Origin of the sequence: Nocardioides bigeumensis, assembly GCF_039531755.1 — a bacterium.
GTDB lineage: Bacteria > Actinomycetota > Actinomycetes > Propionibacteriales > Nocardioidaceae > Nocardioides > Nocardioides bigeumensis.
Genome location: NZ_BAAAQQ010000007.1, coordinates 171,565 through 226,468, shown reverse-complemented (window position 1 = coordinate 226,468; position 54,904 = coordinate 171,565). Strand labels below are relative to the sequence as shown.

56 protein-coding genes and 1 pseudogene (2 of these 57 running past the window's edge) are annotated in these 54,904 nt (G+C 71.4%); 38 read left to right on the top strand and 19 right to left on the bottom strand.

Annotated elements, in window-relative coordinates; genetic code table 11:
- From ABD295_RS08095 to ABD295_RS08075, 5 genes are all read left to right on the top strand, one after another.
- Positions 1-279 carry the 3' portion of a response regulator gene (locus ABD295_RS08095; RefSeq protein WP_344303174.1) on the top strand. Its footprint begins 387 nt before the window's first position, so the window shows 279 of its 666 coding nt (coding positions 388-666); its start codon lies off the left edge, out of view; it ends in the stop codon at positions 277-279.
- The gene (locus ABD295_RS08090) at positions 276-2,027 is read left to right on the top strand and encodes a sensor histidine kinase (protein WP_344303173.1); all 1,752 of its coding nucleotides are present in this window, start codon (positions 276-278) and stop codon (positions 2,025-2,027) included. Before ABD295_RS08095 ends, ABD295_RS08090 begins: the two co-directional genes overlap by 4 nt.
- Before the next feature lie 215 nt (positions 2,028-2,242).
- Positions 2,243-4,669: a phosphoketolase family protein gene (locus tag ABD295_RS08085; RefSeq protein WP_344303172.1), complete on the top strand. Its 2,427-nt coding sequence runs from the start codon at positions 2,243-2,245 to the stop codon at positions 4,667-4,669.
- Positions 4,670-4,768: 99 nt separating this feature from the next.
- Positions 4,769-5,173 carry a pyridoxamine 5'-phosphate oxidase family protein gene (locus ABD295_RS08080; protein WP_344303171.1) on the top strand — a complete coding sequence of 135 codons (405 nt, stop codon included), beginning with the start codon at positions 4,769-4,771 and terminating at the stop codon, positions 5,171-5,173.
- A gap of 944 nt (positions 5,174-6,117) precedes the next feature.
- Positions 6,118-6,774, top strand: coding sequence for a LuxR C-terminal-related transcriptional regulator (locus tag ABD295_RS08075; RefSeq protein WP_344303170.1), 657 nt, complete (start codon positions 6,118-6,120; stop codon positions 6,772-6,774).
- A gap of 38 nt (positions 6,775-6,812) precedes the next feature.
- Here ABD295_RS08075 and ABD295_RS08070 read toward each other — a convergent pair whose 3' ends face one another.
- Complete coding sequence (locus ABD295_RS08070; protein WP_344303169.1) at positions 6,813-7,055, bottom strand: hypothetical protein; 243 nt, start codon at positions 7,053-7,055, stop codon at positions 6,813-6,815.
- Between the two features lie 92 nt (positions 7,056-7,147).
- Here ABD295_RS08070 and ABD295_RS08065 point away from each other — a divergent pair, with 92 nt between their 5' ends.
- Positions 7,148-7,435: a 2TM domain-containing protein gene (locus tag ABD295_RS08065; protein WP_344303168.1), complete on the top strand. Its 288-nt coding sequence runs from the start codon at positions 7,148-7,150 to the stop codon at positions 7,433-7,435.
- 143 nt (positions 7,436-7,578) lie between these two features.
- Positions 7,579-8,517 (top strand): universal stress protein, encoded by a 939-nt coding sequence (locus ABD295_RS08060; RefSeq protein WP_344303167.1) that lies wholly within the window; start codon positions 7,579-7,581, stop codon positions 8,515-8,517.
- A 26-nt stretch (positions 8,518-8,543) separates the two neighbouring features.
- Here ABD295_RS08060 and ABD295_RS08055 read toward each other — a convergent pair whose 3' ends face one another.
- From ABD295_RS08055 to ABD295_RS08035, 5 genes are all read right to left on the bottom strand, one after another.
- The gene (locus ABD295_RS08055; protein WP_344303166.1) at positions 8,544-9,164 is read right to left on the bottom strand and encodes a hypothetical protein; all 621 of its coding nucleotides are present in this window, start codon (positions 9,162-9,164) and stop codon (positions 8,544-8,546) included.
- Positions 9,165-9,236: 72 nt separating this feature from the next.
- Positions 9,237-10,232: a carbamate kinase gene (locus ABD295_RS08050; RefSeq protein ID WP_344303165.1), complete on the bottom strand. Its 996-nt coding sequence runs from the start codon at positions 10,230-10,232 to the stop codon at positions 9,237-9,239.
- Between the two features lie 4 nt (positions 10,233-10,236).
- Positions 10,237-11,241, bottom strand: a complete 1,005-nt coding sequence (gene argF / locus ABD295_RS08045; protein WP_344303164.1) for an ornithine carbamoyltransferase — start codon at positions 11,239-11,241, stop codon at positions 10,237-10,239.
- Between the two features lie 4 nt (positions 11,242-11,245).
- On the bottom strand, positions 11,246-12,469 hold the full coding sequence (locus ABD295_RS08040; protein WP_344303163.1) for an arginine deiminase: 1,224 nt from the start codon (positions 12,467-12,469) through the stop codon (positions 11,246-11,248).
- Positions 12,466-13,050 carry a CBS domain-containing protein gene (locus tag ABD295_RS08035; RefSeq protein WP_344303162.1) on the bottom strand — a complete coding sequence of 195 codons (585 nt, stop codon included), beginning with the start codon at positions 13,048-13,050 and terminating at the stop codon, positions 12,466-12,468. The genes ABD295_RS08040 and ABD295_RS08035 overlap by 4 nt, the downstream gene beginning before the upstream one ends.
- Before the next feature lie 258 nt (positions 13,051-13,308).
- On the opposite strand from ABD295_RS08035, the gene ABD295_RS08030 reads away from it, so the two are divergent.
- Complete coding sequence (locus ABD295_RS08030; RefSeq protein WP_344303161.1) at positions 13,309-15,897, top strand: cation-translocating P-type ATPase; 2,589 nt, start codon at positions 13,309-13,311, stop codon at positions 15,895-15,897.
- A gap of 597 nt (positions 15,898-16,494) precedes the next feature.
- Here ABD295_RS08030 and ABD295_RS08025 read toward each other — a convergent pair.
- Entirely contained in the window at positions 16,495-17,148 is a 654-nt protein-coding gene (locus tag ABD295_RS08025) for a response regulator (protein ID WP_344303159.1), read from the bottom strand.
- A gap of 449 nt (positions 17,149-17,597) precedes the next feature.
- Between ABD295_RS08025 and ABD295_RS08020 the strand changes: the two genes are divergently transcribed.
- From ABD295_RS08020 to ABD295_RS07995, 6 genes and pseudogenes are all read left to right on the top strand, one after another.
- Entirely contained in the window at positions 17,598-18,524 is a 927-nt protein-coding gene (locus ABD295_RS08020; protein ID WP_344303158.1) for a universal stress protein, read from the top strand.
- Positions 18,525-18,644: 120 nt separating this feature from the next.
- The gene (locus ABD295_RS08015) at positions 18,645-20,189 is read left to right on the top strand and encodes a YfcC family protein (protein WP_344303157.1); all 1,545 of its coding nucleotides are present in this window, start codon (positions 18,645-18,647) and stop codon (positions 20,187-20,189) included.
- A pseudogene (locus ABD295_RS08010) lies at positions 20,189-21,373 on the top strand (GNAT family N-acetyltransferase); the annotation flags it as partial. The gene ABD295_RS08015 and the pseudogene ABD295_RS08010, both read left to right, overlap by 1 nt.
- Complete coding sequence (locus ABD295_RS08005) at positions 21,319-22,068, top strand: acetate--CoA ligase family protein (RefSeq protein WP_344303220.1); 750 nt, start codon at positions 21,319-21,321, stop codon at positions 22,066-22,068. The pseudogene ABD295_RS08010 and the gene ABD295_RS08005, both read left to right, overlap by 55 nt.
- Positions 22,065-23,117, top strand: a complete 1,053-nt coding sequence (locus ABD295_RS08000) for a zinc-dependent alcohol dehydrogenase family protein (RefSeq protein WP_344303156.1) — start codon at positions 22,065-22,067, stop codon at positions 23,115-23,117. Before ABD295_RS08005 ends, ABD295_RS08000 begins: the two co-directional genes overlap by 4 nt.
- A complete protein-coding gene (locus tag ABD295_RS07995) occupies positions 23,114-24,511 on the top strand; it encodes an MBL fold metallo-hydrolase RNA specificity domain-containing protein (protein ID WP_344303155.1) in 1,398 nt (465 codons plus the stop codon). The genes ABD295_RS08000 and ABD295_RS07995 overlap by 4 nt, the downstream gene beginning before the upstream one ends.
- Positions 24,512-24,515: 4 nt before the next feature.
- On the opposite strand, the gene ABD295_RS07990 is transcribed toward ABD295_RS07995, so the two are convergent.
- Complete coding sequence (locus tag ABD295_RS07990) at positions 24,516-24,803, bottom strand: DUF1876 domain-containing protein (RefSeq protein ID WP_344303154.1); 288 nt, start codon at positions 24,801-24,803, stop codon at positions 24,516-24,518.
- Positions 24,800-25,222 (bottom strand): Hsp20/alpha crystallin family protein, encoded by a 423-nt coding sequence (locus ABD295_RS07985; protein WP_344303153.1) that lies wholly within the window; start codon positions 25,220-25,222, stop codon positions 24,800-24,802. The genes ABD295_RS07990 and ABD295_RS07985 overlap by 4 nt, the downstream gene beginning before the upstream one ends.
- Positions 25,223-25,432: 210 nt before the next feature.
- Between ABD295_RS07985 and ABD295_RS07980 the strand changes: the two genes are divergently transcribed.
- The 7 genes from ABD295_RS07980 (at position 25,433) to ABD295_RS07950 (ending at position 32,515) form a co-directional block, all read left to right on the top strand.
- A complete protein-coding gene (locus ABD295_RS07980) occupies positions 25,433-25,918 on the top strand; it encodes a hypothetical protein (protein ID WP_344303152.1) in 486 nt (161 codons plus the stop codon).
- Complete coding sequence (locus tag ABD295_RS07975) at positions 25,915-27,594, top strand: DUF5671 domain-containing protein (protein WP_344303151.1); 1,680 nt, start codon at positions 25,915-25,917, stop codon at positions 27,592-27,594. The genes ABD295_RS07980 and ABD295_RS07975 overlap by 4 nt, the downstream gene beginning before the upstream one ends.
- Positions 27,595-27,698: 104 nt before the next feature.
- Positions 27,699-28,301 (top strand): 2-oxoacid:acceptor oxidoreductase family protein, encoded by a 603-nt coding sequence (locus ABD295_RS07970; RefSeq protein WP_344303150.1) that lies wholly within the window; start codon positions 27,699-27,701, stop codon positions 28,299-28,301.
- Positions 28,294-29,559 carry a transketolase C-terminal domain-containing protein gene (locus ABD295_RS07965; RefSeq protein WP_344303149.1) on the top strand — a complete coding sequence of 422 codons (1,266 nt, stop codon included), beginning with the start codon at positions 28,294-28,296 and terminating at the stop codon, positions 29,557-29,559. The genes ABD295_RS07970 and ABD295_RS07965 overlap by 8 nt, the downstream gene beginning before the upstream one ends.
- A complete protein-coding gene (locus ABD295_RS07960) occupies positions 29,556-30,557 on the top strand; it encodes a thiamine pyrophosphate-dependent enzyme (RefSeq protein WP_344303148.1) in 1,002 nt (333 codons plus the stop codon). Before ABD295_RS07965 ends, ABD295_RS07960 begins: the two co-directional genes overlap by 4 nt.
- Positions 30,554-32,194, top strand: coding sequence for an NAD(P)-binding protein (locus ABD295_RS07955; RefSeq protein ID WP_344303146.1), 1,641 nt, complete (start codon positions 30,554-30,556; stop codon positions 32,192-32,194). The genes ABD295_RS07960 and ABD295_RS07955 overlap by 4 nt, the downstream gene beginning before the upstream one ends.
- 111 nt (positions 32,195-32,305) lie before the next feature.
- Entirely contained in the window at positions 32,306-32,515 is a 210-nt protein-coding gene (locus ABD295_RS07950; RefSeq protein WP_344303145.1) for a DUF1918 domain-containing protein, read from the top strand.
- Between the two features lies 1 nt (position 32,516).
- On the opposite strand, the gene ABD295_RS07945 is transcribed toward ABD295_RS07950, so the two are convergent.
- Both ABD295_RS07945 and ABD295_RS07940 read right to left on the bottom strand, forming a co-directional pair.
- Complete coding sequence (locus tag ABD295_RS07945; protein WP_344303144.1) at positions 32,517-32,903, bottom strand: hypothetical protein; 387 nt, start codon at positions 32,901-32,903, stop codon at positions 32,517-32,519.
- A complete protein-coding gene (locus tag ABD295_RS07940) occupies positions 32,900-33,784 on the bottom strand; it encodes a hypothetical protein (protein ID WP_344303143.1) in 885 nt (294 codons plus the stop codon). Before ABD295_RS07940 ends, ABD295_RS07945 begins: the two co-directional genes overlap by 4 nt.
- 205 nt (positions 33,785-33,989) lie before the next feature.
- On the opposite strand from ABD295_RS07940, the gene ABD295_RS07935 reads away from it, so the two are divergent.
- Entirely contained in the window at positions 33,990-35,480 is a 1,491-nt protein-coding gene (locus tag ABD295_RS07935; RefSeq protein ID WP_344303142.1) for a DUF4389 domain-containing protein, read from the top strand.
- Complete coding sequence (locus ABD295_RS07930; protein WP_344303141.1) at positions 35,477-35,854, top strand: hypothetical protein; 378 nt, start codon at positions 35,477-35,479, stop codon at positions 35,852-35,854. Before ABD295_RS07935 ends, ABD295_RS07930 begins: the two co-directional genes overlap by 4 nt.
- 17 nt (positions 35,855-35,871) lie before the next feature.
- Here the strand turns inward: ABD295_RS07930 and ABD295_RS07925 are convergent, their stop codons facing one another.
- Positions 35,872-36,321: a CBS domain-containing protein gene (locus ABD295_RS07925; RefSeq protein WP_344303140.1), complete on the bottom strand. Its 450-nt coding sequence runs from the start codon at positions 36,319-36,321 to the stop codon at positions 35,872-35,874.
- Between the two features lie 154 nt (positions 36,322-36,475).
- Between ABD295_RS07925 and ABD295_RS07920 the strand changes: the two genes are divergently transcribed.
- The 12 genes from ABD295_RS07920 (at position 36,476) to ABD295_RS07865 (ending at position 48,382) form a co-directional block, all read left to right on the top strand.
- Positions 36,476-37,195: a CPBP family intramembrane glutamic endopeptidase gene (locus tag ABD295_RS07920; protein ID WP_344303139.1), complete on the top strand. Its 720-nt coding sequence runs from the start codon at positions 36,476-36,478 to the stop codon at positions 37,193-37,195.
- A gap of 150 nt (positions 37,196-37,345) precedes the next feature.
- The gene (locus ABD295_RS07915; protein ID WP_344303138.1) at positions 37,346-38,077 is read left to right on the top strand and encodes an ABC transporter ATP-binding protein; all 732 of its coding nucleotides are present in this window, start codon (positions 37,346-37,348) and stop codon (positions 38,075-38,077) included.
- Positions 38,078-38,079: 2 nt separating this feature from the next.
- Positions 38,080-40,614: an ABC transporter permease gene (locus ABD295_RS07910; protein ID WP_344303137.1), complete on the top strand. Its 2,535-nt coding sequence runs from the start codon at positions 38,080-38,082 to the stop codon at positions 40,612-40,614.
- Between the two features lie 290 nt (positions 40,615-40,904).
- Positions 40,905-41,360, top strand: a complete 456-nt coding sequence (locus ABD295_RS07905) for a DUF302 domain-containing protein (protein ID WP_344303136.1) — start codon at positions 40,905-40,907, stop codon at positions 41,358-41,360.
- The gene (locus tag ABD295_RS07900; protein WP_344303135.1) at positions 41,360-41,623 is read left to right on the top strand and encodes a metal-sensitive transcriptional regulator; all 264 of its coding nucleotides are present in this window, start codon (positions 41,360-41,362) and stop codon (positions 41,621-41,623) included. The genes ABD295_RS07905 and ABD295_RS07900 overlap by 1 nt, the downstream gene beginning before the upstream one ends.
- Before the next feature lie 41 nt (positions 41,624-41,664).
- Positions 41,665-42,039 (top strand): carboxymuconolactone decarboxylase family protein, encoded by a 375-nt coding sequence (locus ABD295_RS07895; RefSeq protein ID WP_344303134.1) that lies wholly within the window; start codon positions 41,665-41,667, stop codon positions 42,037-42,039.
- 217 nt (positions 42,040-42,256) lie between these two features.
- Complete coding sequence (gene mgtA, locus ABD295_RS07890; protein ID WP_344303133.1) at positions 42,257-44,884, top strand: magnesium-translocating P-type ATPase; 2,628 nt, start codon at positions 42,257-42,259, stop codon at positions 44,882-44,884.
- 45 nt (positions 44,885-44,929) lie between these two features.
- On the top strand, positions 44,930-45,811 hold the full coding sequence (locus tag ABD295_RS07885) for a lysylphosphatidylglycerol synthase domain-containing protein (RefSeq protein ID WP_344303132.1): 882 nt from the start codon (positions 44,930-44,932) through the stop codon (positions 45,809-45,811).
- 103 nt (positions 45,812-45,914) lie between these two features.
- Entirely contained in the window at positions 45,915-46,682 is a 768-nt protein-coding gene (locus tag ABD295_RS07880) for a phosphatase PAP2 family protein (protein WP_344303131.1), read from the top strand.
- Complete coding sequence (locus ABD295_RS07875; RefSeq protein WP_344303130.1) at positions 46,670-47,323, top strand: glycerophosphodiester phosphodiesterase; 654 nt, start codon at positions 46,670-46,672, stop codon at positions 47,321-47,323. Before ABD295_RS07880 ends, ABD295_RS07875 begins: the two co-directional genes overlap by 13 nt.
- A 140-nt stretch (positions 47,324-47,463) precedes the next feature.
- Positions 47,464-48,030 (top strand): hypothetical protein, encoded by a 567-nt coding sequence (locus tag ABD295_RS07870; protein ID WP_344303129.1) that lies wholly within the window; start codon positions 47,464-47,466, stop codon positions 48,028-48,030.
- A 148-nt stretch (positions 48,031-48,178) separates the two neighbouring features.
- A complete protein-coding gene (locus tag ABD295_RS07865) occupies positions 48,179-48,382 on the top strand; it encodes a cold-shock protein (protein WP_344303128.1) in 204 nt (67 codons plus the stop codon).
- 61 nt (positions 48,383-48,443) lie between these two features.
- Here ABD295_RS07865 and ABD295_RS07860 read toward each other — a convergent pair whose 3' ends face one another.
- The 3 genes from ABD295_RS07860 to ABD295_RS07850 all read right to left on the bottom strand — a co-directional run bounded on the left by ABD295_RS07860 (position 48,444) and on the right by ABD295_RS07850 (position 50,245).
- The gene (locus ABD295_RS07860) at positions 48,444-48,644 is read right to left on the bottom strand and encodes a hypothetical protein (protein ID WP_344303127.1); all 201 of its coding nucleotides are present in this window, start codon (positions 48,642-48,644) and stop codon (positions 48,444-48,446) included.
- A complete protein-coding gene (locus tag ABD295_RS07855; protein WP_344303126.1) occupies positions 48,641-48,961 on the bottom strand; it encodes a lipopolysaccharide assembly protein LapA domain-containing protein in 321 nt (106 codons plus the stop codon). Before ABD295_RS07855 ends, ABD295_RS07860 begins: the two co-directional genes overlap by 4 nt.
- Before the next feature lie 102 nt (positions 48,962-49,063).
- Positions 49,064-50,245, bottom strand: coding sequence for a fatty acid desaturase family protein (locus tag ABD295_RS07850; RefSeq protein WP_344303125.1), 1,182 nt, complete (start codon positions 50,243-50,245; stop codon positions 49,064-49,066).
- Positions 50,246-50,369: 124 nt separating this feature from the next.
- On the opposite strand from ABD295_RS07850, the gene ABD295_RS07845 reads away from it, so the two are divergent.
- On the top strand, positions 50,370-50,561 hold the full coding sequence (locus tag ABD295_RS07845) for a sigma-70 family RNA polymerase sigma factor (RefSeq protein ID WP_344303124.1): 192 nt from the start codon (positions 50,370-50,372) through the stop codon (positions 50,559-50,561).
- Here ABD295_RS07845 and ABD295_RS07840 read toward each other — a convergent pair.
- Complete coding sequence (locus ABD295_RS07840) at positions 50,539-51,243, bottom strand: GAF domain-containing protein (protein WP_344303123.1); 705 nt, start codon at positions 51,241-51,243, stop codon at positions 50,539-50,541. The two genes, ABD295_RS07845 and ABD295_RS07840, sit on opposite strands and share 23 nt — an antisense overlap.
- A 44-nt stretch (positions 51,244-51,287) precedes the next feature.
- Positions 51,288-52,028: a GAF and ANTAR domain-containing protein gene (locus tag ABD295_RS07835; RefSeq protein ID WP_344303122.1), complete on the bottom strand. Its 741-nt coding sequence runs from the start codon at positions 52,026-52,028 to the stop codon at positions 51,288-51,290.
- A gap of 215 nt (positions 52,029-52,243) precedes the next feature.
- On the opposite strand from ABD295_RS07835, the gene ABD295_RS07830 reads away from it, so the two are divergent.
- A complete protein-coding gene (locus ABD295_RS07830; RefSeq protein WP_344303121.1) occupies positions 52,244-53,071 on the top strand; it encodes a sigma-70 family RNA polymerase sigma factor in 828 nt (275 codons plus the stop codon).
- A 409-nt stretch (positions 53,072-53,480) separates the two neighbouring features.
- A complete protein-coding gene (locus tag ABD295_RS07825; protein WP_344303120.1) occupies positions 53,481-54,005 on the top strand; it encodes a hypothetical protein in 525 nt (174 codons plus the stop codon).
- Between the two features lie 68 nt (positions 54,006-54,073).
- On the opposite strand, the gene ABD295_RS07820 is transcribed toward ABD295_RS07825, so the two are convergent.
- Complete coding sequence (locus ABD295_RS07820) at positions 54,074-54,655, bottom strand: DUF3618 domain-containing protein (RefSeq protein ID WP_344303119.1); 582 nt, start codon at positions 54,653-54,655, stop codon at positions 54,074-54,076.
- On the bottom strand, positions 54,631-54,904 hold the 3' portion of the coding sequence (locus ABD295_RS07815; RefSeq protein WP_344303118.1) for a phage holin family protein. It continues 167 nt past the right edge of the window; only the last 274 of its 441 coding nucleotides appear in the window; its start codon lies off the right edge, out of view — the gene reads right to left on this strand; it ends in the stop codon at positions 54,631-54,633. The genes ABD295_RS07820 and ABD295_RS07815 overlap by 25 nt, the downstream gene beginning before the upstream one ends.

Sequence of the window (54,904 nt, the reverse complement as noted above, 5' to 3'; positions counted from 1 at the left end):
GCCGCTGGTCAGTCCATGCTCGACCCCTCCGTGACGGCGCAGGTGCTCGAGCGCATCCGCAACGGCCCACCGGAGGACAAGCTGCGCGCCACGCTCACCGAGCAGGAGCACAAGATCCTCGAGCTCATCGGCGAGGGGCTCACCAACCGGCAGATCGCCGAACGGATGTACCTCGCCGAGAAGACCGTGAAGAACTACGTGTCCGCACTACTGGCCAAGCTCGGCCTGTCGAGCCGCACGCAAGCGGCGATCTACGCCACCAAGCACAACCCCTCGTGACCAGTCCCGGTCCAGGGGAGAATGCCGCTCCCGCGCGCCCCGGAGCGCACGCGGCGAACGGCGAGCCACTCGCCTCCGCTGAGTTCGACCAGCTGCTGCGCGAGGTGCTGCGCCGCGTCGACAGGGCCCTGGACGAGCAGGAGCGCCTCCAGCTCCTCCTCGACGCCGTCGTCGCCATGGCTGCCGACCTCTCGCTGGACGGGGTCCTGTCCCGCATCGTCACCATCGCCGGCACCCTGGTCGACGCGAGGTATGCGGCGCTCGGCGTGCTCAGCAGCGGCGACGCGCGCCGACTCCGGACGTTCGTGCACCACGGCATGCCCGACGAGGTCGTGGTGAAGATCGGCGACCTTCCCGAGGGTCACGGCTTGCTCGGTCTCATCATCGACCGGCCCGAGCCGCTGCGCCTGCATGAGATCGCGGCGCACCCGGCGTCGTACGGCTTCCCGCCGAACCATCCGCCGATGAGCTCGTTCCTGGGTGTGCCCGTGCGCATCCGGGACCAGGTCTTCGGCAACCTCTACCTGACCGAGAAGGAGGGCGGAGGCGACTTCACCGAGGCCGACGAGGCGATCGTGGTCGCCCTGGCGGCCGCGGCGGGTGTGGCGATCGAGAACGCGCGGCTCTACGAGGAGTCCGAGCGCCGTCAGCGCTGGCTCGTCGCGACGGCCGAGATCACCGCCGAACTGCTAGATCCCGGTGAGGAGGAGGACGCTCTGCAGCTCATCGCCGACCGCGCGCGCGAGGTCGCGGGGGCCGACGTGGCCTGGATCGTCGCGGGACCGAGCGTGGACGACCTGGTACTGCGGGTGGTCTCGGGAGCAGAGGTGCACATCGAGCAGCTGAGGGAGCTGCCGATCGCGGGGTCGCTGTCGCGCTGGGTCTCCGAGGAGGCAAGGGCGACCGTCGTCCCCGACCTCGTCGCGGACGACCGGGCGCTCAAACCCGACGCGCCGACCGGTTGGCCGCGGCTCGGGCCGGGCATCCTGGTGCCGCTGACGGGTGACACCCGCGGGGTCCTCGGACTGGGGTGGGTCCCGGCCAATGCCGAGTCCGTCCACGACGTGGTGCTCGAGCTGCCCTCCGCGTTCGCGGAGCAGGTCGGACTGGCCCTCCAGCTCGCGCGGGCTCGGAGGGGCCAGCAGCGCCTGGCCGTCTTCGAGGACCGCGACCGGATCGGCCGGGACCTCCACGACCTCGTGATCCAGCGCCTGTTCGCGACGGGCCTGCAGCTGCAGGGCCTGGCCAGGCTCGTGGAGCAGCCCCAGGTGGCCGAACGCCTGGAGCAGGCGGTCGACGACCTCGACGACACCATCAAGGACATCCGCCGCACCATCTTCTCCCTCGGGGCGCTGGAGACCTCCGACGACGTGCAGTCGGAGGTGAGCCGGATCGTCGACCGCTCCGGAACGGCGATGAAGCTGCGGCCGAGCCTGCGGTTCGAAGGGCCGGTGCGCAGCCTGACCCACACCGACGTCACCGCAGACCTGCTGGCGGTCCTGAGCGAGGCCCTGACCAACGCCAACCGGCACTCCCAGGCGACTGCCGTCGACGTGGTGGTGTCCGTCGACGACGACGTGGTGCTGATCGTCACCGACGACGGCGTCGGCATGCAGCCCGGTGCCACCGAGAGCGGTGTGGCCAACATGCGACAGCGGGCTCGTCGGCACGGCGGCGACCTGGTCGTGCGGTCGGTCCCGGGGGAGGGCACGTCCGTCGAGTGGCGCGTGCCCCGGCACTCCCGCTGAGCCAGGTCATCTCCGCGAGGGGGCAAGTCCGCAGGGAGCCGGCGGACCATGGTCCGAGACTGACGAAGGTGCATGCTGGGGGACGAGGACCGAAGGTCCCGTGTGAGCGGGACCCCGGACCCTGAGGAGCCGACCAAGCGGCGCGCCACGGTTGCCTGGTGCCACCACGAGCCGATGCCGCTGCCCTGCCCACGACCGTTGTCCCTGGAGGACCGATGACCTCGACGATCGAACCGCCCGACCCGGAGGACGGCCGGCTCCGCCTTCTCGATGCATGGTGGCGCGCCGCCAACTACCTGAGCGTCGGCCAGATCTACCTGCTCGACGACCCGCTGCTGCGACGCCCCCTGGAGGCGGCGGACATCAAACCCCGCCTGCTCGGCCACTGGGGCACCACGCCAGGGCTCAACCTGCTGTGGGCGCACCTCAACCGGCTGATCACCGAACGAGACGTGGACGCGATCTTCCTCGCCGGGCCCGGCCACGGAGGCCCGGCGGCGGTGGCGAACGCGTGGCTCGAGGGCACCTACTCCGAGGTCTACCCGGCCGTCGGTGACGACGAGGAGGGGATGCAGCGGCTGTTCCGGCAGTTCTCGTTCCCCGGCGGGATCCCCAGCCACGTGGCGCCCGAGACACCGGGATCGATCCACGAGGGCGGCGAGCTCGGCTACGTGCTCTCCCACGCGTACGGCGCCGCCATGGACAACCCCGACCTGCTGGTCGCGGCGGTGGTCGGAGACGGCGAGTTCGAGACCGGACCGTTGGCGGCGTCCTGGCACGCCAACAAGTTCGTGGACCCTGTCCACGACGGTGCCGTCCTGCCGATCCTCCACTTGAACGGCTACAAGATCGCCAACCCGACGGTCCCGGCGAGGATCGAGCGGGACGAGCTCGAGAGCCTGCTGCGCGGCTACGGCCACGAGGTGCTCACGGTCGAGGGCGACGACCCGATGACGGTGCACGCCCAGCTGCTCGCGGCCCTGGACACCGCGCACGACCGCATCACCGCGATCCAGACGGCGGCCCGCCAGGACGGCGACACGGCCCGGCGCCCGTGGCCCATGATCCTGCTGGTCACGCCGAAGGGCTGGACGGGTCCGCACGAGGTGGACGGCGTCCTTGTCGAAGGCACCTGGCGTGCCCACCAGGTTCCCCTCGCGGGCACCCGCGAGAACCCCGAGCACAGGGCCCAGCTGGAGAGCTGGTTGCGGTCCTACCGCCCTGAGGAGCTCTTCGACGCCGAGGGCCGCCTCGTCCCCGAGCTGAAGGACCTGGCGCCGCGCGGGAAGCGACGGATGAGCGCCAACCCGCACGCCAACGGCGGCCTGCTCCGCCGGCCGCTCGACCTGCCCGACTTCAGAGCCGCAGCGGTCGAGGTACCGACCCCGGGTGGTTCCGTGCACGAGGCAACCCGGGTGCTCGGCCAGTGGCTGGTCGACGTCGTGCGCCGCAACCCCGAGACGTTCCGTCTCTTCGGCCCTGACGAAACCGCGTCCAACCGGCTGGACGCGGTGTACGAGGTCACGGACAAGGTCTTCGCCGGCACCATCCTCGACTCCGACGAGCACCTCGCGAGCAGCGGACGGGTGCTGGAGATCCTCTCCGAGCACACCTGCCAGGGCTGGCTCGAGGGCTACCTGCTGACCGGCCGGCACGGCCTGTTCAGCTGCTACGAGGCGTTCATCCACCTCGTCGACTCGATGCTCAACCAGCACGCGAAGTGGCTCAAGACGACGCGCGAGCTCGAGTGGCGCCCTCCGATCGCCTCGCTGAACTACCTCCTGACCTCGCACGTGTGGCGTCAGGACCACAACGGCTTCTCCCACCAGGACCCCGGCTTCATCGACCACGTCGTCAACAAGAAGGCCGAGGTCGTGCGGGTCTACCTCCCGCCCGACACGAACACGCTGCTGTCGACCATGCGCCACTGCCTGGCGAGCGTCCACTACGTGAACGTCGTCGTCGCCGGCAAGCAGCCGTCGTACGACTGGCTCACCGCCGACGAAGCAGACCTGCACTGCGCCCGTGGACTGGGCATCTGGGACTGGGCGTCCTCCGGTGGGGACGAGCCGGACGTCGTGCTCGCGTGCGCCGGTGACGTGCCGACGTTGGAGACCCTGGCCGCGGTGTCGCTGCTCCGGACGCACCTGCCCGAGCTGAAGGTCCGCGTGGTCAACGTCGTGGACCTGATGCGGCTCCAGGACGACCAGGAGCACCCGCACGGCCTGCCGCACCGGGAGTTCGACACGATCTTCACCTCCGACAAGCCCGTCGTCTTCGCCTACCACGGCTACCCCTGGCTCATCCACCGGCTGACCTATCGGCGCACCAACCACTCGAACATCCACGTGCGCGGCTACAAGGAGGAAGGGACGACCACCACGCCGTTCGACATGGTGATGATGAACGACCTCGACCGCTATCACCTGGTGATGGACGTCATCGACCAGGTGCCGAGCCTGGGGTCGCGGGCGGCCCGGGTCCGCCAGCTCATGGTCGACACCCGCCGCCGCGCGCGTGCGTGGACCCGCGAGCACGGCGACGACATCCCGGAGGTGCGCGACTGGTCGTGGCTCGACAGCGTCGAGCCGGACTCTCAGGCGTCGCCGTCCTCGACCGCGGCCCTCGACGACCAGCCCTGAGGGGTCTGCGGGTCCGCGGTCCTGCCCACCCGGGACGTTCGCCCCTGATCCTCGCCCGGCGAGCGCTGTGATGCTCGCCGTGACGGAAGGATCGGTGACATGGACACCTGGCAGAGCGGGCGGCTGGTCGAGCTGGACGAGGACGAGTGCTGGGAGCTCCTCGCCAGCAGGGTCGTGGGACGCGTCGCCTACGACGACGGCAGCGGCCCCGTGGTCCTGCCACTCAACTACCAAGCCGTCGACGGGCGCATCCGGGTGCGCACCGCACCCCACTCCGTCTTGGGGCTGCGGGTGCGCGACCGCCGGGTCGCCTTCGAGGTCGACGACGTCGACGAGTTCCGTTCATCCGGCTGGAGCGTGCTCGTCCGCGGTCGCGCGAGCATCGTGGACGTCGACCTGCACGGTCGCGCGGAGGGGCCGCGGACCTGGGTGTCCGGCAACCGTTCCCTCGTGCTCGAGATCGATGCGGACGAGGTCACCGGGCGACGCCTGATGGGGTCTTGATCACCTCACGCCGTCCGTGATCACCGGGCGTCCTCGAGAGGTGGCAGTGCGCGCCGGGTCGCCGGTGCACCCCGTCGTCGAGCCAACGGCCGCATCCCGGGACGCCCGAGCGCTCCCGCGTGTGCACGACCGCGACAGCGGCGGCGGCCACGACGGCGCCCAGCCAGCCCAGGGCGAGGTCGCCCAGGGTGTCGGCGTACGCGGTGGTCCGTTCGGGCGACCGGGTGACGAACGCGACGAACTCGTAGAGCTCCCAGGTGAGCGCGGCGCTGGTCCCGAACGCGATGCTGCGCTCGAGGAGGCAGATCGTGCTCGTCTGGTCGTCGGTCGTCAGCAGCAGCGAGCGCCGCGCTGAGCAGCGCGACGTTCACGAGGTGCACCCCGTCGTCGAACCACAGCCGGCGGTCGTAGAGGTCCAAGCGGTTGCCGAGGACGTCGGTGAAGCACGTGATCGTGACGAAGGTGTCGGGTATCCACGGACAGGCGTGACGTTGCCCCCCGGTGAGGAACCACACGACGGGGACGGTGAGCGACCAGAGGGGGTAGGTGACGGCCCTCGCCACGGGTGCCTTGCCGGCCATGTTGCCCCAGTCGGGGTCCAGCACGGCCAGCACGAGGGAGACCGCGAGCCCCGACTTCGCCGCCAGGTCGGCGGCCGCCCACCAGCGCACGGTTTGCGTCCGGTGACCGGCTTGGACGAGCGCCGCGCCTCCGGGCTCGCAGGGCCGACCGACGACGTCGCCATGACACCACCCTCCTGCCGACCCGGACCGGGCGCCCGGGCCACACGGCCCCGAAGCCGGTGACCAAGGCCCCGCACCGAGGTGCGCGCACCTGGGACGGACCGTCGCCACCGTAGGGCCGCGTTGGACCGGGACCTTCGGCTCCCCGCATCGGGACCTCGTGATCAGGGCAAGGGCGTCGAGGGTTGGCAGCCTGGGTGCATGGGCGACGCGAGCACACGGACGGTGGCCGTCTACCTCGTCGACGCGCACGACCTGGTGCGGGAGGGGACGCGCGCGATCCTGGAGAGGGAGCCCGACATCAAGGTGGCCGGCGAGCAGCGCGACGCCGCGGAAGTCGTTCGCCTGGTTGCTGCCTGTCACCCCGACGTGGTCGTCGTCGGCGTGGGCGACGAGGCGGACGTCGGGCTGGAGGTGTGCCAGGCCCTGTCGACCGCGTTGCCCCGCATCCCGTGCCTCGTCGTCGGCCACCACCGGCCGTCGAAGCTCGTGGTCGCCGCGATCCAGGCCGGCGCGAAAGGCTACGTGCTCGACGAGAGTCGCTCCGGTGACGTGGTCGCCGCCGTCCGCAGGCTGGCCCAGGGGTTGTCGTCGCTCGACCCTGTCATCACCTCCCGGGTCCTGACCCACCTGCGCGGGGGTTCGGAGGCCCGGCCCGCGACGAGTGTCCTCTCGGCCACCGAGCGAAAGGTGCTCGAGCTGATCGGCCTCGGTCTCACCAACCGTGAGATCGCCGTCCGCGTCCAGCTGCCGCCGGCAGCGGTCAAGAAGCACGTGGCCAGCATCTTCACGAAGCTGGACGTGCGTCGTCGTACCCAGGCCGCCGTGGTGGCGGCGCGCGAGCTCGGAGCGGGCTGAGTGCGTCCCGGTCTTCGGATGGAGGATGCTCGAGAGGGTTACGCGGTGCGCTGCAGCGCCTGCTCGACAGCGATCGCGGCGACTCGCTCGGACAGCACCCTGCGGGCGATGCCCTCACACGCTGGCACGCGCCTCTCGGGCACCACCGAGCGACCGAGGATCCGGTTGGCGTCCTGCACCGCGACCATCACCTGGCCAGGGGGGAGCGCACCGCGGTACTCCAGGATGAGGCGACGAGTCAGGTCGCGCAGCTCGACGTGGATCCGCGAGTGGAAAGGCATCGAGGCGGGTGCCATCGGCCCGCCGTGACGTGGCGTTCGACCCTGGCCCGGGACATCGCGGCGGTCCTAGCGTGAAGGCGAAGGAGGTCGACATGGACACCATCACCAGCACGGACACCGAGACCCTGCGGGAGGCAGCACTCCGCTCCCTGAAGAAGCGGCGCGACTTCCGCACGCACCTGATGACCTACGTCCTCGTCAACGCCGCCCTCGTGGCGGTGTGGGCGATCACGATGCCCGGAGGGTTCTTCTGGCCGGTCTTCCCACTGGTCTTCTGGGGCATAGGGGTCGCGCTCAACGCCTGGGACGCGTACGTCGCCGGCGACATCACCGAGGAGCAGATCGAGCGCGAGGTCCAGCGTCTCCAGCACCGCCGCTGAGACCACGCAGACACCACGTCGAGCCCGGGCTGAGCCGGGGACGGTGTCGGGCCCAAAGGCCCGCCCGCACCGGGCCGCCGGGCCCTGGCGGGTGCCTGGGTGCGCCGGAACGCTGAGAGGAACCCACGAGAGAGGCGCATGCCATGAGCACAGGCAGGGACCCCGTCCTGGTGGCCGTAGACGGCACCTGGGGGAGCACAGGAGCGATCTCCTTCGCAGCCGACGAGGCGCACCGAAGGGGGGTCGCGCTCGTCGTTGCGCACGTCGCGCCAGCGGTCGTGCCGTTCCTGCCTGTGCTGCCGATGTCGGAGGACGAGGTCGCGTCAGTCGGCCAGCAGACGCTCGACGACGCGGCCTCCGCGGTGCGCGAGCGGCGCCCCGAGCTGGACGTGAGCACCTTGCTCCGCATCGGCTCGCGTGTGCGTCACCTGGTCGAGCTCGCCGAGACGAGCTCTCTTGTCGTCCTCGGCCGCGACCTGTCCGTGCCGCTCGAGCGCGTCCTCACGGGCTCGGTCAGCACCCGCGTGACCGCTCGCGCCGCACGGCCGTGCGTCGTCGTGCCCGCCGCCTGGAAGGCGCTCGGACCTGACGAGCCCCGGCAGGTCGTCGCCGGGCTGGGATCGGTCCACGGCGCCGACGCCGTCCTCTCGGAGGCGTTCTCCGTGGCGGAGTCGACGGGGGCGGCACTTCGCGTGATGCACACCTGGCACGTGCCAGACGCGTACGGCGAGCTCATCCTCGCCAGCCGTGACGGTGACGCCCTGCTGGCCACGGTCCGAGAGCGCTTCGACGCCCTGCTCGCGCCCTGGCGGTCGCGGCACCCGCAGGTGGACGTCGCCCTGGACGTGGAGCCGGGACGCCCGGTCCACGTGCTGATGGCGGCCTCACGCGGAGCCGAGCGCCTGGTCATCGGCCGGACGACGCCCGGTTCCAGGTCGAGAGGGCTGGGCTCGCTCGGGCTCGGCTCGACGGCCCACGCGCTGATCCTGTCGGCGCCGTCCCCCGTCGTCGTGGTGCCGCACGACGAGGTCGCGCACGACGACGAGCTGGTGCTCGAGGAGCGGGGGCACCTGGTCCGCTGACCGCAGAACCGTCTCCGCGACGCCTCTCAGAAGTTCGATCGCGTCCGGTCGGCGGCGTGGCGCCCCGCGATCACCCGGGTCAGCCGGCTCAGACCGGCGAGCCGCTTTCCCCAGGCGAAGGCCCGCTCGGCCTCGCCACCGAGCAGCGGCCCGTGCACCCCGGCCACCAAGAACGTCATCGGCCGCGTGGAGACACGCAGGCCACGCTGCTCCACGAGCGTGCGGCACGTGCGGGCCGCAGCGAAGGGCAGCAGCCTGGTCGAGGTCACGCGCGTGTCGAAGACGGCTACGTCCGGCGGCGGCGCGTCCCACGTCAGGTCGTTGACCCACTCACGCATGCCGATCTCGACACGACCTACCGGGGCGCCTTGCTGGCCGGCCGCCTGGCGGCTGCCGGGCGTGCTCAGGGTGAACGCGTGGGTCGGGGCTCCCAGCACCAGCAGGTCCACCTCTCCGGTCAGGTGCTGGGGGGCGGCCGACACGTCACTGACACGCACCGTCATGCCCTCGTGGTGCAGGCCCCGGGCGACTGCGCGGGCGGCCGCGCGAGTGCTTCCGAACATCGACTCGAAGACGACGAGGGCTGATCCGGCAGGCACGGCCTGGACCGACCGCCGGTGGCGGGGATGGACAACGGGGGTGATCATCGGGACTCCTCAGGTTCCGAAGGATGTGCGTCGAGCCTCTCTCGCCCCGCCTCGGTCCCCTAGGGCCGCCGGTCACCGCCCCAGCGGACGTTGTTCCCCTCGCGTGAGGCGCAATGGATCATCGGCCGGGACTGCTGGCCGGAGGCTGCCTTCGTAGCGGCCGTTCGGGGTCACGACGGTGCCGGCGGCCCCGTCGAGGATCCGCTCGGCGTCGGCCAACGCGCCTATTCCCGCCACGCCTCCGGTCAGCTCGACGAACCGGCTGACCGCCTCCACCTTCGGGCCCATGGACCCGGCCGGCGCTCCCAGGGCGCGCAGCGCGGCCGGCGTCGAGACGCGAACGGGTTCGGCGTCTGGCGTGCCGAACCCCCGGACGACGTGGGGGACGTCGGTCAGCACGAGAAGGGCGTCGGCATCCAGTGCCTCGGCCAGCACGGCGCTGGTGAGGTCCTTGTCGACGACGGCCTCCACCCCGTGGAGCAGGCCGTCGGCGCCACGGACGACGGGCACTCCACCACCGCCGGCGCAGATGACCACGGCCCCCGTCTCGAGGAGGCTGCGGATCAGGCGTGTCTCGACGACGCGCTGGGGTCGCGGGGATCCGACGACGCGCCGCCAGCCGGCCCCGTCCTGCTTGACCGTCCAGCCTCGCTGTGACGCGAGCTCGCGGGCTGTCTCCTCGTCGTAGGACTGGCCGACGAACTTCGACGGATCGTCGAACGCTGGGTCGTCGGCCTCGACCAGGGTCTGGTTGATGATCGCCGCGACCTGGCGTCCTGGCAGGGCGTTCTGCATCGCCTGGAGCAGCCAGTAGCCGATCATGCCCTGCGTCTGCGCACCGAGGACGTCGAAGGGGTACGGCGTGCTCAGCTCGGGATCGGACGCACTCTGCAGGGCCAGGACACCCACTTGCGGGCCGTTGCCGTGCGTGAGCACCAGCTCGTGCCGGTGCGCCAGGGGTGCCAGCGCGGCGACGGCGCGACGCACGTTGCCCTCCTGCACCTCGGCGTCAGGCCGCTGCCCCCGCTCGAGGAGGGCGTTGCCACCGAGTGCGACCACCAGTCGCACGGGCTCACCCGCCCAAGGTGGCGACGAGCACAGCCTTGATGGTGTGCATGCGGTTCTCCGCCTGGTCGAAGACGATCGAGTGCGGCGACTCGAAGACCTCGTCGGTGACCTCGAGCGCCTCCAGGCCGCTCAGCTGGTACACCCGCTCGCCGACGGTGGTGCGACGGTCGTGGAAGGCCGGCAGGCAGTGCATGAACTTCACGTCCGGGTTGCCGGTCGCCTTCAGCATCGTCAGATCGACCTGGTAGTCGACCAGGAGGTCGATCCTCTGTTGCCAGGTGTCGGCCGGCTCGCCCATGGAGACCCAGACGTCCGTGTAGACGAAGTCGGCACCCGACACGCCCGTCTCGACGTCCTCGGTCTGGAGCAGCCGGGCACCGGTCGCCGCCGCGATCCCGGCCGCGGTGGCGAGAACGGGCGGAGGGTTGCGAAGGGAGGAGGGCGAGACCATCCGCACGTCCATGCCGGCCAGGGCAGCGGCGACGAGCAGGGAGCTCGCGACGTTGTTGCGCGCGTCGCCGACGTACGCCAGCACGATCTCGGCCGCAGGCTTGGCGCTGTGCTCACGCATGGTCAGGATGTCGCACAGGCTCTGAGTGGGGTGCCATTCGTCGGTGAGCCCGTTCCAGACCGGCACGCCGGCGTACGCCCCGAGGGTCTCCACGGCCTCGTGCGAGGCCCCGCGGAACTGGATGCCGTCGTACATGCGGCCGAGCACGCGGGCAGTGTCCTTCATGGACTCCTTGTGCCCGATCTGGGAGCCGCTCGGGTCGAGATAGGTGACGTGGGCACCCTGGTCGTACGCCGCCACCTCGAAGGCGCACCTGGTCCGCGTCGAGGTCTTCTCGAAGATCAGGGCGAGGTTCTTGCCCACCAGCCGCGGGTGCTCGACGCCGGCACGCTTGGCGTGCTTGAGCTCGGCCGAGAGCCTGAGCAGGTGCTCCCACTCCGCGGGTGTGAAGTCCGCCTCCTTCAGGAAGTTGCGGCCGCGCAGGTCGACGTCGGTCATGTGCTCAGATCCCTTCTCGTTCGATCGGGCAGGTCATGCATCGGGGGCCGCCACGGCCGCGCCCCAGCTCGCTGCCCTGGATCGTGATGACCTCGATGCCGTGCTTGCGCAGGTGCGTGTTGGTCGTCACGTTGCGCTCGTAGGCGACGACGACCCCGGGTCGCAGGGCGAGCACGTTGCAGCCGTCGTCCCACTGCTCGCGCTCGGCGGCGTGGACGTCCTGGGTCGCCGTCAGCACACGCAGCCGGGTGAGCCCGAGCGCGGCCGCGATGGCGTCGTGCATCTCCTCCGGTGCGTGCGGGGTCACGCGGAGGTCCTTGGCGGTGTCACCCGGCTCGATCGTGTACGACGGCAGCGGGCCGAGGCCGGCGTACTGCGTCACCGTCTCCTCGTCGACCATGGTCAGGACCGTGTCGAGGTGCATGAAGGCCCGGCGCTGCGGAAGGGCCAGGGCGACGATGCGCTGAGCGCTGCCGGCGTCGAAGAGTCGGCGGGCCAGTCGTTCCACGCCCTGCGGCGTGGTGCGCTCGCTCATCCCGACCAGGACGCTCCCGCGACCGAGCACCAGGATGTCGCCGCCCTCGGTGGTGGCCGCCCCGCCCGCGCGACCCTCGGCCCAGACGTGGTGATCGGACCCGGCGAACGCAGGGTGCCACCGGTAGATCGCCTCGTAGTGCAGGGTCTCGCGCATCCGCGCCCGTTTGCGCATCGCGTTGACGGAGACCCCGTCGAAGATCCAGGCGGAGGTGTCGCGCGTGAAGAGGTGGTTCGGGAGAGGGGGAAGCAGGAGGTCGTCGAGACCGAGGGACGCGACCACGACCGACGCCGGCTCGGGGGTGCGCTCGAGCAGCTCCCTCTTGGTCATCCCGCCGATGAGGGAGGTCGCGAGCTCGCTGTCGTCGAGCTGGCTGAACACGCTGTGCAGGCAGTCCTGGGCGAGCGGACCGTACAGGTGCTCGTCGAAGGTCGCCTCCAGCACGAACGTCCGCGCCACCGGGTTGGCCAAGGTCTCGGCGAGGAGGTCATGCAGGAGGAGCACCTCGATGCCTTGGTCGCGCAGGGCGTCGGCGAAGGCGTCGTGCTCCTGGCGCGCCCGTTTGACCCAGAGGACGTCGTCGAAGAGGTACTCGTCGTGGTTGGTCGGCGTGAGGCGCAACAGCTCGAGCCCCGGACGATGGAGGATCGCACGACGCAGAAGGCCGACCTCGGAGTCGACGCGCCCGCTCACTCGGCTTCCTCTCGCACCCGCACCCCGGTCACCCCGGTGATGGTGCGGGCCAGGGCCCTGGCCAGCGAGGCCTGCCGGCGGGGCCCCGTACCGGTGATCTCGGCGACGCCGTCCTTGACGTGGGCGGTCCATGCAGCCAGGCCGCCGCGGGCGAAGAGGTCGTCGATGGCGAGCTCGAGGGCCTCGTCGGAACGGGCGACGGCGCGGACGACGTCACTCCGGCTGAGGACACCTTCGACCGAACCGTGACGCCCGACGACCGGCAGGCTCTTGACGCCCGTGCTGACGAGCAGCTGGACGGCGTCGGCGACATCGGTGTCAGCCGTGACGGAGTGGACGCCCGTGGTCATCACGTCGACGACGTGGACCGGGGCGAGGGAGGGTGCGTCGGGGAGCGGCCGCTCGTGGAGCCTCTGGTCGGGCTCGACCCGGTCGCGGAGCAGGTCGGGCTCGCTCACCACGCCGCGCAGGTTCCCGCGCGCGTCCACGACGGGCAGCATGGTGATGGATCGATCAGCCATCAGGGCCAGGGCGGACTTGGCGTCCGCGGTCGGTGACACCGTGACCGGTTCGCGGGTCATGACCTCTCTCACGATCATCGAGTGCCTGCCTCTCCCGCGACGATCACGGCGCGCCCGTCCGAACCGGCGTTCGCGGTCTGCCAAGCCTCGAGTCGTAGGGCGAGCACGGGAGCCTCCTGGGTGTGGCGCCTCCGCCGCGGGCCGGGGAGGTCGTCACCAGGCTTTCGGTCAGGGTGTACTCCGGCCAGGGACGTACGGCACGAAGAACCAGGACCTTGGGCAGGACCCCGACCACCCGAACGGGATGACGCTGGACGGGTGACGCCACTGGCAGAGGGCTGTCCGGCCCACGGACTCACCGCCGACGAGGTGACCGCTGCTCGCGCCAGATTCGGTCCGAACCTGGTCCCGGAGGCGGCACGGCCCCCAGTCTGGCGCCAGTTCGCCCGTCAGCTCACGCACCTGCTCGCGATCCTGCTCTGGCTGGCGGCCGGCATGGCGCTCCTGGCCGGGATGCCCGAGCTGGCCGTGGCGATCGTGGCGATCGTGCTCCTCAATGCGGAGTTCGCGTTCTGGCAGGAGCACCGGGCGGACCGGTCCGCCGAACAGCTCCGGGCGCTCCTGCCCGCCGACACGGTCGTGTGCCGTGACGGTGCCGTGCGCACGGTCCCGATCTCGGACCTGGTGCCGGGCGACGTGGTGCTGCTGGAGGCGGGTGACCGCATCGGTGCGGACCTCGAGGTCGTGCGGGCGAGGAGCCTGAGCCTGGACGAGTCCATGCTCACCGGCGAGAGCGAGGCGGTGCCGCGCGACCAGGGAGACCGACTCCTCTCAGGCACGTTCGTCCTCCAGGGGAGCGGACAAGCCGTCGTCAGGGCAACCGGTTCAGCCACGGCCATGGCGGACATCGCGAGGCTGACCGAGAGCGCCCGGCGACCCGCCAGCCCGCTCACCCGCCAGCTCGACAAGGTGGTCCGCGTCGTGGCGGCGTTCGCCACCGGCACCGGCGTGGCCCTGGGTGCCATTGCCGTGGGTCTCGGTCTGTCGGTGCAGGAGGCGTTCCTCTTCGGGGTCGGCGTCGCCGTGGCGCTGGTGCCTGAGGGCCTCTTGCCGACGGTCACCTTGTCGCTGGCGCGCGGGGCGCAGCTGATGGCCCGCAGCCACGGGCTGGTCAGACGGCTGGACGCCGTCGAGACGCTCGGGGCCACCACGTACATCTGCACGGACAAGACCGGGACGCTGACCCAGAACCGGATGAGCGTCGTCACCCTGGTGACTCCCCTGGGACGAGTGGAGGTGGAGGGCGAGGGCTACACCCCCTCCGGGACCCTGACCGGCTCGCCGCGCGCGGTGGCGCTGGCCGTCGAGATGGCCGTCTCGGCCCAGAGCTGCGTGACCGGCCGCGTCCAGCTGCGTGACGGCGACTGGGTGGCGGTCGGCGACCCGATGGACGCCGCGCTCGACTGCCTGCTGCGGCGCACCGGGGAGGGCCCGCTCGCCGTGGACGACAGGAAGCCGTACACCGCGGACCGCATGGTCAGCTCCTCGCGGTCTGGCGGGTTGGTCTGCGTCCTCGGGGCTCCCGAGGCAGTCCTCGGCCGGTGCCTCGACGTCGACGAAGGCGTCGTGGCCGCGCTGGAGGAGCTGACGGAGAGCGGATGCCGCGTCGTCGCCGTCGCGAAGCGGCGCTGGGACGCTGGTGCCGCGGACGCCATGGAGACCGAGCTGCACCTCCTCGGCCTGGTCGCTCTCCGGGACCCGCCGCGCCGCGACGTGGCGGAGGTCCTCCTCAGCTGCCACCGGGCCGGGATCCGGGTCGCCATGATCACCGGGGACCATCCCAGGACGGCCGCCACCATTGCTCGTGACGTCGGGCTGCTGACCCCGTCCGGCTGCGTCCTGGATGCCCGGTGCCTTCCGGAGGCTGACGAGGCCCTCGCCGCGGTGATCGACGTGCCCGGGGGAGTCGTCGTCGCGCGGGCGACTCCCGGGGACAAGCTGCGGATCGCCCGCGCGCTGCGCTCACGTGGTCACGTGGTGGCGATGACTGGAGACGGGGTCAACGACGCTCCCGCCCTCCGGGAGGCCGACGTCGGGGTCGCCATGGGCGCAAGCGGAAGCGACGTCGCGCGGGAAGCGGCCGACCTGGTGCTGCTCGACGACCACTTCGCGACGATCGTCGCGGCGGTCGCGCTCGGAAGGGCGACGTTCCAGAACGTACGCCGTTTCCTGACCTATCACCTGACTGACAACGTCGCCGAGCTGACGCCGTTCGCGGTGTGGGCGCTGAGCGGGGGTCATGTCCCTCTCGCCCTCTCGGTGCTGCAGGTACTGGCCCTGGACATCGGGACGGACCTGTTCCCCGCGCTCGCCCTCGGTGCGGAGCCGCCGCGCCCCGGGGTCCTGGACGCGCGACGACGCGCGGACGCCGTGGACAAGGGGCTCCTGCTGCGGGCCTTCGGCGTGCTCGGGCCCACCCAGGCCGTGGTCTCGATGGGCACCTTCCTGGCCGTGCTCGCGGCCGGGGGGTGGCGATGGGGAGCCACCCCGTCGAGCGTGCTGCTGGCGTCGGCTTCGGGAGCTGCTTTCGCCGCCATCGCGATCGGCCAGATGGCCAACGCCCTCGCGTGCCGGAGCACCGTGACGCCCGTGTGGGGACTGGACCAACGGACGAACCCGCTCCTGCTCGCCGCGGTGGCAACCGAGCTGGTCCTGCTCATGGCCTTCGTGGGGATCGCGCCGCTGGCCGCGCTGCTGGGCGGTTCCTGGCCCTCGTGGCTCGGCTGGCTGGGCGCGCTGCTCGCCGCGCCGGCGGTCGTGTTGGCCGACGCGCTGCACAAGCACGTGGTGCGTGGTCGGACGGGGCGGTCCACGAACGCGGCACACCTTGCCCAGCAGGGGACCTAGGTCCCGAGCCTCGCGCGCACAAGGACCCTGCCGACAGCCGCGTCCGGCGTCGCAGACTCGCTGCATGTCAGTGACAGCACACGATCTGCGGCGGCGGACCCGCGCCGGGTGGGAGACCGCGTGGGCCGTGCTCGCCGGCGCGGTCACCGCCGTCGGGCCTCGTGACCGCCGGCCTGACTTTCGGTCCCGTCGTCACGGTGCTGCTCCTGCTGAGCCTGGCCGTCCTGGTCTACACCGCGCTGTGGACCGTCCGGGGCGAGATCAAGATGACGTCCGCCTTCGTCACCGAGGTCTCGGTGTGGGCGGCGGTCGTCGTGGTCGTCGTCTCAGGACTGTGCTCGACCTTCAAAGGGTTCGGCATCTTGCCCCTGGGACTCTGGCGATCTCATCGCCGTGGACGCTGGGAGCCCTCCCGCATGTTCGGCGACGGCTGTTCCGGCGCCAGCGACCTTCACGCCCCGTGGGCGTCACGACCGACGCCGAGCTGCTGGATCGTCGCTTCCGCGAGCTGGTCGCCCAGATCGACCCGGACGACCCGGTCAACAGCTGAGGCGGTCCAAGGCGTAGCGCGAGCAACGGTCCGATCTGCTCGAGTGTCTAGGCCGCGCCCTCCGCGTGGACCGCGACGAGGGCGGCCTTGGTGCGGCTGCTGACGCCGAGCTTCGCCAGGACGCTGGAGACGTAGTTCTTGACGGTCTTCTCGGTGAGGAGCATCTCCTCGGCGATCTGCCGGTTGGTGAGCCCGCGGCCGATGTGCTCCAGCACCCTCGTCTCTTGAGGCGTCAACCCGGCCGGCATGGCGAGGCTGCGGCCCGACCGCACGCGGTCCAGCACCCGCCGGGTCACCTCGGGGTCGAGGGTCGACTGGCCGGCTGCCGCGCGACGGACGATGCTCACGAGGTCGCTCGACCGCACCTGCTTGAGGACGAAGCCTGCGGCACCGGCCATGATCGCGCTGAAGAGCGCGGAGTCGTCGTCGAACGACGTGAGGATCAGCACCGCGACCTCGGGGTGACGTGAGCGGACCTCGCGGCACACCTCCATGCCGGTGCCGTCGGGCAGCCGGGCGTCGAGCAGCGCCACGTCGGGGACCACGCTGTTGATCCCCTCGATCGCCTGGTCGGCGGTGGCTGCTTCGCCGACCACGACCATGTCGCCCTGCTCTTCGAGGAGCTCTCGCACCCCTCGGCGGACGAGATCGTGATCGTCGACCAGGAAGACCCGAACCATCTGGAGGTCTATGGCTTCCATGCGGCTCAAAATAGTCAGGTCAGGCGTGCGCGACTCGGGCAAGAGCGCCCGATCCGGAAGGACCTTGGTCCCGACAGCCGGACGAGGGACGCCGCGGAAAGCAGCCTGCGGACGTCGCGGTGGGAGACTGCCCGGCCGGTGGAGGCGCCCGGGTGAACCGGAATCGTGGGATTCCGGGACCATCGCCTCGTGTGTCTGTTGCGGCGCGTCGGCATACTCCGAGCCACGGCCACCACTGGGGGGCTCCGCTAGGAGAAGGTGAGGCCTGGTCCGCGTCCTATCGGTGACCGCGCTCGCCGACCGGACGCGGGCCGCGCCGTGGCACCGCACGGCGGGATCGCCATGCCGGATCAGGGCCGAAGGGCCTGGTCGCCCAGGCCTCTCGACACTAGGGGGTGTGTGGCACGCCCGCCGAGGATGAAGGCAGGAAACCGACAGAGGAGCCTGCCATGAGCACCGTTCATCGAGACGCCATTGTGGTCGGGGTCGACGGGACCCCCGCGAGCCTGACCGCCCTCGACTACGCGGTCCACGAGGGTCGCCGCATCGGTGCGCACCTGCGCCTGGTGCACGTGGTGCCGAGCATGTCCGTGATGGTGCCCGCGCCGATAATGGCCTTCCCGCCCAGCGACCTGGAGCAACGGGCGCACGCGATCCTGGAGCGCGCCGCCAAGCGCGCCCGCGAGTCGGCGTCCGGCCTCTTCGTCGAGGCCGAGCTCGCCCACGGTCCACGCGCCCGCGCGCTGGTGGACGCGGCCAAGGACGCACGGATGCTCGTCGTCGGTCGCGACAGCCGCTCGATGCTCGACCGGCTCCTCCTCGGCGACACCATGGCCGGGGTGGCGGCACGCGCGGAGTGTCCCGTGGTCTCCGTCCCAGCCGGCTGGGCGCCCGACCTGACCACGGGCCTCGTCGTCGTGGGGCTCAAGTCCCTCGACCGTGCGGAACAGCTGCTTGCAGACGCCTTCGCCACGGCTTCCGACCACCAGGCCCGGCTGCTGGTGGTGCATGCCTGGCGGTTACCCAGCGCGTACGACGACATCATCGCGAGCCGGGTGGGGGAGCCGAAGTGGGACAACCGGGACACCGCGGCGCTCGCTCGGCTGCTCGAGCCCTTCGAGGCGGCGCACCCCGAGGTCGAGCTGACGAGCAAGGTGATCCACGACTACGCGGCGCACGCCCTCGAGCTGGCTGCCCGGAACGCCGACCTCGTCATCCTCGCGCGACGCGTCATCGGCTTCCCGCCGGCCACGCATCTCGGTGGCACCGCGCGGCACGTGCTCCGCACCGCGCCGTGCCCGGTGCGTGTGGTCCCGCCGAAGCCGCACGAGGACCACGCAGACGAGGCCCCGGGGCGCGCTGGGCACACGGCCTGACGGGCCGAAGGTCCCGTCCACCTGGGTCCCCGGCCTCCTCCCGCCCACGTGGCGCTGGTGGTTCGGTGACGGAGCAGCACGCAACGTGCGCAGAAGAAGGTTCTAGAAAAGAGGGGCGTCATGGTCATGCACACGAAGCCGACCCGTCCGGTGCCGAGAAAGCGCCGTCTCGCTGATGACGGGGCCGCCGGCCCCAGGACCTTCCGATTCCCGAGCGCGTTCACCGTTCTCGCGGTCGTCACGCTCGCGGTGTGGCTGCTGGCCTTCGTGATCCCGACCGGACGCTACGCGACCGACGACGGGGGAGCGCCGGTGCCTGGAAGCTATGCGCGCACCGACGCGGCGCTGTCGTTCGGCGACCGGCTGATGGACCTGTTCCTGGCGCCGATCAACGGTCTCTACGGGGTGATGAACGTCGACGGCTTCATCGGCCCCTACGAGTCCGGTGAGCTCTACGGCGCCGCTGGCGTCTTCCTGTTCGTGATCGCCATCGGCGTCTTCATCACCATGGCGATGCGCACCGGGGCCATCGAGAACGGCGTGGCCCGGGTGGCCGGCCGGATGAGCACCCGTGGCACCGCTCTCATCGCCGTCCTGATGGTGCTGTTCTCCATCGGGGGCACCACCGAGGGCATGGCCGAGGAGACGCTCGGGTTCTACGCCCTCCTGATCCCGCTGATGCTGGCACTGGGCTACGACCGGCTGGTTGCCGCCGCGACCATCCTGCTCGGCGCCGGCATCGGTGTGCTGGCCTCGACGGTGAACCCCTTCGCCACCGGCGTCGCCTCGGGCGCGGCAGGCATCTCCATCGGTGACGGGATCGGTTTCCGCCTGGCGATGTACGTCCTGCTCGTCCCCGTCGCGGTGTGGTGGGTGGTGCGCTACGCGCGCCGGGTGAAGGCCGACCCGTCGGCCTCCCTGGTGGGTCCCGTCGAGGGTGACGACGAGCTGCGGTCGCGAGGCCTGCAGGAGGCCCCGGCGCTGGCCTCGCGGGAGAAGTCCGTCCTGGGCATCGTCGCGGTCACCTTCGCCTTCATGATCTTCGCGATCGTGCCGTGGGCCCAGGTCATCCACGGGCCCGACGCCGCGAGCTACTCGTGGCAGCTGGACTGGTACTTCCCGGAGCTCGCTGCGCTGTTCGTGGTGATGTCGATCGTCGTCGGCGTGGTGGGCGGCCTGCGCGAGAAGGTCCTCACCGACACCGTCGTCAAGGGTGCCGGTGACTTCGTCGGGGTCGGTCTCATCATCGTCCTGGCGCGCGGCGTCACCGTGATCATGAACAACTCCGAGATCAGCGGGACGATCCTGCACGCGATGGAGAACGTCGTGAACGACACCTCGTCCGGCGTGTTCGGAGCCGCGATGTTCCTGGTCAACCTGCCGTTGGCGTTCCTGGTCCCCTCGACCTCGGGACACGCCGCCCTGGCGATGCCCATCCTGGCGCCACTCGCGGACTTCGCGAACGTGTCGCGGGCATCCGTCGTGACGGCGTACCAGTCTGCGTCCGGCGTGGTGAACCTCATCACCCCGACCTCCGCCGTGGTCATGGGTGGGCTCGCCCTCGCCAAGGTCCGCTACGACCAGTACCTGCGGTTCGTGCTTCCCCTGGTCGGGATCCTGCTCGTGCTGTGCACGGGCTTCGCGGCCGTGGCGGCGATGGTCTGATGGTGGTGACCCCTGTGCACGAGGCAACCGGCCTGCGCGGCGCCGGGGGCGCGGACGTCCTCCTCGCCGACGGGCGGATCGCAGTGGTCCGTCGGCTGCGCGCCGACGACGGCGACGGCGTGCACGCGCTGCACGACCGGGTGTCGGACGAGTCGCTGCGGCTGCGCTTCTTCGCGGCCGGTGCACGAAGCGCAGCTCACCGGTATGTCGACCACGTGCTGGCCCAGCCGGACCAGCTCACCCTCGTCGCCGAGATCGGCGGCCGGATCGTGGGCCTCGCCACCTCCGAGCTGGTCGACCTCGACACGAGCGAGATCGCCTTCCTGGTCGCCGACGAGATGCAGGGGAGCGGGCTCGGCACGCTGCTGCTGGAGCACTTGGCGGCAGCGGCGAGGGACAAGGGCGTACGGCACTTCACCGCCGACGTGCTCCTTGAGAACCGGAAGATGCTGCGGGTCCTCGACGACGCAGGTTTCGACGTGCGCCGCCGCATCGACCACGGCGAGGTGATCGTCGACATCGACACCGGGATGACGGCCGCGCTGCAGACGGCGGTGGACGACCGTGAGGCGTACGCCGAAGCAGCCTCCCTCAGGCCTCTGCTGCGGCCGGCCTCCGTCGCGATCGCGGGCGTGCGCGCGGACGGCACCGGGGTCGGCGCGGCCATCTTGCGCGCGGTGCTCGAGGGTGGCTACCACGGTGCCGTCACCGTCATCCATCCGCGCGCCAGGTCGCTGCAGGGCGTCCCGGCCGTTCACTCGATCTCCGAACTCGACGGGGGCGCGGTGGACCTGCTGGTCTTGGCGCTGCCGGCTGCCGGTTGCGTCGACCTCCTCGAGCAGGGCACCGGCCGGGTCGGAGCGGCGGTGGCGATCTCCTCCGGGTTCGGCGAGCTGGGCGGGGATGGCGTGCAGCTCCAGGGGCGTCTGGCCCTCGCCGCGCGGCGTTCCGGCATCCGCCTGGTCGGCCCCAACTGCCTGGGCGTGATCTGCAACGACCCGCAAGTGAGCCTCAACGCGACGTTCAGCCGGGCGATGCCGCCGCCGGGAGGACTGGCGGTGGCCAGCCAGTCCGGAGCGGTGGGCATCGTGCTGATGGACCTCGCCCGGCGCCTGGACCTGGGGGTCTCCTGCTTCGTGTCCCTCGGCAACAAGGCAGACGTCTCCGGCAACGACCTGCTGGCCGCCTGGCGGAGTCGGGTGCAGGGTGGCTCTCCCACGGCGCTGCGGCAGAGCTGCTCGCCGCCGGCGAGATCACCGTCCCCGGCGTCGTGGCAGGCGACGTGGACGCGGCCGTCACCGCTGCGGCTCGCTGCGGCTACCCCGTCGCCGTCAAGACCGCCGACCCGCTCGCGGTCCACCGGACGGAGCAGGGTCTGGTGCGCACCGGCATCGGGTCGGCCACGGAGCTGGCCGACGTGCTCGGCTCCTGGCAGGAGAGGCAGGGGGCCTTCCCTGTCGTGGTGCAACCGATGTGCTCGGGCACCGAGATCGCCCTCGGCATCGTGCGCGACCCGGTCCTCGGGCCCCTCATCATGGTGGGAGCCGGCGGCGTCAACGTCGATGTGTGGGACGACCGCACCTGGCTGCTGCCGCCGGTGAGCCCGGCCGACGCCTCACGCGCGGTGCGCAGCCTGCGCGTCTGGCGCCTGCTCCGCGGCCACCGGGGAGCTCCCCGCGGCGACGTCATCGGACTGGAGCGCATGATCCTGACCCTGTCGCGACTGGCGCTCGAAGTGCCAGAGGTGGCCGAGCTCGACCTCAATCCGGTGCTCGTCGGACCGGGCGGCTGCTCGCCAGTGGACGTGAAGGTCCGCCTGGCGGGCCCGGTGGCCCCCGAGGAGCCGGCTCCTCGTCAGCTGCGGGAGGTCCTGTCGTGACCGCCGAGCCGTGGCGAGCGATGCCCGCGTGGGCCGTGGAGGCGGCCGGTCCCCTGGACACGGGGCCGCTGCAGTGCTTGCACCGGCCCGTCCCGGCACCGGCTCCTCACGAGCTGCTCGTGCAGGTCTCGGCCTGCGGCGTGTGCCGCACCGACGTGCACCTCGCCCTGGGCGAGCTGCCGCCTCGGCGACCCGGGGTGGTGCCGGGGCACCAGGTGGTCGGTCGGGTCGAGTCCGTCGGGCACGACGTCACGGGCTGGGCCGTGCGTGACCGCGTCGGCGTCGCCTGGCTCGCCGGGACCTGCGGGTCGTGCCGGTGGTGCCTCGACGGCCGGGAGAACCTGTGCGCGAGCTCCACCTACCGGGGCTGGGACGTGGACGGCGGCTTCGCGCCGTACGCCGTCGCGCACGCCGACTACGCCTACAAGCTGCCCCAGGGCCTGGGCGACGTGAGCGTCGCTCCGCTCCTCTGCGCCGGGATCATCGGCTACCGCGCACTCCGCCGGACCAACCTCCCGCCCGGCGGCCGGCTCGGCATCTACGGCTTCGGGTCCAGCGGGCACCTCACCGCGCAGGTGGCGATGCACCAAGGCGCCGTCGTGCACGTCATGACGCGCGGCGAGCGCGCCAGGGTCCTCGCACGAGAGCTGGGTGTCGCGTCGGTGGGCGGCGCGACCGCAACCCCGCCCGAGCCCCTCGACGCGGCGATCGTCTTCGCCCCTGCCGGCGAGCTCGTTCCGCTCGCGCTGACGGCGGTGGACGCCGGTGGGACGGTGGTCCTGGCCGGCATCCACATGTCGCAGATCCCGCCCCTCGACTACACGTCGCACCTGTTCCGCGAGCGCGACCTGCGCACGGTCACCGCCAACACGCGCGCCGACGGCGAGCAGCTGCTCGAGATCGCTGCCGCGATGGACCTGGACGTACGGACCACCGCCTACCCGTTCTTCGCGGTTCCCGATGCTCTGCGCGACATCGAGTCCGGCGCCGTCGCCGGATCTGCGGTGATCGACCTGGCCGGCCATCACGAGCGGAGAGCGGGATCGTGAGCGACCGGGGACCCGAGCGACCTGTGCTCAGCTTCCTCGGCGCCGTCGCCACCGTGACGGGCAGTCACTTCCTGGTCGAGCACAGGGACACCCGGATCCTCGTGGAGGCCGGGCTCTACCAGGGCCTGGCCGAGCTGCGCCGGCGCAACTGGGAGCCGTTCCCCCTCAGCCCGGCATCGATCGACGCCGTCGTGCTGACCCACGCTCACCTGGACCATTGCGGCTACCTGCCCCGGCTGGTCAAGGAGGGTTTCGCCGGAACCGTGACCTGCACCGACCACACGGCGGCTCTTGCGGGCATCGTCCTGCGGGACAGCGCCCACCTCCAGGAGGAGGACGCCCAGGACGCCAACCGCCTGGGGTGGAGCAAGCACCGGCCCGCGTTGCCCCTCTACGACCGTGACGACGTCGAGCGCACGATGCCGCACTTCCGCCCGGTCGCGTTCGGGCAGGTGGTCGACCTCGGTCCTGAGACGGCGGTCCGCCTGCAGCCTGCGGGCCACATCCTCGGCTCCTCCGTCGTGGTGCTGGAGACAGCAGGCCGGCGCGTCGTCTTCAGCGGCGACCTCGGTCGCGCCTCGCATCCCCTCCTCGGTCCGCCGGCACCACCCCCGGCTTGTGACGCCCTGGTCGTCGAGTCGACGTACGGCGACCGGCACCACCCGATCCCCGACCCGGACCTGCTTGCCACCACCGTGACCAGGACGATCAGGCGAGGAGGGTCCGTCCTCATCCCGGCCTTCGCGGTCGACCGGACCGAGCTGGTCCTGCTCGAGCTGAGCCGGCTCATGGTCAGCGGCGCGATCCCGCGAGTGCCCCTCTACGTCGACAGCCCGATGGCACTCGCGGCGCTCGAGGTCTACCGCCAGGCCCTGCGCGAGGGTTCCGCGGAGCTGCGTGCGGACGCCGCGGAGTCCTTGGACGCCCTCGGCGGGCTGGCTGTCACGACAGTGACGAGCGCGGCCGAGTCCATCGCCCTCAACCGGCCCTCACACCCCTGCATCATCGTGTCGGCGTCCGGGATGGCCACCGGCGGACGCGTCGTGCACCACCTCGAGCACCAGCTTCCCGATCCGCGCAACTGCGTGGTCCTCACCGGCTACCAGGCGGAGGGCACGCGGGGCCGACAGCTCGCCGAGGGCGCGCGCCAGGTGAAGATGCACGGCCGCTACGTGCCGGTGCGTGCCGAGATCGTGCAGGACGTCGAGTTCTCGGCGCATGCCGACGCCGACGAGATCGTCGGCTGGATCTCGTCGGCGGAGTCGCTGCCGCGCACCGTCTACGTGGTGCACGGCGAGGAGCACGCGGCGCAGGCCCTGGCGACCCGGTTGTCCAGGGAGCTGGACCTCTGCGCCGTCGTCCCACGCCTCGGCGAGCGGGTCCGCCTCGGTTGACGGTCTAGCCGGGCAGGTCGACCGCGTCGTGGAGCACCTCGGAGAGGTCGTCGGCAGCGACGCCCAGCAGGACGCGCGACAGCTGAGCCAGCGCCCGCGCGACGGCGACCTCGTCGCCGATCTCAGGGACGTCGGGATCCGACGGACTCAGCCGGGCAAGCCCGGTGCCGACCAACGACGTCGCGTCACCGGTGTGCAGCCGCGCGATCGCGCGCGTGTGCCCGTCGTGCTCGCCGAGGTCGATCCGAACGGTCCAGGTCTTGGCCACGGGCGGTCTGGCGGTCGTGGTCACGACGCTTCCTTCTTCGAGACCTCGACCTTGACGGGGCTCACTGCGGCGGCTGTCACAGGGATGGTCACCTCGAGGACCCCGGCGTCGTACTTGGCCGAGACATCCTCCGGCCGGCTGCCCTGGGGCAGTCGCACGCTCCGGGTGAACGAGCCGTAGCGCAGCTCGCTCCGGCCGTCCTCGTGCAGGTCCTCGCGGCGCTCGCCCTTGATGGTGAGCACGTCGCCTTCCACGGTGACCTCGAAGTCCTTCTCCGGATCCAAACCGGGAAGGTCGGCCCGCACCACGAAGCTGCTGTCGCCGGAGAACGTCTCGATGGGGACGAACCGCAACAGCGGTGCCAGGCCGGTCGCCCGGGTGAGGTCGAGCCAGTCCATGAGATCGCCCATCGGGCTCTCGAACGGGCGTACCAGTGTCGTCATGTCCTCTTCCCTCCTTCGCGGCGCCGTCAGGGTCGACGGGCACCTGCCTCCAGCCTCCTGCGACCCGCACCGCGGGGTCAGAGGCAGAGGTCCCGGCGCGTGGTCCAGTCGTCAGGAGTGCCGCGGCGACATGGGTCCCGTCGGGTCCGTCCCGGGCCACGGAGGACCTCGGACCCTGTCGGACGCAGGGACGAGGAGAAGGATCGAGGCATGGACGGCAGGCCCGGCAAGGACGGCATGGACGGCACGGACGGGGTGACGACCTGGCGTGCCTGGTGGCCGCTCGTCGCCGCCGGTCTGATCGTGGTCGCCGCCGTCGCCACGTCGGTCGCCGTCCCGCCGAGGACGGAGGTCACGGCCCCCGCTTCTCCCGAAGCCGCCGCGCAGGCGTACGTGCGTGAGGTGCTGGAGCAGGACCCGTCCGATGCGGCAGGACTTCTGTCCTCGTCGAGCCCGTGCGACGAGGCGGACCTGGAGAGCGCGTACGTGCCTGCGGACGCCTTCGTCACGCTCGTCGGCGTGCGGGTCGCGGACGCTCGGGCCCTCGTCGAGGTCTCGGTCACGGCAGGTTCCGCCTCTCTGGTGCCGGCCGAGTGGAGCGAGGAGCACATCCTCACGCTGACGCGGGAGGGTGGTCGCTGGTTGCTGTCCGGCACTCCCTGGCCGACGTGGGACTGCACAAAGGACTCCCGATGACGCGCGGCCGGGGGCGGGTCACGCGCCCACCGACGAGTCCCGGGCCGGCGACGGCTGGATCCGTGCGCCGGTTCTTCCAGTACGGCGGCCTGCTCGTGCTCGACGTGGTAAGCGCAGTCGGCCTCTCCGGTCTCCTCGCAGCCGCCTTGGACACGATCGCGGGCCGGGGCGTGGCCCGTGAGGTCCTCGCGCGCAACCTGGTGTGGCTCACGGTGGGACTGCCGCTCCTGGTGCTCGTCGTGCGCTGGGCACGTCGCTCCCAGCAGGATCCGACCGAGGGGACCTCGCTGGCGAGATCGCTCTACCTGAGTGCCGCCTGCCTGGTCTCGCTCGGCGTGGTCGCCCTCTCGCTGCACGACCTGCTCGCCTGGGTCCTCGGACAGCGCGCACCGGCGGTCTCCTCCGCCGCGACCCTTCTGGTGTGGGGCTCGTTCTGGGGGGTCCACGAGCGCATCGTGGCTCGAAGTGCCGACACCCGGGCCTTTCGGCCGCTGCTGGTGCTGGGTTCGATCGCCGGCCTCGTGCTCGGCGGCCTCGGATTCGGCGTCGTGCTCGCGGGCGCGCTCGAACGCTGGTTCGGGCTCCCCTCCGACGTCCTCCTCGCGGGCCGGCACGACGAGGTGCGCGCAGGGCTGGCCACCCTCGTCGTGGGCGTCCTGGTGTGGTGGTGGTACTGGATCCGCCAGCTGCGCGACGCCGAGCGGGACGACCTCTGGCATGCCTACGTCGTGCTCGTCGCCATGGCGGGCAGCCTGCTCACCCTGCTGTCCGCCGGGACCCTCGCTGCCTACCGGATGGCCGCGTGGCTGCTCGGCCGTCCCGGCACGAGTGACGCGGACAGCTACTTCGCCACGATGCCCGAGCTCGTCGCAGCTGCCGTCACCGGCGCGCTGGTGCTGGGCTACCACCGCCAGGTCCTCCGTGCGCGAGTCCCGAGCAAGCGCAGCGAGGTCGACCGGGTGCGGGACTACGTGATGGCGGGCATCGCCCTCGCGACGGCCGCGGCCGGTGCGTGCGTCCTGGTCGCCGCCGCGGCCGAAGGGCTGACAGGCAAGCGGACGCCCTCCCACACTGCGGTCGACACAGCGCTGGCCGGCGTGGTCCTGCTGGCTGCGGGGGCGCCGCTCTGGGCGTTCCACTGGCGAAGTGCCCGACGCGCCGCGAAGTCGGACCCTCAGGACGAGGTGGCCTCCGTCACCAGGCGCGCCTACCTGTTCCTCGTGCTGGGGCTCAGCAGCCTGGCCGCAGTGGCCGCGCTCCTCGCCGGCGGCTTCGTCGTCGTCAGCGACATCCTTGCCGGCCGCGTCGGCGCTGCGACGCTCGACGGGTCCCGTTACCCGCTCGGCATCCTCTGTGCGGCCGGGGCCGCGGCGGCCGGGCACTGGGTCGTGTACCAGCACGACCGCACCGTCGCCGGGAGCCGACGCGGGCCGCGCTTCGTCCTGCTGCTGGGCGTCGGCGATCCGGCGATGGCGCGCTCGCTCGCGCACCGCTGGCGCTGCACCGTCCTGTTCTGGACGCTTCCGGACCAGCGCCCCCAGCCCCGGTCCGAGAACGACGTCCTCGCTCTCGTGGAGGGGTCCGGGGCTCTCGAGCAGGTGGTGGTCCAGGCCGACGACGGCGCACTGCGCAGCCTCCGGGTCGAGAGGTCCGCGCCACCCCCGTTCGGGGCATGACGTTCGCCGTCACCCCAGGTGACCTAGGACCCGGGCGCATCGACCGGCCCGCTGGCAGCGTGGTGGTCGCGGGAGGCGCCCGCCGTCGACGACGAGGAGGCCGAGTGTTCGCAGTGCGGATCCACGGGCGCGGCGGCCAGGGTGTGGTGACGGCCGCCGAGCTGTTGTCGATCGCCGCCTTCCTGGAAGGACGGCATGCCCAGGCGTTCCCCACGTTCGGTTCCGAGCGCACCGGTGCGCCGGTGACGTCCTTCTGCCGGATCGACACCGAGCCCATCCGGCTCCGGGAGCCGATCACGGCTCCGGACGCGGTGATCGTGCAGGACCCGACGCTGCTGCGGCAGGTCGACGTCTTCGCCGGCCTGCACAGCGACGGGTACGCCCTGGTGAACTCGACCCACAGTGTCGACGAGCTCGACCTCACCGAGCTGTCGGCCCGACTGGGCGGGGCTCGACTCATGAGCATCGACGCCGCGCTGGTCGCCCGTCAGCACCTGGGCCGCCCGCTTCCCAACGCCGCCCTGCTCGGTGCCTTCGCCGCGCTCAGCGGGGTGGTCGGCATCGAGGCGGTGGAGGCCGCCATCAGGCGACGCTTCGACGCCGGGACGGCCGCCGGAAACGCCGCCGCCGCACGCGCCGCCCACGACCTCGTGCTGAGCCGCCGCCAGGACAGCGACGACAGAGAAGGGGAGCTTCGTCATGCGTGACCAGATGGAGGGCTCGGTCGCGGTCGCGACCGCGGTCGCCCGCTGCCGTCCCCAGGTGGTGGCGGCGTACCCGATCTCACCGCAGACTCATATCGTCGAGGGGCTCGCGGACCTGGTGCGCACCGGGGCGCTGTCGCCGTGCGAGTACCTGCTGGTGGAGTCGGAGTTCGCCGCGATGTCGGCGTGCATCGGAGCCTCCGCCGCAGGCGTGCGCGCCTACACGGCCTCCTCGAGCCAGGGCCTGCTCTTCATGGCCGAGGCGCTCTTCAACGCCTCCGGCCTCGGTCTGCCCGTCGTGATGACCGTCGCCAACCGCGCGATCGGGGCACCCATCAACATCTGGAACGACCACTCCGACACGATGGCGCTGCGCGACGCGGGCTGGATCCAGCTCTACGCCGCCACCAACCAGGAGGCGGCCGACCTGCACGTGCTGGCGTTCCGGGTGGCCGAGACGGTGTCGCTCCCCGTGATGGTCTGCATGGACGGCTTCGTCCTCACGCACGCCTTCGAAGAGGTCGACGTGCCGGACCAGGACGGCGTCGACCGCTACCTGCCCGCCTTCCGGGCGCGCCAGCAGCTGGATCCGGGCGACCCGATGAGCATCGGCGCCCTCGTCGGCCCCGAGGCGTTCATGGAGGCGAAGCTGCTGGTGCACGCGCGCCAGCTCCGGGCCCTCGACCTCCTCCCGCGCCTGAGCGGCGAGCTCGCCGCACAGCTCGAGCGGCGTTCCGCCGGCCTGCTCGACCTCCACCGGCTGGACGACGCCGAGACCGTGCTCGTCGGGATGGGATCGGTCCTCGGGACCCTCCAGGCGGTGGCCGACGCTTCCCGCGAAGACGGCGATCGCGTCGGGGTCCTGGGGGTCACCTGCTTCCGGCCCTGGCCCGCGGTCGAGGTCCGCCAGGCCCTCGAGCGGGCGCAACGGGTCGTCGTCGTGGAGAAGGCGCTGTCCATCGGCGCCGGGGGAGTGCTCGGTCAGGACGTCCGGGTCGCCCTGGAGGGTCTGCCCGTCGAGGTGCACGACGTCGTGGCCGGACTCGGCGGCCGCCCCGTGGGCGTCTCGTCGGTCGGTGCGCTCCTCCACGAGGTCCTCGCAGGACGCCTCGACGCGCGGCGTCCGCACTTCCTCGACGTGAACGCCTCGATCCTCGCCGCCGAGCTGGACCGGTCGGGCGATCGCGCGGAGCACGGCCCCGAGCTCGAGCGGTTCCTCGCGGACTTGTCAGGGCCGGACATGGCAGGGAGGGTCTCGTGACCGGTCCGGAGACCATCGGCCTGCAGGTCGGCCTGCGGGCCGTCGGCAACCGGCTGCTCGACCCAGGCAGCCGCACCGTGCAGGCGGGCGCCTCGCGACCGGGCACCCTGACCTCCGGTCACCGCGCGTGCCGTGGCTGCGGCGAGGCCCTCGGCGCCCGCTACGTGCTCGATGCGGCGATGCGCGCGACGGACGGCAAGGTGCTGGCGGTCAACGCCACCGGGTGCCTCGAGGTGTTCTCGACCGCCTATCCCGAGTCGGCGTGGCGTCTGCCCTGGCTGCACTCGCTCTTCGGGAACGCTCCGGCCGTCGCCTCGGGAGTGGCGGCGGCTCTCAAGGTGACCGGCCGCGACGACCTGCGCGTGGTCGGACAGGCCGGCGACGGCGGCACCGTGGACATCGGCTTCGGCTGCTTGTCGGGCATGTTCGAGCGCAACGACGACGTGCTGTTCGTCTGCTACGACAACCAGGCCTACATGAACACCGGCGTGCAGCGCTCCGGGGCCACACCGCCGGCCGCGCGAACGGCCACGACCGCAGCGCTCGGAGGGCAGCCGGGGAACGCCTTTGGCCAAGGCAAGGACGTCCCCGCCATCGCCGTCGCGCACCAGATCCCCTATGTCGCCACCGCCACGGTGGCCGACCCGCGCGACCTCGAACGGAAGGTCACGCGAGCCATGCAGGTGCGCGGCGCCCGCTACCTGCACGTGCTGGTGCCGTGCCCTCTCGGCTGGGGGGCGGAGGCGGCCCTCACCGTCGAGCTGGCCCGCCTGGCCCAGCGGTCGGGTCTCTTCCCGGTCTACGAGGCCGAGCACGGTGTCGTCACCGGTGTCACCCGCATCCGCCGTCCGGTCCCGGTCGAGGACTACCTGCGTCCTCAGCGCCGCTTCGCGCACCTGTTCGGCGAGGACGGGCGGCCCGACCTCGTCGCCCAGCTGCAGGAGATGGCCGATCGCAACAAGGCTCGCTACGGGTTGTCGGAGGAGGTCTCGTCATGATCGAGCCGTTCGCCGTGACGTTGGGACCGGGCTCCAGCAGGTCCAACCGGACCGGCTCGTGGCGCAGCGAGCGCCCCGTCTACGTCGACCGGGTCGCGCCCTGCGGCCACGCCTGCCCGGCCGGTGAGGACGTGCGCGACTGGCTGTACGTCGCCCAGGCCGGCGAGCCCGCTTACGAGGCGGCGTGGCGCCGGATCATGGACGACAACCCGCTCCCGGCGGTGCTGGGGCGCGTCTGCTACCACCCGTGCGAGTCGTCCTGCAACCGCTCCGAGCTGGACGGAGCGGTGGGCATCAACTCCGTGGAGCGGTTCCTGGGCGACCTGGCCATCGAGCGGGGATGGCAGGTCGAGGCCGACAAGCCATCCACCGGCCTCTCGGTGCTCGTCGTAGGATCCGGTCCGGCCGGCCTGTCGGCGGCGTACCACCTGGTTCGGCTGGGACACGCGGTGACGGTCCGCGACCAGGCACCCCGGCCGGGCGGCATGATGCGCTACGGGATTCCCCGCTATCGACTACCTCGCGAGGTGCTGGACGCGGAGATCCAACGGATCGTCGATCTCGGTGTCGCTCTCGAGCTCGGCGCCCCGGTCACCGACCTGGAGAGCGAGCGCCGCGACTTCGACGCGGTCTTCCTGGCGGTCGGTGCCCAGCTCGACAGGCGCGCCGAGATCCCGGCAGCCACAGCTGCGCGGGTCCTGGAGGCAGTGGGCCTGCTGCACGGCCTCGAGGACGACGGGTCCGCGATGCTGGGCCGCCGAGTCGCCGTGTACGGCGGCGGCGACACCGCGCTGGACGTCGCCCGTACCGCGCGACGCCTGGGCGCCTACGACCCGGTCGTGATCTATCGGCGCACCCGGGAGCAGATGCCGGCACACGAGTCAGAGCTGCGCGAGGCACTCGACGAGGGCATCACCTTCCGGTGGCTCAGCACGGTCGCCCGCGTGCTCCCGGACCGCCTGGTGGTCGAGCGAATGGAGCTGGACGAGAACGGCTTCCCGCAGCCGACCGGCGAGCTCGACGAGCTCGCCGCGGACTCGCTGGTCCTCGCCCTGGGGCAGGACACCGACCTCGCTCTCCTCGACAGGGTGCCGGAGCTGCGCCAGGACCACGGTCGGGTGGAGGTGGACGAGACCCTGAGCACGGTGTGCCCTGGCGTCTTCGCCGGAGGCGACATGGTGCCGCAGGAGCAGTCGGTGACCTCGGCCGTCGGCCAGGGGGCTCGGGCCGCCCGCAGCATCGACCGCTGGCTCGCCGGGCTTTCCACCACCACGCCGAACCACGGTGAGGTACCTGCCCTGGCCACGACCGAGACGCTCAACACCTGGTACTACGACGAGGTCCCGCGCACGCACCGCCCGCGCCTCGACCCCGCCGTGCGAGCGGAGACGTTCGACGAGGTGGTGACGGGCTTGGACGCCGCGTCAGCGCTGGAAGAGGCGCGGCGGTGCCTGTCGTGCGGCCAGTGCCTTGGGTGCGACAACTGCTTCGGGGTCTGCCCCGACGACGCCATCATCAAGATCGGGCCGCCCGGACCCGGCGGCTACCTCATCGATCTCGACTTCTGCAAGGGCTGCGGGCTGTGCGTCCAGGAGTGCCCGCCCGGCGCCATCCAGATGTTCCCCGAGGACGGATGAGCCGTCCCGGCGACATCGGGACCTCCGGCCCTGCCTCTCGACGCCGGCGCGCGGTCTGCTGGGGGAGAGCGATCGGCACCCGACCGGTCGTCCGACGTAGAGGGAGCTGACATGCACGCCACCACAGGCGACAGGCTGGTCGTCCACAGCATGCACGTGGACGGTCCGGTCCGCGACGGCGAGATCCTCGAGGTCAAGGGAGCCGACGGGCACCCGCCCTACCGGGTGCGTTGGTCGGACACCGGCCACGAGGCCCTCGTCTACCCCGGACCCGATGCGGTCGTCCAGCACTTCGAGCACGACGAGACCGCCTCGTCCTGAGCTACGTCGTCGTGCTGCCTTGCTTGGACCCTTGCTCGGAGCGTCGAACGTAGGTGCGCGACCACCAGTGCCGGCCGGTCTCATCGGTCCGCACCCAGCCGTCCGCGAGCAGCCGACGGTCGAGCTCGTCAAGACGCTCCTCCGCGATCTCGATCCAGGCGTTGGGTGAGCTGCGGTCCGCCAGGTCCTGCGCGCGGACGACCGGGAACGTCGCCCCGACGACCGGCGCGCTGGTCGCGTCCTGCGTCAGCGACGGCGGCCGGGCCACGAACCGGTACTGGGCACTGCCGTTGCTCCCGGCGAGCACGTTGGCGAGCGCGGCCCACCAGGAGCGAGCGCCTGCATCCTCGAGGTGGACCTGGAGGAGGGTGCCGGTCGCGCCGGTCATGAGGGGCTGCCGGTCGTCCGGGCCGGCGTCAGCGCCCTCAGCCATCGCACGAGCAGCCACGCGCTCGCCACCAGCATGAGCACGCTGGGGCCGGCGTCCGCGCCGAGCTCGACGTCCTCGCCGGTGGCGAGGCCGACCAGCACACCGGCCCACAAGGCACCGAAGAGGGTCAGGATCTTCACCAGGGCGACGACGGCCAGCGGTCCCGCGAGCGGGCGGCCCTGCAGGAGCAGCACGCCGACGGCCAGGATGCACGGCAGCACGACCACCAGGTCCAGCACGTAGACGGGGTAGGGCGCCCCGCCCACCCCGGCGGGCTCGGGAGTGGCACCTCCGAGGGCGTAGGGGACCAGCGCGCTCAACCACAGGCCTGTGAAGAGGACCGCCACCAACGAGAGCATCCAGCCGGTGCCCCGGCTCAGCCGCCGGGAGACCAAGGGCCACGACCAGGTCGTCAGGCGGAGGAGACCCTCGACGAGGCCGGCCAGGGCTGCGGACTCGATGACGACGTACACCAGGAACGCACGGTTCATCGGGACACCGGTGAGGTAGATGGCATAGCTGTAGGCGACGTATGCGAGCAGCCCGACCCGCAGCAGGTGGGCGGCTCTCGTGGCGACCGTCGTCCTGATGAGCCACAGCAGCACCCCGGCGAACAGGACGCTGCAGACGTCCTGGGCCTTCGCGGCCACGACGGTCGCGTCGGACAGGTCGCGGTAGGGATCGTCGGCGAGCAGGGCGTAGGCCGAGGAAGCCACGATGCCCAGCGAGACGATCACGGCCGACAGCCGTGCGGTTCTGGAGATGCGGTGGGTGCTGTGCAGGTCGAGCGGTCTCGTCGTGGTCGCCGGAAGCGCCCCGGTGGAGGATCTGGTCGTCATCGCTCTTCCTTCGTCGTCGTGTCTCCACCGTCGGGCAAGGCAACCGACCCGACCAGGGACCTAGGTCATCCGCAATCCCGGCCTGCTCGGTCCTCCGGCACCCAGCCGGGTGGGGCCGGGCCTGTGCGGGAGAGGTCCTTGGCCTCTGGGTCGCGTCGAACCACGACGGCAGTCTGGGAGGACGAGACGAACGGGAGACACGACGATGACCTCGACGACCTACCCTCCACGCGAAGCCCGGCAGCACTATCCCGTGCACGTCGACGCCACTCTCGACAGCGGCCTGAACCGGTGGTTGTGGCTGGTGAAGTGGCTGCTGGCGCTACCCCACTACGTGGTGCTGCTCTTCTTGTGGATGGCCTTCGCCGTGCTGAGCGTGGTGGCCTTCTTCGCCATCCTGATCACGGGTCGCTACCCCCGCGCCATCTTCGACTTCAACGTCGGTGTGCTGCGCTGGACGTGGCGCGTGGCCTACTACGCGTACGGCACGCTGGGCACGGACCGCTATCCGCCGTTCACGCTGGCCGAGGTGCCGGACTACCCCGCTCACTTCGACGTCGACTACCCCGAGCGGTTGTCTCGCGGCCTGGTCCTGGTCAAGTGGTGGCTGCTGGCCATCCCGCACTACCTCGTCGTCGGCATCTTCCTGGGCGGTGGGTGGTACGCCGCCGACCAGGCCACCTCGTCCGACACGAGCTTCGCCGACGGCACGGGGCTGATCGGGCTTCTCGTGCTGGTGGCAGCCGTCGTCCTGCTGTTCACCGGCCGCTACCCGCAGCCCGTCTTCGACCTGGTGCTCGGCCTGAACCGGTGGGTGCTGCGCGTCGCGGCGTACGCCGCATTGATGACCGACGTGTACCCGCCGTTCCGGCTCGACCAGGGTGGCGACGACCCCGGCCTCGAGTTCTCGACCGGTGCGCGCCCGACGAGTCCCGCCGGCGCGCTCGCGGTGACCGACGCACCTGCCTCCCCGGCACCGCCGGCGGGCATGCGCCCCTCCCGGCCGTGGACGGCCGGCCGGATCGTCGCCCTGGTCGCCGGTTGTGCGGTCCTGCTGCTCTCGGCCGCTCTCGGCACTGCTGGAGTCGCGGCGGCGTTGGTCGACGGAGCGGGTCGCGACGACGCGGGATTCGTCGGAGGGCAGGAACGCGCGTTCGCGACGGAGACGTATGCCCTCACCTCGCAGACCTTCACGATCCACCTGGACGGAGCCGCGGGTCTGACCCCCGAGTCGCTGGTGGGCGATGCGCGCGTCGAGGTCTCCGGCAATGGACAGGACTCCCTGTTCGTCGGGGTCGCCGAGACCCGTGACGTCGCCGAGTACCTCTCCTCGTTCAAGCACGCGCAGGTCGTCGACTTCCAGGGCGTCGACGGAGACGTCGTGCCCGTCTACCGCGTCACCGGGACGGGTGCGCCCGAGCTGCCCCCCGCCTCGCTCGACGTGTGGGCGGCGAAGGCCAGCGGGCCGGGGGACCTGTCCCTGATCTGGCCGGTGGAGGAAGGTGACTGGACGGTCGTCGTCATGAACGCCGACGGCAGCGACCGGGTCGCCGCGGACGTCGCCGTGGCCGCCACCGTGCCGTGGCTCGGCGAGGCAGCGGTGGGCCTGCTCGTCGCAGCCGCGGTCCTTCTGGTCGCGGCCCTCGCCACCCTGCTCCTGACGCTGCGCTCGGTAGAAGCGGGAGGTGCCCGATGACCACGGCACTGGTGGCGGTCTTCCTGATCGCCCACGGGCTGGTCCACACGGCGATCTGGTTGACGCGACCCGATCCGGAGCACCCCGCTCCGTTCGAGCCCGACCACTCCGCGCTGTTGACGGTCAACGGCGCCCCGGCCTCCCTGGTCCACCGCACCTCGGTCGTGCTGGCCGTCGGCTCGGCTGTGCTCTACGTGATCGCCGGGGTCCTGGTGGCGTTCGACGCGCCCGGACGCGTCGAGGTCGCCGCGGCCGCCGCCATCGTCGGGCTGAGCCTGAAGCTGCTGTTCTTCCACCCGTGGCTGAGCCTGGGCGTGATCCTGGACGCGCTGGTGCTCGCGGCCGCTGTGACCGGCTGGCCCGTTGGCCTCTGACCCGGTCGGGCCCCCGGTCAGGCGCCGCGCACGATCAGGCGGGTCCCGCTCGGGACGATGACGACCTCGTCGTCGCCGACGGCGGCGGTGAGCACCGGGACCACGTCCCGGATGGACAGCAGCCCTGCGATCAGACCGTCCTGCAACACCGGGAGATGACGGACGTCGGCGTCGGTCATCAGTCGGGCTGCGGAGACGATGGTCGCGTCCGGGGGAGTGGTGACGAGGTCGCCCGACATCACCTCTCCGACCTGGAGGTGCGTGAGGTCGGTGCCGGCCGCCACGTGCAGCACGACGTCGCGCTCGGACACGATGCCCACCAGCGCGTGGTCGCGGAGCACGAGGAGGGCCCCGATGTCGTCGGTGGCGAGGGCCTCGGCGGCCTCGGCGAGGGTCGCCTCGTGGTCGATGGTGGCGACGGGCCAGCTCATGATGGTCGAGACGGGTCGGTCGGGGTGCTGGGCCACTGGGGTCCTCCTGTGCGTGGGGTTGCGACCAGTCTCGGACGCCGGGCTCGCCGGCCACCCGGGTCGAACGTCCCGCCCGCGAGGACGTTGGACCCTCATCGGGCGGGCCCGCGTCAGCCACGGTGGAGGCTGCGCGCAGACCGAGGAGGACGAGATGCGACCCACGGCGCGACCTACGGCGCGGCCCACGGAGGGCACCGCCCCACGACGGCGTGAGAGGTCCCAGCCCGAGGAGCGACGGGCGCGTTCGTCGGCAGCCGTCGAGGTGGTCCTGGCGTCGGCGGCGATCGTCCTCGACGTGGGACTTCCGTCACTCTTCCTCCTGGTGCTCGCCGGGCTGTCGTTGCTGCTCCGGCGTCGCGGCCCCGCCTCCCTCGGCCTGCACCGCGCCCGGCCGGGCCGCTTGGTGCTCGCGACGGCGACCTTCGCCGTCGGGTGGTCCCTGTTCCAGCTCGCCGTCACGATCCCCGCCGCAACGCACTTGTCCGGCCGGCGCCAGGACATGGGCGTCTTCGCCGACGTGCAGGGGAATCTCGGCCTGCTCGTGGCGCTCCTCGCCCTGAGCTGGGCCCTCGGCGCGTTCGTCGAGGAGGTGGCGTTCCGGGGCTACCTCCTGACGCGGCTTCGCGAGGCGTTGGGTCCCGGACCTGCCTCGGTGGCGCTCGCCGTCGCGGTGTCCTCGGTGCTGTTCGGTGTGCTGCACAGCGAGCAGGGCGCTGTGGGGACGGTGGCCGTGGCGCTGGACGGGGTCGCGTTCAGCCTGCTGCGGTTGCGCTTCGGGACGGTGTGGGCGCCGGTCCTGGCGCACGGGTTCAACAACACGCTCGGACTGCTGACGTTCTTCCTGATCGGTCCTGTGTACGGGTTCTGGTGAGGCTGCCGGCTCCGGCGAGCCCTTCGGCCACGGCAGCGATGACGTTGGACTCTGCTCCTGCGGAGGGCGAGTCGCGAGCCTGGAGACATGGCTTCATCTACGTCTTCCCCGGCTTCCACGCTGACAGCAACTGCTTCGTCGTCCACAGGGATGCAGTCCGGATGGGCGGCTCGGGCGGTGCAGGCCCGCAAGGTGTACGGCGAGGGGGACACCGCCGTCGTCGCCCTCGACGGCGTGACGTTGGACCTGCCGGTCGGCGGTTTCACCGCGATCATGGGACCGTCCGGTTCGGGCAAGTCCACCCTCATGCACTGCCTCGCGGGCTTGGACACCCTGACCTCCGGACAGGTGCTGGTCGGCGACACCGATCTCGCCTCCTTGACCGACCGCCAGCGGACGGTCCTGAGACGAGACCGGCTGGGCTTCGTCTTCCAGTCCTTCAACCTGCTCCCGACCCTCACGGCCGAGGAGAACATCACGCTGCCGTCCGACCTAGCAGGCCGCGCTCCTGACCCCGACTGGCTGGCGACGGTGGTCGCCCGTCTCGACCTCGGTGAGCGGCTGCATCACCGGCCGGCCGAGCTCTCCGGTGGCCAGCAGCAGCGGGTCGCCGTAGGGCGCGCGCTCATCACCAGGCCCGACGTGGTCTTCGCCGACGAGCCCACCGGTGCTCTCGACACCAAGGCCGGAGCCCAGCTGCTCCAGTTCCTCCGGTCCGTCGTCGACGAGCTCGGCCAGACGGTCGTCATGGTGACCCACGACCCCGGCGCCGCGGCGTACGCCGACCGCGTCGTCTTCCTCGTGGACGGCCGGCTCGTCGAGGAGCTGGTCGAGCCGACGCGCGAGCTCGTCCTCGAGATCATGGGACGGCTGGGGGACTGACGATGCTCCGTGTCTCGCTGCGCAACCTGCTCGTCAGCAAGCTCCGCCTGCTCCTGACCCTGGCCGCGGTGATCGTCGGGGTGTCCTTCGTGTCGGGCACGTTCGTGCTCTCCGACACCATGCTGAAAGCCTTCGACGAGCTCTACACCGGCCTGAGCTCCGGCACCGACGTGGTGGTCCGCTCGCAGAGCGCCTACGACGCCGACATCAACACCACCGGAGGGCAGGTCAGGCCTCTGGACGCGAGCGTGGTGGACACAGTGGCCGGCGTTCCAGGCGTCGAGGCCGCCGAGGGGTCGGTGTTCGGCTACGCGCTGATCATCGACGCCGACGGCGAGCCGATGCAGCCGGGGGGAGCGCCGACCATCGGGACCAGCGTGACGCAGGACGCCCGGCTCGCCGGCGACGTGACCTACCGGCAGGGACGCGCTCCCTGGGGGCCGCACGAGGTGGTGGTCGACGCCAGGACGGCGAGGCAGGCCGGCTTCCGGCTCGGTGACGACGTCGACGTGGTGCTCGTCGGAGGACGCCGCACGTTCACCCTGGTGGGCGTGCTCGGCTTCGGGGAGACCGACAGCCTGCTCGGGGCGACCCTCGCCGGCTTCGAGCTGCCCACCGCCCAGCGCGTCCTCGACAAGCGGGGGGTCGTTGACGAGGTCGACGTGCTCGCCGCCGATGGCACGACCGCGCGCGAGCTTCGCGACGACATCGCGGCCGTGCTCCCTGAGGGCGTCGAGGCGGTCACGGGTGAGCAGGTGGCGGCCGACGGGACCGAGGCCGTGCGCGATGCGATGGGCATCTTCACCACGGTGCTGCTGGTCTTCGCCGGAGTGGCGCTCTTCGTCGGATCCTTCGTCATCTGGAACACCTTCAACGTGCTGGTGGCGCAGCGCCGCCGCGAGGTGGCACTTCTCCGAGCCGTGGGTGCGACGCGCCGGCAGGTGCTCGGCGGCGTCGTCGTGGAGGCGGCCGGCATCGGTCTGGTGGCGGGCGTCGTCGGTCTCGGCGTGGGCGTCGGCCTCGCGGTGGCCATCCGCTCTCTTCTCGGCCTGGTGGGGATCGACGTGCCCAGCACCTCGGCTTCCATCCAGCCACGCACGGTGGCGGTGGCCCTGGCCGTGGGGTTGGTGGTGACCACCCTCGCCGCCCTGCTGCCTGCGTGGTCGGCGGCGCGCGTGTCGCCTATGGACGCGCTCCGGGACGTGCCCCCACCGACGATCGGCTCAGGACGCGTCCGGCACGCCGCAGGATGGTCCGTGCTGGCCGTCGGTGCCGCGCTCCTCGTGGCGACGTCGGTCTCGGGCAACCAGCGGTGGTGGACGGTGGTCGCCACGTTGACGGCCTTCGCGGGACTGGTGTTCGTCGGTCCCTCCCTCGCGCGCGGTCTGGCACGCCTGGCGGGGCACGGTCGGCGCGGTGGCGGCTGGCGGATGGCTGCCGGCAACGTGCGGCGCAGCTCGCGGCGCGCCGCCGCGACGGCGATGGCCCTGACGATCGGCCTGACCGTGGTCGTCGCCGTTGCCGTCACCGCCACCTCGCTCAAGCACTCCGTCACCGATGCCGTCAACGGAGGCAATCGCTCCGACCTCATCCTCGAGCCGGCCGGTGCCGGCCTCGGGATGCCCGCGTCGGTCGCCGAGGCGCTGCGCGGCCGGGACGACGTCGCGGACGTGGTCGAGCTGAGGGAGTGGGGCGCCCAGGTGGAGGGCGACGGGACGCTCGTCACGGGCCTCGACACGGAGGGGCTCGACCACGTGATCGACCTCGGGATCGAGACCGGCAGCCTCGAGGACCTGCGGCCCGGACACATCCTCGTCGGCGCCACGCGTGCCGAGGAGCTGGGCGTGGGCACGGGTGACGACCTGGTCGTGACCTTCCCGGAGACGGGCCCCCAGACGATGCGGATCGCCGGGACCTTCGGGAAGGGCAGCCTCATCAACGCGACGTACGTCCTGTCGATGCCGGACTTCGAGGCCAACGTGACCTCCCGGCTCGACGGCGCGGTCCTGCTCAGGACCGCGACGGGCGTGGATCCCTTGGCAACCAAGGCGTCGATCGAGGAGATGCTGGCGGACTACCCGAACGTCACGGTCAACACGCCCGAGGACATCACTCGCAACGCGCAGGACTCGGTGGACCAGCTGCTCGGCATCGTCACGGCCCTGCTGCTCCTCGCCGTCGTGGTGGCGGTGCTGGGGATCGTCAACACCCTGGCGCTGTCGGTCTTCGAGCGGACGCGGGAGCTGGGGCTGCTGCGTGCGCTCGGTGCCACCCGACGGCAGGTCCGGGCTGTCATCCGACGCGAGGCGGTCCTGATGTCTCTGCTCGGTGCGGTCACCGGGGTCGCGCTGGGGGCGGCGAGCGGCGTCGCCCTGGCCAGGTCCCTGGCCGACGAGGGCATCACGACGGTGGACGTGCCCGTCGGCACCCTCGCCGTCTACGCCGGCATCGCCGTCGCCATCGGCGTGCTGGCCGCCCTCGCGCCCGCACGGCAGGCGAGCAAGGTGAACCTCTTGCGCGCGCTGTCGGCCGAGTGAGCCACGCAGCGGTGACTCAGCGTGAGAACCACCGACGCAACCCGCCGACGTCGGCGACGCGGGGCTCGGCCGGGTGACCAGGGCACCACAGGTCGGCCGGCACGCTCGCCCTGACTTGAGCGACGTGCTGACCACACCCGCGCCACGTGGTCTTGGAGCAGGTGCGGCAGCGGGCCGGACGACACATGGACTTCTCCTCGGCGGAGTGACGGATGAGGATCGTGAACCCCCCAGGGGGTTATCCCCCCTGGGGGATATACTGACACACACCCGATCAAGGAGCACATCCGATGCAGACCCCTGACACCAACACCGCGACTGGGCTGCCTGCGAAGCCCCCGATGTCCGACTACACGCTCCGAGCACGGACCCGGATGCCTCATGCCCGCGCCGTGGCCAGCGTGCGCGAGGCACTGCAGGAGCAGGGTTTCGGCGTGCTCACCGAGATCGACGTACGCCGGGTCATGAAGGACAAGCTCGGACTCGACGTCGCCGCCGAGATCATCCTCGGTGCCTGTCGACCTGAGCTGGCTCACCGTGCGCTGTCGTCTGCACCGTCGCTCGCGGCGCTGCTGCCGTGCAACGTCGTCGTGCGGGAGACCGGTGAAGGGAGCACGGTCGTCGAGGCCGTCGATCCCGCCGTGATGTCTCAGCTCGAGGGGCACCCAGAGGTCGCGTCGGTGGCGTGGGAGGCGCGGCGGCGACTCCGTGCCGCTCTCGACCGGGTGAGCCAGGAGGTGGCGTGATGCAGATCGAGACGCGCGACATGCACGCCATCGTCAACCGCGCGAAGCGCGCTCACGGACACCTGGGCAAGGTCATCACGATGATGGAGGAGGGGGCCGACTGCGAGGCGGTGCTCACGCAGCTCTCCGCCGTGCTCAAGGCGCTGGAGAGGACAGGCTTCCAGGTCGTCGCCACCGGTCTCCAGCAGTGCATCGCGGAGGGCGACAGACCGGACAGCGTCGACGTCAAGAAACTCGAGAAGCTCTTCCTCGGCCTGGCCTGAACCGCTCCCCATCCACCAGTCAACCTCTTGAAGGACCTCCGATGACCACCAGCATCGACACCCAGCCCACCGCCAGCGACCACGGGAAGGCAGTCCTCGACGACCTGTCGCCACTGCACCGACGGTTGCGCCGCGCCATCCCGGACACCTACAAGGGTTTCGCCGAGCTCCACGGGGCGGCGTTCTCCGACGGCGCGCTCGACGTCCGCACCAAGGAGCTGATCGCGCTCGCCATCGCCGTGGTCGAGGGCTGCGACGGCTGCATCGCCTCGCACGCCGAGGCGGCGGCTCGAGCCGGAGCCAGCCGGCAGCAGGCCGCCGAGGCCATCGGTGTCACCTTCCTCATGCATGGCGGGCCGGCCACGATCCACGGGCCGCGCGCCTTCGACGCGTTCTGTGAGTTCGCCCCTGAGTGAGCAGCTACGGAGCGGGTGGCTTCGCCTGGTCGGTCCTCGCCCACCGGTGCGTCGACCGAGTGCCGGGTCCAAGGTCCCTGACCCGAGCAGCGGAAGGTCCCGACTCCGGCCGTCACCTGGGGATGCGCCCGATGGCCACAGAGGCCTTTCGGCCCTGAGGTCGCGGTGCCCGGCCTGAGACCGTGGTGCCGACACAGCCGGCGAGCGGAGGCGAGGCATGCACGGGTTCCGGCAAGCCGTGCCGCCAGCTGAGACCGCGGCGCCGCAACCGCACGGGCCCGACACCGGTGACCGCAGCCAACCGTGGACCCGGCCTGTCGACGAGGCCCTCCGGTTGCTGGGCTCCGGCGCCGGCGGTCTAAGCGCGGCCGAGGCTCAGGTACGCGTGGACGAGACCGCCGCCCACGTCCTGGACGCCCACCGGCGTACCGGAGCGCTGCACCTGCTCGCCCGGCAGTTCCTGAACCCCACGCTGCTCATCCTGCTCGGAGCGACCGTGCTCGCCGGAGTCCTGGGCGAGCTCGTCGACGCGACCATCATCGTTGCCATCATCGCCGTGTCGGGTCTGCTGGGCTTCTGGCACGAACGAGGCGCGGACCGCGCGATGGCCTCCCTCCTCCACCTCGTCCGCTCGGAGGTGTCGGTGCTGCGCGACGGGGAGCCCCAGGACGTGCCGATCGCGGAGGTCGTCCCGGGGGACGTCGTCCTGGTGAGCGCGGGCGACCTGGTGCCCGGCGATGCCCTCGTGCTCGACTCGCGGCAGCTCCTCGCGGACGAGTCGGTGCTGACGGGGGAGACCTTCCCGGCGGAGAAGCGCGCCGGTGTCAGTGCCGCCGAGTCGCGCCCCTCGGAGCGTTCGAACATGCTCTTCCTCGGCACGCACGTGTCCAGCGGGTCAGGCCGCCTCCTCGTCGTGTCCACGGGTCGCGAGACCGAGCTCGGCCGTGTCGCCGGCAGCCTGACGCACCGCCGGCCGCCCACCGGCTTCGAGCGCGGCATGACCGCGTTCGGCCTGCTCCTCACCCGGGCGATGGCACTGCTGGTCGTCGCGATCTTCGCGGTCAACGTCTTGCTGCAGCGGCCGTTCATCGACTCCGCGCTCTTCTCCCTCGCCCTCGCTGTGGGGCTGACACCGCAGCTGCTGCCGGCGATCGTCAGCCTCAGCCTGTCGGAGGGCGCCCGCGAGATGGCGCGCCAGCGCGTCATCGTCCGCCGGCTCGACGCGATCGAGGACTTCGGCTCGATGGACGTCCTGTGCCTCGACAAGACCGGCACGGTGACCGATGGTGAGATCCGGGTCTCGTCGGTGACGGACGTGGGAGGTGCGCCGAGCGCGATGGTCGAGCGTCTGGCCCACCTGAACGCGGCGTTCCAGGTCGGCCTCGCGAACCCCATCGACGCCAGCATCCTGGCCAGGTCCCGAGTCGACGTCTCCGGCGCCGTCCGGCTCGACGAGCTGCCGTACGACTTCGGGCGCAAGCGGCTCAGCGTCCTGGTCACCGATCCGGCGCTGGGCGCCGATCCGGTGCTCGTCACCAAGGGTTCGGTGGCGGCCGTCCTCGACGTGTGCTCGCAGGTCGAGGACGGACACGGTGCAGAGGTCCCCCTGGCTGCTCGGAGGTCCGAGATCGACGCGCTGTACACCGCGCTCAGCAGCGAGGGCACCCGAGTGCTCGCCGTGGCCAGCCGCACCCTCGCCGGGAGGACGAATGTGGACCCGGTCGACGAGGCCGGGCTGACCCTGCACGGTTTCGTGTCGTTCGCCGATCCGGTCAAGGAGGACGGCGCCGCCATGGTGCGTGCCCTGGAGGACCACGGCATCTCGGTCCGCATGCTGACCGGTGACAACAGGTACGTCGCGGCCCACGTGGCGGCGGAGGTCGGTCTCGACCTGGGTGGCGCGATGACCGGTCGCGACGTGGCCGCCCTCGACGACCTGGCCCTGGGCCGTGCCGCCCGTGACGTCCGCGTCTTCAGCGAGCTCGATCCTCTGCACAAGGAACGCATCGTGCGCGCGTTGCGCCGCGACGGCCACGTGGCGGGCTACCTCGGCGACGGCATCAACGACGCACCGGCCCTGCGCGCGGCGGACGTGGGCATCTCGGTGGACACCGCGGTCACGGTGGCGAAGCAGGCCGCGTCGATCGTGCTGCTCGACAAGGACCTCGGGGTGCTTCTCGACGGGGTCCTGCAGGGTCGCCGGACCTTCGCGAACACCATGAAGTACCTCCACGTCACCACGAGCGCGAACTTCGGCAACATGCTCTCGATGGCGGCCGCGGCCGTGGTGTTGCCGTTCCTGCCCCTGCTGGCCGGACAGATCCTGCTGGTCAACCTGCTCACCGACCTGCCAGGCATGACCATCGCCACCGACGCGGTGGATGCCTCCGCTCTGGAGCGTCCGCAGCAGTGGGACGTGCGCCAGATCCGTCGGTACATGTTGGTGTTCGGGGCGTTGTCGTCGGTCTTCGACGTGACGATGTTCCTCATGCTCAGGCTCGCGTTCCACGCCCAGGCGACCGAGTTCCGCAGCGCCTGGTTCCTCGGCTCGATCCTCACCGAGGTGGGCGTCCTGTTCGCGCTGCGGACCCGGGTTCCGATCTACCGCAGCCGTCCCAGTCGCCTGCTCGTCCTGTCGAGCCTGCTCACGGTCGTGGCCACGGTGGTGCTCCCGTTCACGCCGGCCGCCTCGATGCTCGGCCTCGTGGTCCTGCCCGCCGAGCTCGTCGGTCTCGTCGTCGCGGTGGCGTTGTCGTACGTCGTCTGCACCGAGGTCGTGAAGGTGCGGTTCTGGCAGGCATCCGAATCCGCCCCGAAGGTGACCACCGGCTTGTCACACTGGTGAGAGAAGGGCGACTGCGGTCGTCTAGCGGCAGAGAGGATGAGCGGCATGGAACGTCTGCGCGCAGCACTGCGCTCGCGGACGTTGCTGGTCGTCGGGGTCGCGGTCAGCATCGCCGTTCCCGCGTTCACACTGCCGCGGCTGCCGCACCTCACGCTGTGGCCGCTCTTGCTGGGTCTCCTGCCCTGGGTGGTCGGCAAGTACCTCCTGTGCCCGCTGCGCTGGCGTGTGCTCACCGATGCGGACCTGAGTCGGCGCTGGCACCTGCGCGCGTACGCCGAGTCCGAGCTGTTGGGCCTGCTGACTCCCGGCCACGCCGGGGCTGACGTCTGGCGGGTCACCCGGCTGCGGCGTACGGGCATGGCGACCGGCGACGCCGTGCTGAGCGTCGGGGCCGACCGGCTCGTCGGGGCGCTCGGTCTGGCCGTCTTCGTGGCCTTCGCGGGGACCGCCCTCCCGACCTCGATGCTCCTAGTCGCGCTCGCCGTAGGGGTGGTCGCGACCCTCGGCGCCCTCGTCGTGCACCGCCTTCGTCCGAGCCTGCTGCCGCGCCGGGCGCTGCCACGACCTCGCCAGCTGGCCCAGGGCCTGGTCCTCTCGGCGGGCTACCAGCTCTCCATCGCCGCGCTCCTGGTCGGCTCGCTGGCGGCGACCGGTCACTCTCTCTCGCCGCTGGCCGTCCTGGGCGCCTTCGGCGCCAGCCAGGTCGCCGGGGTGCTCCCCGGGCCCCAGGGCGCGAGCCCGCGGGACGGTGCGCTCGTGGTGGCACTGGCAGCTCTCGGCGTTCCTTGGGAGGCCGCGGCGGGAGCCGTCGCCATCAAGGCGGCGCTCGCCTGGCTACCTGCCCTCGCGCTGGGCGGGGTCAGCCTGCTCCTGGCCCGGCGCGCGCTCCGCGCATCCGGCGTCGCCGTCGTGCCCGCCACCTCCTGAGGCGGACCCACCTCGTTGGTCCCAGCAGGACGGGACCTCCGGCCCCTCCCGCATCGGCGCTCAGGCGGCAGGCTGGGAGTGACGGCGGCACACAGGAGATGGCATGGAGACGGTGACGCGTGCACGCGCCCCCCTCTCGGCCTCCCGCGTCCCGTGGGCCCTGGGCCAGACGGCGCTCGTCGCCCTCGGGATCGTCGCGTACTTCCGCATCCGCGGTCTCACCGAGACGTCGGTGGACGTCGCCGTCGACCACTCCCGCCGCATCCTGGCCATCGAGGGTTGGCTCGGCCTCGACGTGGAGCACGCCGTCCAGGCTCCCGTCGCCGCCTCGCAGTCGTTGGCGACAGTCGCGAACTGGGTCTACATCTGGGGGCACTGGCCGGTCATCCTGACCTGCATGGTCTGGCTGGTCTGGCGGCACCGTGAGGTGTTCGGCCTGTTGCGCGACGGCATGCTCGTGTCCGGCTTCCTGGGGATGCTCGTCTTCGTCGCCTACCCGGTCGCCCCGCCGCGCTTGGCCGACCTGGGGCTCGTCGACACGGTCACGGTGTCCTCGGAGGCGTACCGCTACCTCCAGCCCCCGGCCTTCGTGAACCAGTACGCCGCGATGCCGAGCCTGCACGCGGGCTGGGACCTGCTGGTGGGGCTCGCGATCGTCAGCGCCGCGACGTCGGTGTGGGTGCGAGCGGCCGGTCTGATGATGCCGTTGCTGATGATCTGGGCGGTCGTCGCGACCGCCAACCACTACGTGCTGGACGTGATCGCCGGGCTCGTCCTGGTGCTGGTCGGCCATGCGGCGGCTCTGCGGCTCGAGCAACGGCGAGACCAGCGACGTCGGGCGACGTCCGCGGAGCTGGCATGGACGTCCTAGTGGTGGCCCACCGGGCGGGCAACTCCCTGTCCGGACTCGCCGCCGCACCGCTGCTCGGCGCCGACGCCGTCGAGCTGGACGTGCACTCGTACCGCGGCCGGCTCGAGGTGCGACACCTGAAGACGGCCGGGCCGCTGCCCTTCCTCTGGGACCGCTGGGAGCTGAGAGCGGCTTCCGAGCCGCGGCTCGAGCTGGGCGACGTACTCGGGGCGACACCGCCAGGGGTGACGCTGATGCTGGACCTCAAGGGTCCGCGGACCTCGATCGGGACCGCGACCAGCCGGCTCCTGCGCGAGCAGGGATGGGATCGCCCGCTCCTGGCGTGCGGCCGTCGATGGTCCGCCGTGGACGCGCTCGCGGCGGAGCAGGCGCACGTCCGACCGGTGCTGTCGGTCCGGAACAGGCTCGAGCTCGGGCTCCTGCTCCGTCGCTTGGACACCGCGCCCGCGCCGTACGGCGTGTCGATGCACGGGTCGCTGCTCAGCACGCCCCTGATCGCACGCCTGCATCGCGACGTCGAACGCGTGCTCACCTGGCCGGTCAACGACCTCCAGGCGCTCGACAGGGTCCTCACCCACGGTGTGACCGGAGTGATCAGCGACGAACCCGCGACCCTGAGGGAGGCGCTCGCCCAGCTCTGACGCAGGGACCTTGGTCCTCCGCACGACGGTCTTCCAGCCCTCATCGGCTGCGCTTCTGGTGCTTAGCGTGGTGGCTGCCAGGGTGGCTGCTCACCTGGGCCAACGTCTTCGTCGGCGACCAGGTGCACGAGCAGCTGGTCATGCAGGACATCACCATGCCGGCGGGGGATGCCCTCGGCAGCGTCCCTGAGGAGGATGCGAAGGCACTCGAGCCCTACGCCGGCAGCACCCTCGACACGGGCGCCGAGGCCAAGGCGTTCGCCGATCACTACATCCTTGCCCACATGAACGCGTCCAGCGACGGCCGAACCTACGAGGAGGTCAGCGGTGAGTACATCGCCCTCTCGGACGAGGCCAAGGCGTCGGAAGAGGGGCAGGCGCTGGCCGGGCTCCGCCAGACACTGTTCACGGGAGACACGCTGCGGGGCCTGCTGCTCTACGGCTACGCCTTCGCCACCATCGGCACCATCCTGGGCATCGCGGCGATCGTCTCGTTCGTCACCGCGGCCGCCCTCACGGTGCTCGTCGTGCTCGGGTTCCGGCACGCCGGCCGCGTGCGGGACCCCGCCTCATCACCGCCTCATCCCAGGCCTCATCACAGGCCTCATCACAGGCTCCCGCACGGGCCGCCGAGCCGGCCTGACCACGCTGCCTGCGCTGCCGAAGCGGTCGATCCGCGACCTATGCCCTATCGTGGACAGTGTTGAAGGGACGGAGCTCAACCCCGTCCTGGCCGCACACGATGTCGCGGCTCGTTTCTTACCCCTGGTATTCGGTTCGCTGGACGTCAGCTCAGGTGGATGTCTTCAGCGCCTCTGGGCACAGTGCCCAGAGAAAGAACAAAGGGAAATGATCATGGCTCAGGGAACCGTCAAGTGGTTCAACGCCGACAAGGGTTTCGGCTTCATCGCGCAGGACGGCGGCGGTGAGGACGTGTTCGTCCACTTCTCCGCCATCCAGACCGCGGGCTACAAGTCGCTCGACGAGAACCAGAAGGTCGAGTTCGACCTCGCCCAGGGCCCCAAGGGTCCCCAGGCCGAGAACGTCCGCGTCTCCTGATCTCATCGACGGGCCCCGACCGCGCAAGCGGTCGGGGCCCGTCGTGCATTTGACGCCGCGGCTAGAAGTCGCGCAGCGCCGAGATGGACTGCGGCTCGGGCTGCTCCTCCATGTCGGTCTCGTCCCCGGCCAAGAGAAGGACTGCCAGGAGCGCACCCGCGCCCAGCACGATCAGCCCGAGGACCAGCAGCCAGATGCCGGGTGGTCGCCGCAACCTCGTTCCCGAGCCACGACTTGCGTCCGCTCGCTGCTCGCTGCTCATGCGTGTGCCCTCCTGGTGCGCTTGACCCGGCGGCGCAGCTGCAGGATGCGCAGGCTCCCGGCCAGGATGGCCAGCGCGAGTCCGGCCGCTGCGGCGAGGAGCAGGGCGGCGGCGAGGGGAGCGGTGCCGTCCCAGGCGAGGAAGCTGATCTGGACCGTGCGGGTGTTCTGCAGGACGAAGACGGCCAGCAGCACGAAGACCACCAGCAAGCCGATGACCGCGATCCAGAAGCCGCTGGTGCGAGATCCCCCGAGCGGGTCGATCTCTGGTGATTCAGGCGGGCCTGGCTCGGCGTCGGACGGGTGCGTGCTGGGCACGGGGTCTCCTCCCCGGCACGCTCTCCGCAGCGACGCGCCTCGGTCGATTCGGCGGACGACATCGGGGTACCCGGGCGCCGCGTGAAGGATGCAGTGGGCCGGTCAGCCAGCGGTGCGGGCGCCAGCCGGGGCGATGGGCCTGGCACGCAGGAGCTCACGCAGCCGCGGCAGGGCAGTCCGTGCCGTGGTCTCCGCCAGCCAGTCGTCGGGGAGCGACAGCCGGAGCACGCGGTGCCAGGCCGACAGCACCTGCTTCGGAAGGGGCGCGGCGTGGTACCGCAGCCCGAAGCGGTCGAAGACGCCGCGCACTCGCGGTGCGATCTCGGCGTACCGGTTGCTAGGCAGGTCAGGGAAGAGGTGGTGCTCGATCTGGTGGCTCAGGTTGCCGGCGAGCACGTGCAGCCAGCCTGGACCGGTGATGTCGGCCGAGCCGAGCATCTGCCGCAGGTACCACTCGCCGCGGGACTCGTCGGAACGCACCGCCTCCTGCTCGAAGACCTCGACCCCCTCGGGGAAGTGACCGCACATGATCACCGAGTGGCTCCAGACGTTGCGGATCAGGTTGGCGGTGACGTTCGCCGCGGCGGTCCGTGCGAATCCCCGCCCTGACAGGGCCGGCCACGCGACCAGCTCCTTGACGGCCTGCCTGCGCACCCGCGCAAGGGTCCGGTCGAGGTCGGCGCGGAACTCGGGCGTGCGCTCGCCGCCGTTCCGCTTGACGACGCCGAGGCCGAGGTCGTACGCCGCGATGCCGTGCTCGAAGACCAGCGCGTTGAGCAGGTTCAGCACGGGCTGGGCGAGGTGCCGGCGTTCCCAAGGCTGCGCCTCGTCGACGCGCATGATGCCGTAGCCCAGGTCGTTGTCCTGGCCCACGATGTTGGTGAACGCGTGGTGGGTCTGGTTGTGGGCGCGCTGCCAGAGGTCCGGCGGCGTCGCGAAGTCCCAGTCCCAGGTGGTGGAGTGGATGCGGGGGTCGCGCATCCAGTCCCACTGCCCGTGGAGCACGTTGTGGCCGATCTCCATGTTGTCCAGCACCTTGGCCAGCGCCAGCCCGCCGGTCCCAAGGACCCAGCCCGGTCGACCGCGGCTCGTCATGAGGATCAGGCGGCTGCCGAGCTCGAGGCCGCGCCGGAGCTTGATGAGGCGGCGGATGTACGCCGCGTCCGAGGACCCGCGGCTGTCGATCACCGACTGACGGATGTCGTCGAGCTCCCGGCCCAGGTCCTCGACGTCCGCGCGGGTCAGGCGCCCGACCAGTGGCGGGGCGACGGTCGTGCTCGTCATCCCGACAGGTACCCGCTCGACTGCCAGGTCAGGCAGCCTGGAGCTTCGTTCGCCGGGTACCAGCGGGCGACGCGTCCGTCTACGCCACCCCGGACCCCGGCGGGACCTCGACGTGAGGCCGCCCGTGAGGCTTGTCTACGGCCGGTTGCGTGACTCGGACCTGTTGATCCGTGCCGCGACGGGCGACCTCGATGCCGCGAGCCGGATGTTCGACCGGCTCGGTGCGGCAGTCCTGGCAGTGGCGCGCGTGCTCCTCGGTCCCGGCCAGAGCGAGCAGACGGTCGAGGCAGCGGTCAGCTCGGCTGGACCCCACTGATCACCTCGTGGGCGACGTCGACGAGACGCCGGCGGTCTGCCCGGGCGCGCTTGCGCATCATGTCGAAGGCATCGGTGGGCGTCGTGCGCTCGAGCTGCGCCAGCGCTCCCTTGGCCTGCTCGATGATGATGCGGCTGTTGAGTGCTCCCTCGAGCTGCTCGGTGAGCGCCTCGGCGTGCGCCAGCGCGCGCTCCTGGAGGAGGCCGATCGTGGCGATGTCCGCCAATGCCTGGACGATCCGGACCTCGTCGTCCTGGAAGAACGAGTCGGACTTGCCGAAGATGTTGAGGGCGCCGATCGTCTGGTCGCGCAGCCGCATCGGGAAGGCATGCACGGACTGGAATCCCGCCGACCGGGCCGCCGGGGCGAAGCGCGGCCAGCGGTCGCCGGCCGTGGCGAGATCGGTGTTCACGACCGGCTGCTGGGTCGCGAAGCAGTCCATGCACGGGCCCTCGTCGTTCTGGAGCTGGAAGAGCTCCAGGACCTTGCCTGTCTCGTTGGACGCCGCCATGAAGCGCAGCTGACCTCTGCTGTCCGCGAGCAACAGGCCCACGGCCTCGGCTCCGCTGACGGCAGCAGCATGGTCGGTCAGCCGGTGGAGGAAGTCCACGATGTCGAAGTCGTCGACGAGGGTGTCGGCGACGTCGACGAACACGTCGGCGAGCTGGTCGGTCGAGATCATGGTCGTCCCTCCTGCGGGTCCTGCTTACCAGTCTGGGGCATCGGTCAGTTCCCGTCCTCGAGGTGGAGTCGTCCGTCGATGATGTCCAGGGAGACGTCGAGCAGCTCGCGGCCTTCGACGAACGCGTAGGCGCGCATCCGGGCCAGTGCCTCGGGAAGCCCCACGCCGAGGCTCACCATCACCATTCCCTGCGCCTGGTAGATCTCGCCGCGGACGTCGAGGACGCGCTTCAGGTTCGGGTCCATCTCGCCGTCGGCGCTGGCGGTGGCGCTGTCGAGCAGCATCTCGGTCGCGATCTCGGCGAGCACGAGCGCGCGAGCGCGCTCGTCGGGCTGGAGGTGCCGGGGCGCCGCGGAGTACAACGTGAGCGCACCGAACCTCGCGGCACCCACTTGGAGCGGCAGCCCGAACGCGGCGTGCGTGCCGCACGCCAAGGCCGCAGGGGCGAAGGCGGGCCAGAGGCCGTCGGTCGGTCGTGTGAGGTCCGGCACCAGGACCGGGCGGCGCCGGTCCCAGCACTCGCGCGCGGGGCCCTCCCCGAGGTCGAACTCCAGCTGAGCCAAGGATCGGGCGGTGTCGCCCGAGGACGCGGCGACGGCCTCTGACATGGCTCCGGCGCGCAGAGTGACCGCGGCGCCGTCGAGGGCCAGACCTTCGATCCCGGCGTTGCACACCCGGTGGAGCCGGTCGGCGACTCCGTGACCGTCCCGGGAGGGCTGTGCCTCCACGAGCTCGGCGGCCCAGTCGCGGTCCCGAGAGGCGTCGGTCGGCGATCCGTCGACCATGACACCTCATTCCCGTGACCGGGTGGCACGACGGTGGCCGCACGCGTGACCGATCCTAGCCGCGTACCCAGCCCTTGCGTCCGTCATCCACGCGCGTGTGCGCTCGCGCGGGAACGATCCCCCGAGGGGTGTATCAAAGCCCTTCGAAGAGTGCGAGGGTGGGACACGGCATCCCAGACCCCGATGACCTTCTGTCATCGACCAGGGAAGTAGCCGTGACGACTCTGCAGGCTCGTTCGATCCAGCTCGACGAGAATCCCGCCGCCGCAGAGCGCCAGCGCCGCGGTGACGCTCTCTTCGCCGATGCGGCGGAACAGGACGGCGAGGCCCGCGAGGACTCCCTGCGGGAGGTGGTGGTGCTGTACCTCCCCGTCGCCCACAGCATGGCGCTGCGCTACCGGAACAGAGGCTGCGAGCTCGAGGACCTCGAGCAGGTGGCGGGCCTCGCTCTCGTCAAGGCCGCGCACGGCTTCGATCCGGCGGCGGGCCATGACTTCATGTCGTACGCCGTCCCCTCCATCCGCGGCACGCTGCGCCGCTACTTCCGCGACTACGGCTGGGTGATCCGCCCGCCGCGCGCGTTGCAGGAGCTGCAGCCCCGCGTGCGCGACGAGCTGACCCGGCCCGAACCGGACACGGGGCGGCCGCCGTCGGCCGAGCAGATCGCCGGCCGGCTGGGCGCCAGCGCGGCGGCTGTCCGTGAGGCGGGGTCCATCCAAGGATGCTTCGCGCCCGCCTCGTTGGACGCGCCCCTCGCCGAGGTGGGCACCGGTGTCCTGGCGGACCTCGTCGGCGGCACGGACGACGGTGGTTACGCCGCCGTGGACACCCAGACCCTTCTGTCGAGCGTGCTGGCGCAGCTCACGGTCAGCGAGCGTGCCCTGCTCCAGCTGCGCTTCGTCGACGAGCTCAGCCAGCAGGAGATCGCCGAGCACATCGGCACGGGTCAGTCCCAGGTGTCGCGCCGGCTCCGCATGCTGTTCGAGCGGCTGCGCTTCCTGATGGGCGTCGAGGACCCGGACCAGGCACCCTTCGCGAGCTGACGGTTCCCGCGCGTGCACGCCTAGCGTTGGTGGTGGCGGCGGACGATGCTGCCGCTGCTTGTTCTCGGCGGCCGCGCCGGGCTTCTGGTGGTCCAGATCCCTGTTCTGCTGGGCGGTGGGGGGGGGCAACCTCTTGGTCCGGCTGCGAGGGGGGCCACCGCAGACGTGGGACGACCACGAGCTCGCCTGCGCCTGGCGGGACACCACCGTCGCCCTGCGTCTCGCGCGTCCGCACCAGTGCCTCGGGCTGGTCCAGCTCAGGGCGGGCCACCTCGACGAGATGGTGCGGCGCTCTCCTGCAGGCATGCAGGCATGAATGGACATGGATGGACGCGGGCCCCGAGCACGACGACCGGCTGGAGACCTATCTGGATCTCGGTGGCTGACTGTTCGGCACCCCCGCGGGCAGGTGCGATCCGCAACCCTCACCAGATACGGCGGCGGCAGCTCCGGCGTCCCGTGGCTCGACGAGGCCGGCCAGGACCAGGTGCTCGTCCGTCGTTCCCGCGCCGCCGGGCTGCCCCCGTGGCTGCCCGACGTGCACGGGTTGGCCCTCGGAGTCCCGCTGCCGGGCGCTCGAGGTGACCTTCTCCTCGCCAGCACCGGACTGGGCCGGCTCACGAGGTTCACCCTCACGGCCGCCCGGCGGGCCGAGCAGCGTCCGATGACGACGCTTCTGCCGTACCGCACGGCCTCAGGGCCGCTGCTGGTCGGGGCGAGGAGCGATGGTCCGGACCGCCACCGGTTGGGCTGGGCCAGGGGGACAGGTCCCTGGACGGAGTGGGCCGACCTCGTGATCCACGAAGGGAGCGGCGACGCCGACGTGGTCTTCGACCCGGTGCTGCAACCCCTGCCTGGGCTCGCTCACTACACCTGGGTGAACCGCCTGCGCGCGCCGGCGTATCGGGCGTCGCGCTCGCGTCGCGAGAGCTGAGCACCCCAGGACGAAGACACCGCCGCCACCCGGGAGGGGTGGCGGCGGTGGTGGTCCTGCGGCGGGTCTCAGTACGTCGGGTTGTTCCCCGAGTCCGATCCGTTGCCGCCGACGGGGCTCTGCTCCTGCACGCGTCCTGCGGAGTCCTGGGCCGTGGCCTTGACCTCGTCAGCCGCCTTGGTGCCGGCCTCCTTGAGGTGGTCGCCCATCTCGCGGGCGGCGGAAGCTGCCTCGTCCTTCAGTGGCTGGCCGTGCTCCTGGGCGAGGTCGGTGGCCTTCTGCGCCACGTTCGACTCCATCCGTGTCGCCGGGAAGAGTCCCGCCACCACGAGTCCGGCGCCGAAGGCGACCAGGCCGGCACCCAGCGGGCTGCCCTGGACCTGGTGCCCGACGGCGGCGGCGGTGTCCCCGACGGTGCCGGAGACGGTGCTGGAGGCGCTGCTGGAGGCGCTGCTGGAGGTGGTGCTGACGGTGTGACCGCTGCCCATGACCTTCTCCTTCACCGAGGAGACGCGGCCGCGGACGGCTGCCTTCCTCCGGTCCATGATCGCCTGGGGGCTCACCCGGTCCTGCAGGGCATCCAGGTCGGATGCCAGGTTCTGCCTGGTCCCGGCGATGTCGTTGCTCAGTTCTTCTGTGCTCTGGCCCATGCTGCGTCCTCCTTCAAGGTCTGTTGGGTCTGCGGGAGCTGCGGGTTGCTCTTCTGCAAGGCGGTGCGCCCGGCCGAGGCCAGGACCCCGGCGACGATCGCCCAGATGGCCGCGACGATGAGCGCCGCTGCCTCGACCGGTAGCCAGTTGTCCAGCAGCCAGGTCAACGCCAGCGAGGCGAAGATCATCAGCAGCAGGCCCGCCAGGGCGGCGCCTGCCAGCATCCCGATGCCGCGTCCGGCCGTGGTG

What these genes read in the sequence shown, in the direction of transcription:
- ABD295_RS07865 (WP_344303128.1), top strand. Translation starts at nt 48,179, where the DNA reads ATGGCTCAGGGAACCGTCAAGTGGTTCAACGCCGACAAGGGTTTCGGC.
- ABD295_RS08015 (WP_344303157.1), top strand. Translation starts at nt 18,645, where the DNA reads ATGGTCATGCACACGAAGCCGACCCGTCCGGTGCCGAGAAAGCGCCGT.
- ABD295_RS08020 (WP_344303158.1), top strand. Translation starts at nt 17,598, where the DNA reads ATGAGCACCGTTCATCGAGACGCCATTGTGGTCGGGGTCGACGGGACC.
- ABD295_RS07985 (WP_344303153.1), bottom strand. Translation starts at nt 25,222, where the DNA reads ATGACGACACTGGTACGCCCGTTCGAGAGCCCGATGGGCGATCTCATG.
- ABD295_RS07850 (WP_344303125.1), bottom strand. Translation starts at nt 50,245, where the DNA reads ATGACGAGCACGACCGTCGCCCCGCCACTGGTCGGGCGCCTGACCCGC.
- ABD295_RS08080 (WP_344303171.1), top strand. Translation starts at nt 4,769, where the DNA reads ATGGACACCTGGCAGAGCGGGCGGCTGGTCGAGCTGGACGAGGACGAG.
- ABD295_RS07840 (WP_344303123.1), bottom strand. Translation starts at nt 51,243, where the DNA reads ATGATCTCGACCGACCAGCTCGCCGACGTGTTCGTCGACGTCGCCGAC.
- ABD295_RS07935 (WP_344303142.1), top strand. Translation starts at nt 33,990, where the DNA reads ATGACCTCGACGACCTACCCTCCACGCGAAGCCCGGCAGCACTATCCC.
- ABD295_RS07910 (WP_344303137.1), top strand. Translation starts at nt 38,080, where the DNA reads ATGCTCCGTGTCTCGCTGCGCAACCTGCTCGTCAGCAAGCTCCGCCTG.
- ABD295_RS08085 (WP_344303172.1), top strand. Translation starts at nt 2,243, where the DNA reads ATGACCTCGACGATCGAACCGCCCGACCCGGAGGACGGCCGGCTCCGC.
- ABD295_RS07820 (WP_344303119.1), bottom strand. Translation starts at nt 54,655, where the DNA reads ATGGGCCAGAGCACAGAAGAACTGAGCAACGACATCGCCGGGACCAGG.
- ABD295_RS07880 (WP_344303131.1), top strand. Translation starts at nt 45,915, where the DNA reads ATGGAGACGGTGACGCGTGCACGCGCCCCCCTCTCGGCCTCCCGCGTC.
- ABD295_RS08060 (WP_344303167.1), top strand. Translation starts at nt 7,579, where the DNA reads ATGAGCACAGGCAGGGACCCCGTCCTGGTGGCCGTAGACGGCACCTGG.
- ABD295_RS08075 (WP_344303170.1), top strand. Translation starts at nt 6,118, where the DNA reads ATGGGCGACGCGAGCACACGGACGGTGGCCGTCTACCTCGTCGACGCG.
- ABD295_RS08025 (WP_344303159.1), bottom strand. Translation starts at nt 17,148, where the DNA reads ATGGAAGCCATAGACCTCCAGATGGTTCGGGTCTTCCTGGTCGACGAT.
- argF (WP_344303164.1), bottom strand. Translation starts at nt 11,241, where the DNA reads ATGACCGACGTCGACCTGCGCGGCCGCAACTTCCTGAAGGAGGCGGAC.
- ABD295_RS07980 (WP_344303152.1), top strand. Translation starts at nt 25,433, where the DNA reads ATGGACGGCAGGCCCGGCAAGGACGGCATGGACGGCACGGACGGGGTG.
- ABD295_RS07900 (WP_344303135.1), top strand. Translation starts at nt 41,360, where the DNA reads ATGCAGATCGAGACGCGCGACATGCACGCCATCGTCAACCGCGCGAAG.
- ABD295_RS07885 (WP_344303132.1), top strand. Translation starts at nt 44,930, where the DNA reads ATGGAACGTCTGCGCGCAGCACTGCGCTCGCGGACGTTGCTGGTCGTC.
- ABD295_RS08055 (WP_344303166.1), bottom strand. Translation starts at nt 9,164, where the DNA reads ATGATCACCCCCGTTGTCCATCCCCGCCACCGGCGGTCGGTCCAGGCC.
- ABD295_RS07870 (WP_344303129.1), top strand. Translation starts at nt 47,464, where the DNA reads ATGCAGGACATCACCATGCCGGCGGGGGATGCCCTCGGCAGCGTCCCT.
- ABD295_RS07875 (WP_344303130.1), top strand. Translation starts at nt 46,670, where the DNA reads ATGGACGTCCTAGTGGTGGCCCACCGGGCGGGCAACTCCCTGTCCGGA.
- ABD295_RS08065 (WP_344303168.1), top strand. Translation starts at nt 7,148, where the DNA reads ATGGACACCATCACCAGCACGGACACCGAGACCCTGCGGGAGGCAGCA.
- ABD295_RS07940 (WP_344303143.1), bottom strand. Translation starts at nt 33,784, where the DNA reads ATGACGACCAGATCCTCCACCGGGGCGCTTCCGGCGACCACGACGAGA.
- ABD295_RS07930 (WP_344303141.1), top strand. Translation starts at nt 35,477, where the DNA reads ATGACCACGGCACTGGTGGCGGTCTTCCTGATCGCCCACGGGCTGGTC.
- ABD295_RS07950 (WP_344303145.1), top strand. Translation starts at nt 32,306, where the DNA reads ATGCACGCCACCACAGGCGACAGGCTGGTCGTCCACAGCATGCACGTG.
- ABD295_RS08070 (WP_344303169.1), bottom strand. Translation starts at nt 7,055, where the DNA reads ATGCCTTTCCACTCGCGGATCCACGTCGAGCTGCGCGACCTGACTCGT.
- ABD295_RS07945 (WP_344303144.1), bottom strand. Translation starts at nt 32,903, where the DNA reads ATGACCGGCGCGACCGGCACCCTCCTCCAGGTCCACCTCGAGGATGCA.
- ABD295_RS07955 (WP_344303146.1), top strand. Translation starts at nt 30,554, where the DNA reads ATGATCGAGCCGTTCGCCGTGACGTTGGGACCGGGCTCCAGCAGGTCC.
- ABD295_RS07920 (WP_344303139.1), top strand. Translation starts at nt 36,476, where the DNA reads ATGCGACCCACGGCGCGACCTACGGCGCGGCCCACGGAGGGCACCGCC.
- ABD295_RS07975 (WP_344303151.1), top strand. Translation starts at nt 25,915, where the DNA reads ATGACGCGCGGCCGGGGGCGGGTCACGCGCCCACCGACGAGTCCCGGG.
- ABD295_RS07915 (WP_344303138.1), top strand. Translation starts at nt 37,346, where the DNA reads ATGCAGTCCGGATGGGCGGCTCGGGCGGTGCAGGCCCGCAAGGTGTAC.
- ABD295_RS07965 (WP_344303149.1), top strand. Translation starts at nt 28,294, where the DNA reads ATGCGTGACCAGATGGAGGGCTCGGTCGCGGTCGCGACCGCGGTCGCC.
- ABD295_RS08035 (WP_344303162.1), bottom strand. Translation starts at nt 13,050, where the DNA reads ATGACCCGCGAACCGGTCACGGTGTCACCGACCGCGGACGCCAAGTCC.
- ABD295_RS07860 (WP_344303127.1), bottom strand. Translation starts at nt 48,644, where the DNA reads ATGAGCAGCGAGCAGCGAGCGGACGCAAGTCGTGGCTCGGGAACGAGG.
- ABD295_RS07835 (WP_344303122.1), bottom strand. Translation starts at nt 52,028, where the DNA reads ATGGTCGACGGATCGCCGACCGACGCCTCTCGGGACCGCGACTGGGCC.
- ABD295_RS07905 (WP_344303136.1), top strand. Translation starts at nt 40,905, where the DNA reads ATGCAGACCCCTGACACCAACACCGCGACTGGGCTGCCTGCGAAGCCC.
- ABD295_RS07895 (WP_344303134.1), top strand. Translation starts at nt 41,665, where the DNA reads ATGACCACCAGCATCGACACCCAGCCCACCGCCAGCGACCACGGGAAG.
- mgtA (WP_344303133.1), top strand. Translation starts at nt 42,257, where the DNA reads ATGCACGGGTTCCGGCAAGCCGTGCCGCCAGCTGAGACCGCGGCGCCG.